Source organism: Lacinutrix sp. MEBiC02595 (genome assembly GCF_053601555.1).
Window position 1 is genome coordinate 1 of the sequence record NZ_JBSHNU010000201.1, and the last position, 57671, is coordinate 57671.

The 57671-nt window shown below is 32.3% G+C and carries 60 protein-coding genes (1 of these 60 running past the window's edge); 37 read left to right on the forward strand and 23 right to left on the reverse strand.

Annotated features, from left to right (window positions below; all coding sequences use genetic code 11):
• Positions 1 to 706: 706 nt before the first annotated feature.
• The 3 genes from ACVCZW_RS06320 to ACVCZW_RS06330 all read right to left on the reverse strand — a co-directional run bounded on the left by ACVCZW_RS06320 (position 707) and on the right by ACVCZW_RS06330 (position 3577).
• Positions 707 to 1279 carry a hypothetical protein gene (locus ACVCZW_RS06320; RefSeq protein ID WP_452231963.1) on the reverse strand — a complete coding sequence of 191 codons (573 nt, stop codon included), beginning with the start codon at positions 1277 to 1279 and terminating at the stop codon, positions 707 to 709.
• A gap of 556 nt (positions 1280 to 1835) precedes the next feature.
• Positions 1836 to 2963: a tyrosine-type recombinase/integrase gene (locus ACVCZW_RS06325; protein ID WP_452229301.1), complete on the reverse strand. Its 1128-nt coding sequence runs from the start codon at positions 2961 to 2963 to the stop codon at positions 1836 to 1838.
• Between the two features lie 59 nt (positions 2964 to 3022).
• Positions 3023 to 3577: a thioredoxin family protein gene (locus ACVCZW_RS06330; protein WP_452229302.1), complete on the reverse strand. Its 555-nt coding sequence runs from the start codon at positions 3575 to 3577 to the stop codon at positions 3023 to 3025.
• 85 nt (positions 3578 to 3662) lie between these two features.
• Here ACVCZW_RS06330 and ACVCZW_RS06335 point away from each other — a divergent pair, with 85 nt between their 5' ends.
• Genes ACVCZW_RS06335 through ACVCZW_RS06345 form a run of 3 tightly spaced genes read left to right on the forward strand, consistent with a single transcriptional unit; the run spans position 3663 to position 5937 of the window.
• Positions 3663 to 3998: a tRNA-binding protein gene (locus tag ACVCZW_RS06335; RefSeq protein WP_452229303.1), complete on the forward strand. Its 336-nt coding sequence runs from the start codon at positions 3663 to 3665 to the stop codon at positions 3996 to 3998.
• Between the two features lie 2 nt (positions 3999 to 4000).
• Positions 4001 to 4909, forward strand: coding sequence for a bile acid:sodium symporter family protein (locus tag ACVCZW_RS06340; protein WP_452229304.1), 909 nt, complete (start codon positions 4001 to 4003; stop codon positions 4907 to 4909).
• Complete coding sequence (locus ACVCZW_RS06345; RefSeq protein ID WP_452229305.1) at positions 4906 to 5937, forward strand: lysophospholipid acyltransferase family protein; 1032 nt, start codon at positions 4906 to 4908, stop codon at positions 5935 to 5937. Before ACVCZW_RS06340 ends, ACVCZW_RS06345 begins: the two co-directional genes overlap by 4 nt.
• A 336-nt stretch (positions 5938 to 6273) precedes the next feature.
• Here the strand turns inward: ACVCZW_RS06345 and ACVCZW_RS06350 are convergent, their stop codons facing one another.
• Positions 6274 to 6690 carry a PUR family DNA/RNA-binding protein gene (locus tag ACVCZW_RS06350; protein ID WP_452229306.1) on the reverse strand — a complete coding sequence of 139 codons (417 nt, stop codon included), beginning with the start codon at positions 6688 to 6690 and terminating at the stop codon, positions 6274 to 6276.
• 140 nt (positions 6691 to 6830) lie between these two features.
• The gene (locus ACVCZW_RS06355; RefSeq protein WP_452231964.1) at positions 6831 to 8585 is read right to left on the reverse strand and encodes an ABC transporter ATP-binding protein; all 1755 of its coding nucleotides are present in this window, start codon (positions 8583 to 8585) and stop codon (positions 6831 to 6833) included.
• 146 nt (positions 8586 to 8731) lie between these two features.
• Here ACVCZW_RS06355 and ACVCZW_RS06360 point away from each other — a divergent pair, with 146 nt between their 5' ends.
• The 4 genes from ACVCZW_RS06360 to yajC all read left to right on the forward strand — a co-directional run bounded on the left by ACVCZW_RS06360 (position 8732) and on the right by yajC (position 11788).
• Entirely contained in the window at positions 8732 to 9835 is a 1104-nt protein-coding gene (locus ACVCZW_RS06360) for a Glu/Leu/Phe/Val family dehydrogenase (protein WP_452229308.1), read from the forward strand.
• A 106-nt stretch (positions 9836 to 9941) separates the two neighbouring features.
• On the forward strand, positions 9942 to 10853 hold the full coding sequence (gene nusB, locus ACVCZW_RS06365) for a transcription antitermination factor NusB (protein ID WP_452229309.1): 912 nt from the start codon (positions 9942 to 9944) through the stop codon (positions 10851 to 10853).
• 60 nt (positions 10854 to 10913) lie between these two features.
• Positions 10914 to 11486 (forward strand): DUF1573 domain-containing protein, encoded by a 573-nt coding sequence (locus ACVCZW_RS06370; protein WP_452229310.1) that lies wholly within the window; start codon positions 10914 to 10916, stop codon positions 11484 to 11486.
• A gap of 5 nt (positions 11487 to 11491) precedes the next feature.
• The gene (gene yajC / locus ACVCZW_RS06375; protein ID WP_452229311.1) at positions 11492 to 11788 is read left to right on the forward strand and encodes a preprotein translocase subunit YajC; all 297 of its coding nucleotides are present in this window, start codon (positions 11492 to 11494) and stop codon (positions 11786 to 11788) included.
• 459 nt (positions 11789 to 12247) lie between these two features.
• Here yajC and ACVCZW_RS06380 read toward each other — a convergent pair whose 3' ends face one another.
• The 3 genes from ACVCZW_RS06380 to pepT all read right to left on the reverse strand — a co-directional run bounded on the left by ACVCZW_RS06380 (position 12248) and on the right by pepT (position 15530).
• The gene (locus ACVCZW_RS06380; protein WP_452229312.1) at positions 12248 to 13573 is read right to left on the reverse strand and encodes an APC family permease; all 1326 of its coding nucleotides are present in this window, start codon (positions 13571 to 13573) and stop codon (positions 12248 to 12250) included.
• A 93-nt stretch (positions 13574 to 13666) separates the two neighbouring features.
• Positions 13667 to 14224 (reverse strand): hypothetical protein, encoded by a 558-nt coding sequence (locus tag ACVCZW_RS06385; protein ID WP_452229313.1) that lies wholly within the window; start codon positions 14222 to 14224, stop codon positions 13667 to 13669.
• Positions 14225 to 14291: 67 nt separating this feature from the next.
• The gene (gene pepT / locus ACVCZW_RS06390) at positions 14292 to 15530 is read right to left on the reverse strand and encodes a peptidase T (protein WP_452231965.1); all 1239 of its coding nucleotides are present in this window, start codon (positions 15528 to 15530) and stop codon (positions 14292 to 14294) included.
• Positions 15531 to 15661: 131 nt separating this feature from the next.
• On the opposite strand from pepT, the gene ACVCZW_RS06395 reads away from it, so the two are divergent.
• Positions 15662 to 16693, forward strand: coding sequence for a quinone-dependent dihydroorotate dehydrogenase (locus ACVCZW_RS06395; RefSeq protein ID WP_452231966.1), 1032 nt, complete (start codon positions 15662 to 15664; stop codon positions 16691 to 16693).
• Here the strand turns inward: ACVCZW_RS06395 and ACVCZW_RS06400 are convergent.
• Positions 16679 to 17593 carry a T9SS type A sorting domain-containing protein gene (locus ACVCZW_RS06400; RefSeq protein WP_452231967.1) on the reverse strand — a complete coding sequence of 305 codons (915 nt, stop codon included), beginning with the start codon at positions 17591 to 17593 and terminating at the stop codon, positions 16679 to 16681. The two genes, ACVCZW_RS06395 and ACVCZW_RS06400, sit on opposite strands and share 15 nt — an antisense overlap.
• Before the next feature lie 97 nt (positions 17594 to 17690).
• Between ACVCZW_RS06400 and ACVCZW_RS06405 the strand changes: the two genes are divergently transcribed.
• The 8 genes from ACVCZW_RS06405 (at position 17691) to ACVCZW_RS06440 (ending at position 25151) form a co-directional block, all read left to right on the forward strand.
• Complete coding sequence (locus ACVCZW_RS06405; protein ID WP_452231968.1) at positions 17691 to 18308, forward strand: LysE family translocator; 618 nt, start codon at positions 17691 to 17693, stop codon at positions 18306 to 18308.
• A 50-nt stretch (positions 18309 to 18358) separates the two neighbouring features.
• Positions 18359 to 19225 carry a hydroxymethylglutaryl-CoA lyase gene (locus ACVCZW_RS06410; RefSeq protein WP_452231969.1) on the forward strand — a complete coding sequence of 289 codons (867 nt, stop codon included), beginning with the start codon at positions 18359 to 18361 and terminating at the stop codon, positions 19223 to 19225.
• A 98-nt stretch (positions 19226 to 19323) separates the two neighbouring features.
• Positions 19324 to 19827, forward strand: a complete 504-nt coding sequence (locus ACVCZW_RS06415; protein WP_452229319.1) for a ferritin — start codon at positions 19324 to 19326, stop codon at positions 19825 to 19827.
• Positions 19828 to 20174: 347 nt separating this feature from the next.
• Positions 20175 to 21338, forward strand: a complete 1164-nt coding sequence (locus tag ACVCZW_RS06420) for a hypothetical protein (protein ID WP_452229320.1) — start codon at positions 20175 to 20177, stop codon at positions 21336 to 21338.
• A gap of 354 nt (positions 21339 to 21692) precedes the next feature.
• On the forward strand, positions 21693 to 22151 hold the full coding sequence (locus tag ACVCZW_RS06425) for an FMN-binding protein (protein WP_452231970.1): 459 nt from the start codon (positions 21693 to 21695) through the stop codon (positions 22149 to 22151).
• Positions 22152 to 22655, forward strand: coding sequence for a hypothetical protein (locus ACVCZW_RS06430; protein ID WP_452229322.1), 504 nt, complete (start codon positions 22152 to 22154; stop codon positions 22653 to 22655).
• A 97-nt stretch (positions 22656 to 22752) separates the two neighbouring features.
• Positions 22753 to 24225, forward strand: a complete 1473-nt coding sequence (gene guaB, locus ACVCZW_RS06435; protein WP_452229323.1) for an IMP dehydrogenase — start codon at positions 22753 to 22755, stop codon at positions 24223 to 24225.
• Between the two features lie 194 nt (positions 24226 to 24419).
• Positions 24420 to 25151 (forward strand): energy transducer TonB, encoded by a 732-nt coding sequence (locus tag ACVCZW_RS06440; protein WP_452229324.1) that lies wholly within the window; start codon positions 24420 to 24422, stop codon positions 25149 to 25151.
• Positions 25152 to 25314: 163 nt separating this feature from the next.
• Here the strand turns inward: ACVCZW_RS06440 and ACVCZW_RS06445 are convergent, their stop codons facing one another.
• From ACVCZW_RS06445 to ACVCZW_RS06460, 4 genes are all read right to left on the reverse strand, one after another.
• Complete coding sequence (locus ACVCZW_RS06445; protein ID WP_452229325.1) at positions 25315 to 25482, reverse strand: hypothetical protein; 168 nt, start codon at positions 25480 to 25482, stop codon at positions 25315 to 25317.
• Between the two features lie 42 nt (positions 25483 to 25524).
• Positions 25525 to 26172 carry a class I SAM-dependent methyltransferase gene (locus ACVCZW_RS06450; protein ID WP_452229326.1) on the reverse strand — a complete coding sequence of 216 codons (648 nt, stop codon included), beginning with the start codon at positions 26170 to 26172 and terminating at the stop codon, positions 25525 to 25527.
• A gap of 430 nt (positions 26173 to 26602) precedes the next feature.
• Positions 26603 to 27205, reverse strand: a complete 603-nt coding sequence (locus ACVCZW_RS06455) for a hypothetical protein (protein ID WP_452229327.1) — start codon at positions 27203 to 27205, stop codon at positions 26603 to 26605.
• Positions 27206 to 27256: 51 nt separating this feature from the next.
• Complete coding sequence (locus tag ACVCZW_RS06460; protein ID WP_452231971.1) at positions 27257 to 27964, reverse strand: hypothetical protein; 708 nt, start codon at positions 27962 to 27964, stop codon at positions 27257 to 27259.
• Positions 27965 to 28126: 162 nt separating this feature from the next.
• Between ACVCZW_RS06460 and ACVCZW_RS06465 the strand changes: the two genes are divergently transcribed.
• From ACVCZW_RS06465 to ACVCZW_RS06495, 7 genes are all read left to right on the forward strand, one after another.
• Positions 28127 to 30277: a TonB-dependent receptor gene (locus ACVCZW_RS06465; RefSeq protein ID WP_452231972.1), complete on the forward strand. Its 2151-nt coding sequence runs from the start codon at positions 28127 to 28129 to the stop codon at positions 30275 to 30277.
• Between the two features lie 96 nt (positions 30278 to 30373).
• Positions 30374 to 30994 (forward strand): tetratricopeptide repeat protein, encoded by a 621-nt coding sequence (locus ACVCZW_RS06470; protein WP_452229330.1) that lies wholly within the window; start codon positions 30374 to 30376, stop codon positions 30992 to 30994.
• Positions 30995 to 31018: 24 nt separating this feature from the next.
• Positions 31019 to 32356 carry a 2TM domain-containing protein gene (locus tag ACVCZW_RS06475; RefSeq protein WP_452231973.1) on the forward strand — a complete coding sequence of 446 codons (1338 nt, stop codon included), beginning with the start codon at positions 31019 to 31021 and terminating at the stop codon, positions 32354 to 32356.
• 2 nt (positions 32357 to 32358) lie between these two features.
• Complete coding sequence (locus tag ACVCZW_RS06480; protein WP_452231974.1) at positions 32359 to 32676, forward strand: 2TM domain-containing protein; 318 nt, start codon at positions 32359 to 32361, stop codon at positions 32674 to 32676.
• Positions 32677 to 32711: 35 nt separating this feature from the next.
• Positions 32712 to 33047 (forward strand): 2TM domain-containing protein, encoded by a 336-nt coding sequence (locus tag ACVCZW_RS06485; protein ID WP_452229333.1) that lies wholly within the window; start codon positions 32712 to 32714, stop codon positions 33045 to 33047.
• A gap of 122 nt (positions 33048 to 33169) precedes the next feature.
• Positions 33170 to 33925, forward strand: a complete 756-nt coding sequence (locus tag ACVCZW_RS06490) for a LytR/AlgR family response regulator transcription factor (protein WP_452231975.1) — start codon at positions 33170 to 33172, stop codon at positions 33923 to 33925.
• Positions 33926 to 33981: 56 nt separating this feature from the next.
• Positions 33982 to 34935 (forward strand): Fic family protein, encoded by a 954-nt coding sequence (locus tag ACVCZW_RS06495; RefSeq protein WP_452231976.1) that lies wholly within the window; start codon positions 33982 to 33984, stop codon positions 34933 to 34935.
• Here ACVCZW_RS06495 and ACVCZW_RS06500 read toward each other — a convergent pair.
• Positions 34932 to 36107, reverse strand: a complete 1176-nt coding sequence (locus ACVCZW_RS06500; protein ID WP_452229336.1) for an LETM1-related biofilm-associated protein — start codon at positions 36105 to 36107, stop codon at positions 34932 to 34934. The genes ACVCZW_RS06495 and ACVCZW_RS06500 overlap by 4 nt on opposite strands.
• A 137-nt stretch (positions 36108 to 36244) precedes the next feature.
• Here ACVCZW_RS06500 and ACVCZW_RS06505 point away from each other — a divergent pair, with 137 nt between their 5' ends.
• From ACVCZW_RS06505 to ACVCZW_RS06520, 4 genes are all read left to right on the forward strand, one after another.
• Positions 36245 to 36946: a DUF4331 family protein gene (locus tag ACVCZW_RS06505; RefSeq protein ID WP_452229337.1), complete on the forward strand. Its 702-nt coding sequence runs from the start codon at positions 36245 to 36247 to the stop codon at positions 36944 to 36946.
• Between the two features lie 27 nt (positions 36947 to 36973).
• Positions 36974 to 37594, forward strand: coding sequence for a DUF4331 family protein (locus ACVCZW_RS06510; RefSeq protein WP_452229338.1), 621 nt, complete (start codon positions 36974 to 36976; stop codon positions 37592 to 37594).
• A 100-nt stretch (positions 37595 to 37694) separates the two neighbouring features.
• Positions 37695 to 38993: a cell surface protein gene (locus tag ACVCZW_RS06515; protein ID WP_452229339.1), complete on the forward strand. Its 1299-nt coding sequence runs from the start codon at positions 37695 to 37697 to the stop codon at positions 38991 to 38993.
• A gap of 24 nt (positions 38994 to 39017) precedes the next feature.
• Positions 39018 to 41246, forward strand: coding sequence for a TonB-dependent receptor (locus ACVCZW_RS06520; RefSeq protein ID WP_452231977.1), 2229 nt, complete (start codon positions 39018 to 39020; stop codon positions 41244 to 41246).
• Between the two features lie 137 nt (positions 41247 to 41383).
• On the opposite strand, the gene ACVCZW_RS06525 is transcribed toward ACVCZW_RS06520, so the two are convergent.
• A complete protein-coding gene (locus ACVCZW_RS06525; RefSeq protein ID WP_452231978.1) occupies positions 41384 to 42271 on the reverse strand; it encodes a LysR substrate-binding domain-containing protein in 888 nt (295 codons plus the stop codon).
• Between the two features lie 107 nt (positions 42272 to 42378).
• On the opposite strand from ACVCZW_RS06525, the gene ACVCZW_RS06530 reads away from it, so the two are divergent.
• Positions 42379 to 43002 carry a LysE family translocator gene (locus ACVCZW_RS06530; protein WP_452231979.1) on the forward strand — a complete coding sequence of 208 codons (624 nt, stop codon included), beginning with the start codon at positions 42379 to 42381 and terminating at the stop codon, positions 43000 to 43002.
• Between the two features lie 234 nt (positions 43003 to 43236).
• Here the strand turns inward: ACVCZW_RS06530 and ACVCZW_RS06535 are convergent, their stop codons facing one another.
• The 8 genes from ACVCZW_RS06535 to ACVCZW_RS06570 all read right to left on the reverse strand — a co-directional run bounded on the left by ACVCZW_RS06535 (position 43237) and on the right by ACVCZW_RS06570 (position 49027).
• Complete coding sequence (locus tag ACVCZW_RS06535; RefSeq protein WP_452231980.1) at positions 43237 to 43890, reverse strand: YdcF family protein; 654 nt, start codon at positions 43888 to 43890, stop codon at positions 43237 to 43239.
• Positions 43891 to 44066: 176 nt separating this feature from the next.
• Entirely contained in the window at positions 44067 to 44660 is a 594-nt protein-coding gene (locus ACVCZW_RS06540) for a hypothetical protein (protein ID WP_452229344.1), read from the reverse strand.
• Positions 44653 to 45150 carry an RNA polymerase sigma factor gene (locus tag ACVCZW_RS06545; RefSeq protein WP_452229345.1) on the reverse strand — a complete coding sequence of 166 codons (498 nt, stop codon included), beginning with the start codon at positions 45148 to 45150 and terminating at the stop codon, positions 44653 to 44655. Before ACVCZW_RS06545 ends, ACVCZW_RS06540 begins: the two co-directional genes overlap by 8 nt.
• Entirely contained in the window at positions 45137 to 46030 is an 894-nt protein-coding gene (locus ACVCZW_RS06550; RefSeq protein WP_452231981.1) for an alpha/beta fold hydrolase, read from the reverse strand. Before ACVCZW_RS06550 ends, ACVCZW_RS06545 begins: the two co-directional genes overlap by 14 nt.
• A 303-nt stretch (positions 46031 to 46333) precedes the next feature.
• On the reverse strand, positions 46334 to 47137 hold the full coding sequence (locus ACVCZW_RS06555; protein WP_452229347.1) for an anti-sigma factor: 804 nt from the start codon (positions 47135 to 47137) through the stop codon (positions 46334 to 46336).
• Position 47138: 1 nt separating this feature from the next.
• Positions 47139 to 47669, reverse strand: a complete 531-nt coding sequence (locus ACVCZW_RS06560; RefSeq protein ID WP_452229348.1) for an RNA polymerase sigma factor — start codon at positions 47667 to 47669, stop codon at positions 47139 to 47141.
• 90 nt (positions 47670 to 47759) lie between these two features.
• Positions 47760 to 48314 carry a superoxide dismutase family protein gene (locus ACVCZW_RS06565; RefSeq protein WP_452229349.1) on the reverse strand — a complete coding sequence of 185 codons (555 nt, stop codon included), beginning with the start codon at positions 48312 to 48314 and terminating at the stop codon, positions 47760 to 47762.
• Between the two features lie 83 nt (positions 48315 to 48397).
• Positions 48398 to 49027 carry a YceI family protein gene (locus ACVCZW_RS06570; protein ID WP_452229350.1) on the reverse strand — a complete coding sequence of 210 codons (630 nt, stop codon included), beginning with the start codon at positions 49025 to 49027 and terminating at the stop codon, positions 48398 to 48400.
• A 140-nt stretch (positions 49028 to 49167) separates the two neighbouring features.
• Between ACVCZW_RS06570 and hemN the strand changes: the two genes are divergently transcribed.
• The 9 genes from hemN to ACVCZW_RS06615 form a co-directional block, all read left to right on the forward strand.
• The gene (gene hemN, locus ACVCZW_RS06575; RefSeq protein WP_452229351.1) at positions 49168 to 50532 is read left to right on the forward strand and encodes an oxygen-independent coproporphyrinogen III oxidase; all 1365 of its coding nucleotides are present in this window, start codon (positions 49168 to 49170) and stop codon (positions 50530 to 50532) included.
• An 11-nt stretch (positions 50533 to 50543) separates the two neighbouring features.
• The gene (locus ACVCZW_RS06580; protein ID WP_452229352.1) at positions 50544 to 51377 is read left to right on the forward strand and encodes a universal stress protein; all 834 of its coding nucleotides are present in this window, start codon (positions 50544 to 50546) and stop codon (positions 51375 to 51377) included.
• Positions 51378 to 51619: 242 nt separating this feature from the next.
• Positions 51620 to 52120: a c-type cytochrome gene (locus tag ACVCZW_RS06585; protein WP_452229353.1), complete on the forward strand. Its 501-nt coding sequence runs from the start codon at positions 51620 to 51622 to the stop codon at positions 52118 to 52120.
• A gap of 10 nt (positions 52121 to 52130) precedes the next feature.
• Positions 52131 to 52691 (forward strand): fasciclin domain-containing protein, encoded by a 561-nt coding sequence (locus tag ACVCZW_RS06590; protein ID WP_452229354.1) that lies wholly within the window; start codon positions 52131 to 52133, stop codon positions 52689 to 52691.
• 29 nt (positions 52692 to 52720) lie between these two features.
• Positions 52721 to 54691, forward strand: a complete 1971-nt coding sequence (gene nosZ, locus ACVCZW_RS06595; protein WP_452229355.1) for a Sec-dependent nitrous-oxide reductase — start codon at positions 52721 to 52723, stop codon at positions 54689 to 54691.
• Between the two features lie 154 nt (positions 54692 to 54845).
• The gene (locus ACVCZW_RS06600) at positions 54846 to 55463 is read left to right on the forward strand and encodes a hypothetical protein (protein ID WP_452229356.1); all 618 of its coding nucleotides are present in this window, start codon (positions 54846 to 54848) and stop codon (positions 55461 to 55463) included.
• Between the two features lie 29 nt (positions 55464 to 55492).
• On the forward strand, positions 55493 to 55930 hold the full coding sequence (locus ACVCZW_RS06605) for a nitrous oxide reductase accessory protein NosL (RefSeq protein ID WP_452229357.1): 438 nt from the start codon (positions 55493 to 55495) through the stop codon (positions 55928 to 55930).
• A 4-nt stretch (positions 55931 to 55934) separates the two neighbouring features.
• A complete protein-coding gene (locus ACVCZW_RS06610; protein WP_452229358.1) occupies positions 55935 to 57170 on the forward strand; it encodes a nitrous oxide reductase family maturation protein NosD in 1236 nt (411 codons plus the stop codon).
• Positions 57164 to 57671 carry the 5' portion of an ABC transporter ATP-binding protein gene (locus ACVCZW_RS06615; RefSeq protein WP_452229359.1) on the forward strand. 200 nt of this gene lie beyond the right edge of the window, so 508 of the gene's 708 nt are visible here — the first part of the coding sequence; the start codon lies at positions 57164 to 57166; the stop codon falls past the right edge of the window. Before ACVCZW_RS06610 ends, ACVCZW_RS06615 begins: the two co-directional genes overlap by 7 nt.

Below are 57671 nucleotides of genomic sequence, written 5' to 3' on the forward strand. Positions count from 1 at the left end.
CAACGTGTTTGTATATGCTTTGTTGCGTGATTAAGCAACTAAGTTAGTAAATAAAAACGGAATAGAAAATCCGCGAGGATTTTCGTAAACAAGCTAGAACTAGCAATAAAATATATACGGTGTTATGCACTGGTTTTATTACTTTTTTTTCCGCAAGAGTTACATCCAACGAACTTTATTATTTTATCAATTTATTCTTTTTTACCTTAAAATCTCAAAAAAAAATCGTTTTTCATTCCCCTTTTTTTTTCGAACGTTTTGGAGTTCTGTAATTCAGCACGAATCCTTGGGTTTCTAAATTTTGATCGTTAAAAACTAACTTGGGAAAATCCGTTTTTCATGCAGTTCAGCCGTAATATTTAGCGGATCAGTTTTTTATTCAAAACTTTTTGGTTTGCTAAATTTCCGATGCGAAAACCGACTTTAGCGAGTCGAAATTCAACATGATTTTTCACAACATTTTTCAATTTCGTTTGAGTGGAGTCTCGAGTTTTTTTACAATTCAGATTTTCATTTTCCCTTTTTTAAAAATCTAAAAGTTTGAAGTTAAGCACTGTTTTTGCTGGTTTTGACAACTTGTGCATAACGTGTTTGTATATGCTTTGTTGCGTGATTAAGCAACTAAGTTAGTAAATAAAAACGGAATAGAAAATCCGAGAGGATTTTCGTAAATAAGCTAGAACCAAGCAATAAAATATATACGGTGTTACCACACGTTTTTTCTTATGCTTGAAATTACATCATCAATATTTTCATCGTCTGCGATTCTATATTTTGTATAACCCATTGGCGTTTTATATCCGACTAATTTTTCCGTTTCGCTTTCTGTTTTACTTTCGTCAAATCCAATTCCATTCCAGATAAACGGTTTGTATCCTTCGTAAATAAATTTGTGAGGAATTATTCCATATACGTTGTGATGTTCGGTTGGTAAATCCGATAATTCTTTTGGAATATGTCCATTCGTTATCTTATATTCTTTAATGTCTTTTAATAACTCAATATATTGATTTTCTGCAATTTTACCGTAAACAACATTAGTTAAAATCATTGTTATTGAAAAGGCCAGAAAATATAGAGTTCCGAAACCAGCAAACTTCAAAATCCTCTTTTTTTTAAAAATCCAATATATTCCGCTTATAATTAACAAGAAGAGAAAAATTCCGAATGCAATAAAAATCAAATTTTCGATTGAGTGGCTGTCAAAAAAAGTCCATTGTATATCGACTAATATTAACCAAATTAATATTCCGATAATTACTTTTAATATGAATCTCAATGTTTTTTTCAAATGTGTGGTAACGTGTTTGTATATGATTAGTGGCGTGTTTCAGCACCTAATTTAGTAAATAAAAACGGAATAGAAAATCTGCAAAGATTTTCGTAAGCAAGCTATAACTAGCCATTAATTATATACGTTGTTATCTATAGGTCTTTTCATAGTTAGCCAGAGTTCAGATGTTTAAATTTTTATATAAATATAATTTAGGAATTCTGATTTTAGCAATGGTTTAAGCGCAATGATACGTTTCTACTGTCCAGATTAGCACAGATTGGTTTTTCTGCGTGTAATTCAGTCGTAACGATAAACGCAAGCTTTTCAATCTTAGTTTATAAAATCAAACAGAATCCAATCCGTAACGTTTTTCAGATTACATTATTCATCTGAGTAATTATTCCCTTGTTGGAAGTTCAGACTTATAGATTTTCCAATAATTTTTGTTGGTGAGTAACTTATAGATAACTAGCTTATACAATTGTAAAATACATCTTTATACACCCAATAAAGGTGAAAGGTAGTGTATTGGTACATCGTTTGTTTTTCTAAATTTAGGTTAAATTTCAAAATCATCAAAAGGATTTTTAATTTTTTCTAAACTAATAGTACTAACATGTGTATAGATCATAGTTGTTTTTGGACTATTATGACCTAAAAGCTCTTGAATAAACCTTAAATCAGTTCCGTTTTCTAGTAAATGTGTAGCATAGCTGTGTCGTAAAGTATGCAATGTAACATGCTTTTTTATTTTGGTTTGGGCTAATATTCTTTTTAATACTTGTCTAGCACTTACTGCTGAATAAGAACCTCCATATTGTCCTTCAAATAGATACTCTTTTGGGGTATAACTTTTATAATATCTATGCAAAAGGATAATCATAGTTACCGATAATGGTATATATCTGTCTTTTTTTCCTTTTCCTGCTTTCACATGTAATAATTTACGCTCTAGATCCAAAGCGTTTAGCTGTAAACTTAACGCTTCCCCAATTCGTAAACCGCAAGAATAGAGCAAACATAAAAGTGTTTTGTGTTTTAAGTTTTTTGCGCCATGTAAAATTTCTTTCACTTCTTCCAAACTCAAAACCTCCGGTAAACGCTGAGATTTTTTAGGTCTGTCTAAAGTTTCTAAATCTATTTCTAAATTTTGTGTCTGTTTAAAAAAAAGCTTAACCGCATTTACTAATTGATTTTGATACGTGTAAGAGTAATTATTTGCTAATATATAATTGGTGTTAAAATCTATTAAATCGTCATTTGTAATTAATTCGATTTTTTTGGAATGGTGATACTTAAAAAACATAATTAACATAGATTCGTAAGTCTGAATCGTATTAAAGCTATAACGTCTTAGATGCATCCATTTTACAAATTCTTTAATTGGGGAAATAAACTCTTCCTTTAAAGCTTGTAAACTTAGATTTTGTTTTTGTTCTCCTTTTCGATATTTATTCATGAGCAAACTATAGTCTACCACATGCTGTTTCGCTCTTAAATGTTTATACAAATTGTTTACATTGGTTTTACTAAACGGAATATAATATTCGCTATAATAATGGCTCCATTTTACTAATGGAAATTTCTTCACATATTCTCGAACTTCAATATTATATTCAAAACAAATTAAAATTCGCTCTTCATAGTTGTAATTCTTAGGTTTTAAAGTAATGTAGATTTCTTGCATAATTTATATTTAGACCAACCTTTAAATATAGAAAATAAACTACACAAAAGCAAGCGGATTTACTTCCATTTAATATTACATCCAATACTCGGTTTTTGAAGTTTTGTGTTTTCCGTTTTATCCAAAATGCAATCCAAAGCATGACGTAAATCAAATCCGGAAACAGCAACGCCATTTCCAGGTCTAGAATCGTCTAGCTGTCCGCGATAAACTAAATGTAAATCGGCATTAAAAACATAAAAATCTGGAGTGCAAGCTGCATCATAAGCTTTCGCTACTTGCTGCGTTTCGTCATATAAATAAACAAAAGGATACTGGTTATCTTTTGCGTGCTCTTTCATTTCTGCTGGTCCGTCCTGCGGATAATTCTCCGCATCATTACTAGAAATAGCTATAAATCGAACACCTAAACCTTCATAATGCTTTGCCATTTGAACTAAAATAGGATTTACATGAATCACAAACGGACAATGATTACATATAAACATCACAACAGTTGCTCGTTTTCCTTTTAATTGCTGAAGTTGTAATCGCTTATTGGAAACGGTATCCAACAATTCAAAATTCGGAGCTTTAGTCCCTAACGGAAGCATATTAGATGGTGTTCTTGCCATAACTTAATTTTTGACTAATGTAAAAAAATAAAAATCCAAAAAGCAAAATCTAAAATCCAAAAACAATATTTTGTACATTTAGCGCATGAGTAATACAATAAATTTTGATGATTTTGCTAAAGTCGATTTGCGAGTAGGTACTATTATAGAGGTGAACGACTTTCCGGAAGCCCGAAATCCTGCATACCAACTTACCATCGATTTTGGTGCTTTAGGAATTAAAAAATCTTCCGCGCAAATAACAACTTTATATAAAAAGGAGGATTTACTAAACAAACAAATTGTTGCTGTTGTTAATTTTAAGAAAAAACAGATTGGTAAATTTATGAGCGAATGCTTAGTTGTTGGTGCTGTAAATAACAAAGATGTTATTTTATTAAATCCGGAAATGAAAGTTAAAAACGGAACTACTGTAGCTTAAGTATGGCAGAGTTAGACGATGTGAAAATTAATTTTGATTCCAACGGACTTTGGGTCTTAAACATAGCACTTGCTGTAGTTATGTTTGGCGTCGCTCTTGGTGTAACGCTTGACGACTTTAAAGAATTGTTTAGGCAACCAAAAGTAGTTTTAATCGGTATACTTTCGCAGTTTGTACTATTACCTTTTGTAACCTATCTTTTTATTTTGTTTATAAAACCACAAGCTAGTATTGCTCTTGGTATGATGATGGTTGCTGCTTGTCCTGGCGGAAATATTTCTAATTTTATGACGCATCTTGCAAAAGGAAATACAGCGCTTTCCGTTAGCTTAACTGCTTTTGCAACTTTTTTAGCCATGGTTTTAACGCCTATAAATTTTCAGTTTTATGGAAATTTATACCAACCTACAGCACAACTATTACAGAATGTAGAACTAAATTTCTTCGATTTAGTAAAACTAGTGCTACTTATTTTAGGTATTCCGCTAGTATTAGGAATGACCTTACGTAGTAAAATGCCTGAGCTTGCACAAAAGCTTTCCAAAATATTAAAACCTTTTTCTATATTCGTTTTTGTAGGTATTGTTGTTATTGCTTTTTCCAACAATTTAGATATTTTTAATCAGTATATCGATAAGGTGTTACTTATTGGAATTAGTCATAATATTTTAGCGCTTGCTTTAGGTTTCTTTGTTGCTAAAGCTTTTGGTTTATCTTTTAAAAATCAAAAAACCTTAGCTATAGAAACCGGAATTCAAAACTCTGGTTTAGGTTTATTACTTATTTTTACTTTTTTTAACGGACTTGGCGGAATGGCATTAATGGCCGCTTTTTGGGGGATTTGGCATATTGTTTCTGGTTTATGTTTGTCCTTTTATTGGTCTTCAAAATCTAAAAAAGAAAGCATTTGAAACTACTTTGGTTACATCTTATAAGAACGTATATTAGAATAGGACTTTTTTGTTATTACAAAAGTTTTAAGGTGTATCATGTGGAAAATGTACCCAAAAACAAACCAGTGCTGTTTTTAAGTAATCACCAAAATGCACTTATCGATCCGTTATTAATTGCCACAAAATCAGGTCGTTTCTGTTACTTTTTAACGCGAGCTTCGGTTTTTAATAAACCAATAGTCGATAGGTTTTTACGCAGTCTGCAAATGCTTCCTGTTTATAGAATTAGAGATGGTTGGAGTAGTGTAAGTAACAATAATTCTATATTTTCTGCATGTTCCAATATTTTAAAACAACATAAAGCAGTTGCTATTTTCCCAGAAGGAAACCATCATTTAAATCGAACCGTTAGACCGCTAAGTAAAGGTTTTACACGTATTGTTTTCGAAACCTTGGATAAGTATCCAGATTTAGATTTGCAAATTATCCCTGTTGGCGTTAATTATATAAAAGCAGATCAATTTGTGGATAGTACCTCTGTTTTCTTCGGAAAGCCAATAGCTGCAAAAAACTATCTTTTAAAAGATAAAAAGCAGGCAGTTAATGCGCTTAAAGCGGAAGTGAATCAGGGAATTTCAAAATTGACAACCCATATTCCTGCTGAGAATTATGAGGAAACGATTGCCAAGTTGGAAGAAAATCAAGTAGATTTTTTAAATCCGGAAGCTGTAAATAAATGTATTGCTTCTAATTTTGAAGCTTGCCAGAAGCACGTAAAACCTAAAACTAGTTTTTTAAAATTAGTTATAAAATATATCCTTCTGGCAAATTTTATATTTCCATTTATGGTTTGGAAAAACTATGTGAAACCTAAAATTAAAGAAATTGAATTTGTAGCAACCTTTAGATTTGCGATTTATATTACACTATTTCCTATTTGGTTTTTTATTCTTGTCGTGATTTTAGGTTTATGCTTTGGTTGGCAGGTAACTGCTTTATATGTTTTGGTGATTTCTACTTTGGCTTTGTATTATGTGAAAGCTTAATTTACATGAAAACCGCTTCGCGTTTTGGGTCAACTCTTCAAATTTATTAGTTGTAATTCTGAATGTATGTGGCTCTCCTCTTAAGTTTAAGAGGAGAATGAATTTTAATTTTCCATTTAGAAAATTAGAAGAAAGAGGAGTTTGTAATGCTTGTAAAAACCGCTTCGCGTTTTAAGTCAAACTCTCCGAATTTCCTTTTAGAAAATCCACCTCTCTTTAGCTAAAGAGAGGAGCAGGTTACAATTGTGATTTTTGTTATTAAAAAAGAGGGGTTTTTAAAACAAAAAAAAACCGTTACTAAAAGCGACGGTTTTAAAATTCTAATGGTATTCGATATTAAATATCGTCGAAATCTACATCTGTAAATCTGCTTTCTGCAGGTTCCGAAGTTTCCGTTGTTTCTGAAGTTGCTTCAGCAATTGGACTTTCTGCTACAGCTTCGGTGTTATATTCTTTTTTAAAATCTTTTTGGTGACGTTCGCTAATTACTTCATCTCCTTTTTCAGATATAATATAATCTGTCATTTCAGCTAAAATACTATTGAATTCAGTAAAGTCTTCTTTGTATATATAGATTTTATGTTTTTTGTAGTGAAAGGAACCATCATCATTAGTAAACTTTTTACTTTCCGTAACTGTTAAGTAATAATCTCCTGCCTTTGTTGCTCTAACATCAAAAAAATAAGTGCGTCGTCCTGCTCTTAATACTTTAGAATAAATTTCCTCTTTCTCCATCATTCCATTGGTTTCCATAGTCTTGTTTTTATATTAAGGTTTCATTAATAGAAGTCCAAAAATCAAAAAAAAATACATAACAACCAACTAAATATTATAAATATTTTTAAACAGATGATTTATAATAAATTTATAACGGAGTGAAAAATATAAAAGGACTACGCTTTTTCAGATAGTTGCTTCACATAGAGCTCTTTGTAATAGCCATCTTTTTCAATAAGTGTATCGTGCGATCCTTCTTGCACAATTTTTCCGTCGTCTAAAACAATTATCTTGTCTGCATTTTTAGCCGAAGAAATTCTATGACTTACAATTATAGTTGTTTTTCCCTTAGATAGTTTGTTTAAGCTTTTAAGTATTTTCTCTTCCGTTTCGGTATCTACAGCAGATAGACAATCGTCAAACAATAATATTTGCGGATCTTTAAGTATTGCCCTAGCAATCGATACACGTTGTTTTTGTCCGCCAGAAAGTGTGATTCCGCGTTCGCCTAAAACGGTTTCATAGCCTTTAGTGAACCCAATAATATTTTTGTGTACTTGCGCATATTTTGCTGCTTGTATCACTTCTTGGTCTGTTGCGTCTTCTTTACCAAATTTAATATTGTTATTAATAGTATCACTAAACAAAAAGGCGTCTTGCGGTACATAACCTATACTATCTCGTAAACTGTTCAGGTTTACTTGATCTATTGGTTTATTATCTATTAATAATTGTCCGTTTTTAATATCATAAAGTCTAGCTATTAAATCTAGAATAGTAGATTTTCCAGAACCTGTTTTCCCTATAATAGCTAAGGTTTCTCCTGGTTTTATAGAGAAGCTTACATCTTTTAAAGCTTCAATATTGGTGTCGTCATATATAAAGGAAACGTTTTTAAATGTAATGCTTCCTTGTATAATAGAAGCTTCGCTAACCTTATTTTGAATTTCTGGTTCTATTTTTAAAAAGTGATTGATACGTTTTTGAGATGCTTCTGCTTGTTGTATTATAGAAGTTACCCAACCAACAGTTGCAACAGGCCAAGTAAGCATGTTCACGTATATAATAAATTCAGCAATGGTACCTAAGCTTTCAATTTCGCCATTGATATATTGTTGTCCGCCAATGTAAATAACGATCAAGTTACTTAAACCAATAAGTAAAATCATAGTAGGAAAAAATAATGCTTGTACTTTTACTAGGCTTAATTGTTTTTCTTTACTGGTAGTAGAGAGCGTATCAAAATTAGTAAAGGTTTGTGGCTCCATGCCGTAGGCTTTTATAATAGAAATTCCGCTAAAAGATTCTTGTGTAAAAGTAGACAGTTTAGAAAGGTACTCTTGTACAACAGTGCTTCGTTTATGTATTTCTTTACTTACTTTAAATACAATAATAGATAATATTGGTAAAGGTATTAACGTGTATAAGGTTAGTTTTGGCGCTTGGCTATACATCGATCCAATAACAATAATAAAAAGGGTAATGGTATTGATGCTATACATAATTGCGGGTCCTACATACATACGTACTTTACCAACATCTTCACTAATTCTATTCATTAAATCTCCTGTTCTATTTTTTTTGTAAAAATTTAGAGACAGTTTTTGGTATTGTTGGTAGACTTCGTTTTTTAAATCAAACTCAATATATCTTGATACATTTATAATGGTTTGTCGCATAAAAAAGGTAAGTACTCCAGTAATTAACGCAGCACCAATTATATATAGAATATTTTCAAGCAATTCTGCTTTTACGAATTGTATATCTGTAATGTTCCCTTTTCTATATTCATCTACTACATTGATAGATTTTCTAATGAGTCTAGGTGTATACAGTAAAAAGATCTTGGATATAATAGTTATAAAAATACCAAAGATTAAACTAAACTTATATTTTAAAAAGTACTTATTTAAGTGTTGTAATTCTTTCATTTACACGAGTAGTGTTTATTTTATTTTTTAACAATTTCATAATTTAATGCCAATTATGTTGCGTTTACATGAATATTGGTTTAATTTTGCACGTTGTTTTTTACAAATCATCAAAACAACAACCCTAACTTTAAATTTAAAATTAAATGGTTTCAGACGTTATTAATGCAAATGATCTAAAAAAAATAGATCCAGTTTTTGGACAAATGTCTTTCGATGATCATGAGCAAATTGTTTTTTGCAACGACAAAGATACAGGTTTAAAAGCAATTATTGGAATACATAATACAGTATTAGGACCTGCACTTGGAGGTACCAGAATGTGGAATTATAATAATGAATGGGAAGCCTTAAATGATGTATTACGTCTTTCTCGTGGTATGACTTTTAAAGCAGCAATTACAGGTTTAAACCTTGGCGGAGGAAAAGCGGTAATTATTGGAGATGCTAAAACCCAGAAAACACCAGAACTTATGAGAAAGTTTGGTGAGTTTGTTCATTCTTTAAGCGGAAAATATATTACTGCAGAAGATGTTGGTATGGAAACTTCAGATATGGATTTAGTTCGTGAAGTTACTCCTTACGTAACCGGTATTTCTGAAAGTAAAGGAGGAGCAGGGAACCCTTCACCAATAACAGCCTATGGTGTGTTTATGGGGATGAAAGCTGCTGCAAAATATAAATTTGGAAGCGATATATTAGAAGATAGAAAAGTAATTGTTCAAGGTATTGGTCATGTTGGTGAATCTCTTGTGGAGCATTTAACGAATGAAGGAGCAAAAGTTATTATCTCTGATATTAACCAAGAGCGCCTGCAAGAAGTTAGCAAAAAATACGGGGCAACTATTTATACTGGAAACGATATTTATAGCGAAGCGGTAGATATTTATGCACCTTGTGCCTTAGGAGCAACAATTAATGATGATACCATTAATAGAATACAAGCAAAAATTATAGCAGGAGCTGCTAATAATCAATTAGCAGAAGAAGCAAAACACGGGGCAATTCTTCAAGAAAAAGGCATCGTTTATGCACCAGATTTTTTAATTAATGCTGGAGGAATTATTAATGTGTATGCAGAGTTAGAAGGTTACGATAAAAAAGAAATTATGCGTAAAACACAAAACATCTATAATACTACGCTGGAAATTTTATCTAATGCAGATACTAATGGAATAACAACCAATCAAGCGGCACTTAATATTGCAAAAAGTAGAATAGAAGCAAGAAAAGTAGAAAATTCAAAATAATTCTTTTTAAAACACTATAATATCAAGGCGAAAGTAACTACTTTCGCCTTTTTTAATCTAAGTTCTTTTTTATATGCTTAATAGAAGACACATTCGTATTAAAGTTATGCAAATCCTTTACGCTTTTAAAGGAGGCGAAAGTGACAATTTCAGTAAAGACCAGCGGTTTTTATTACAGAGTATCGATGGTATGTACAACCTGTATTTGCTTTTAATGTCCTTATTAATTGAGGTGCATAGAAAAGCGGAAATAAACATAGAAAAAACACAAAAAAAGCTTCTCGCTACCGCAGAAGACAAAAACCCAAACAAGAAATTAGTATTTAACGAAGTCTTTTTGTTGTTAAAAAACGACCCAGAACTTCTAGCAGATATTGAAAATCATAGAATCACTAACTGGCAGTTAGATGATGAATATGTAGATATTCTTTTCAGAGAAATATTAGCAAGTGATTTGTATGCCGAATACATGCAAACAAAAACGTCTACCTTCAAAGAAGATAGAGACTTTGTTGTGGATGTTTTTAAAGAAATTATAGCGCCTAACGAAAAACTTTACGAATACATTGAAGATAAGAATTTAACTTGGTTAGATGATTTACCTATAATTAATACGGCTATTTTAAAACTATTAAAAAAGGTAAAGGAAAACACAAAGCCAAATTATTTTGTACCTGATTTGTATAAAGATGAAGACGATAAAAAGTTTGCCATTGATTTATTAAAGAAAACGATCTTAAATCAAAGCACTCTTGCTGCAGAAATTGAAGGAAAAACTAAAAATTGGGATGCAGATCGTATTGCAAGCATTGACTATATATTATTGCAAATGGGGATTTGTGAAATGTTAAACTTTTCCTCTATTCCAGTAAAAGTTACTATTAATGAGTATCTAGAAATAGCAAAAGAGTACTCAACGCCTAAGAGTAGTGTGTTTATCAATGGTGTATTAGATAAGTTGGTGAAAGAATATGAAGCCGATAAAAAGTTAAATAAAATAGGTAGAGGATTGCTGTAATTGTAAAATTTATTACATTTACAGTTCGAAAATAACGTTGAACAATTTAAAAAAAGAATTATGAAAAAAGTATTATTAGGTTTAAGCGCATTTTGCTTAATCGCTTTTACTTCATGTAAAGAAGATGCATCAAAGAAAATTGATGACAAAAACGTTGCAGAAGCAGCAGAAAGAGATGCTAATGTTGGTGATTTTCCAGTTTTAACATTCGATAAGAGTGAGCATGATTTTGGTGAAATTGAAGCTAAAACTCCAGTAGAAACAGTATTTACTTATAAAAATACAGGAAAAACGCCTTTAGTAATTACAAATATTAAAAGTACATGTGGTTGTACTGTACCTCAAGATTGGTCTAAAGAACCTTTAGCTCCAGGAGAAGCAGGTAAGTTTACAGTAAAGTATAATGGTTCTGGTAAAAATGCCGTTTCTAAAACGATTACTGTAACTGCTAATACAGAAACAGGAAAAGAAACTGTTAAGATCAAAGCTTTTGTAAAAGCAGATCCTAATGCACCTGTAAAAACGCCTGTAGCAAATAAGCAACAAGTACAAGGTATTCCTGCAGCAGCAAATGCAGCAACACAAATGAAGTCTAGTACGCAACCAGGTCACGAAGGTCATAACCACGATTAACAAACATGGGAGAAATAGGACAATTTTTACCGTTTATAGCAATGTTTGCTGTAGTGTATTTCTTTATGATTGCACCACAAATGAAACGTGCAAAACAAGAAAAAAAGTTTGCTAGCGAACTAAAAAGAGGCGATAAAGTAATTACTAAAAGTGGTTTGCATGGTAAAATAGCAGATCTTAACGATAAAGATAACAGTTGTGTTATTGAAACTATGGCTGGAAAGTTAAAGTTTGATCGTTCTGCAATTTCTTTGGAATTGAGTAAGAACTTAAACGTTTCACCAACAGAAATTAAGAAGTAAGAAATAAATTTATTTCTATACAAAAAAGCATCCTATTTAGGATGCTTTTTTAGTTTCAAGTATCTAGTTATTTTGTTCTGATAGAAGTTTGCGTCTTTAATTTTTATACTTGATAATAAGATGTAGACGTTGTTTATATCGTTTAAAATGGTTTCGAATTTTATAAAATAGGATTCACCTTTCTGTAACTAAAGTGAAATGCAAGTAACAAGTAGTATTTTGCCAAACAAAAGAATTAAGTTCAATTATTTATTTTGCAGTGATCAGTCATCATGCAGTTTTATTTTTTGATAATACTCACGTTTTTCTAATTTGTATTAACTCTTTTTTCCATTCCTTTTTTCCATTCGTTTGATAAAGTGGCAATGCTCTTAATTACAAATTGTCTTTTTAATAAGTATATAATTAAACCTAAATTGGCCCTTTATTTCTGCAGGCTTTAATATAGATACTAAGGATCTAATTTACCAGTTTAGGTGTATTCTTTTTCTTTTCTGAAAATCGCCAAGCTCCGAAAGCAAGTAGTGTATATAAAATTAGGATGGCTAACATTTGTTGCCAATTATTTGTGAATTCATAATATAAAATTAAAAGACCACCAATACTTAATCCGATAATAGAAAGTATGGTTAAAAAATACGAAGAATTTGTTTTATCTCTAATTTTGAAATTGGCAATCGCCATTAATAAGGAAACTAAAAGAAAAGTAACACTACCAAATTCTAGAATTAATTCTAATCCACCAGCGAGTATTAAAACACTAGAAATGGTTGCCATTGCTATAATTGCATTTTGCGGACTATTATTTTTTCGGATGGATAATATTGCGGGAAAAAAACCGTCTTTAGCAATAACAGACATTTGTCTAGAGGAACCAAAAACGGTTCCGCTAATTGCGCTACTTGTTGCTAAAATGGCGCCTAAAATTACCAGGTTTGTACCTAAACTTCCCAATATATTTCCTGCACCAGCGGCTAAAGCAAATTCTTTATTTTTTATAATTTCTTCGGTAGGAATAGCAAATAAAGCACCCATTGAAATTACAACGTAAATCAAAATGGCTAACGTGATTGCACTATAAATGGCTCTTGGAATGTTTTTTTCGGGATTTTCCATTTCATTCACCGCGTTAATAACTAGTTGAAAACCTTCATAAGAGACAAAGGTCAAGGATGCCACAATTAAGATGGAAAAAATACTAGAGTTTTCTAAATCTAAAGCCAAATTTTCAACAAAAGTGCCAAAATCTGATGTTCCGTGTGTCATTAATACTACCGAAATAATGGTTAATACCACAAGTTTAGTGTACACCATTAAATCTTCAATTTTCCCCATTCCGTTAACGCTCCAAATATTTATAAACGTAAAAACAGCGATAATACCAATGGCTACACTTTTTCTAATCCAAATGTTATCGGCAAAATCGGTACTACTAATGGCATACGATGAAAAAGTATATGCATAAAGTGCTAACGTGCTTATGTATCCGAAAATTATAAACCAACCAATGGCAGAAGCCGAGAAATTGGAGTTTGGATAGGTACGTTTAAAGAACGAATATGTGGCGCCTTCATCTTTATAATAAAGCCCTAATTTCACATAAGAATATGCCGCTAAAGCTGCAATTAAACCACCAATAATTATTGCAAATGGGGTTAGATTTCCAATTAGGGAAACAGAAATTCCTAGTATGGTGAAAATACCACCACCAACCATTCCTCCAAGAGCAATCGCTATTAATTCGGCTAAACCTAAATTCTTATTTCTGTTTCTGTGTTGGCTCATATTTGTATGAAATATAATGTTTAATAGATTAATCGTTGTTCTTTAAGAATACTTAAAAAGCCAAAACAATTTTGTTTTGGCTTTTATAAAATATTAAAATCGATATCCAATTCTTGCATGTAAATTAACAGCAACATCTGCTTCACCTATAATTCTTACATTTTTTTCTTTAAAGTAATGAATGTATCCAATGCCAAATCCTGCTTCGTAATTAAATTGCTTACCAATATTTCTTCGAATACCCCAAGTTGGTACAATGGTAATATCACTAATTAAATTAATATTGTCATTACTAGAAGCAAGGATTAGATCTGGATGATATTGTGTTTTTATAGAAATAAAATTTCCGCTATTGCCATCTATTCTTTTAGACTTAGATTTTCTCTTACTAATATTATAATACCATCTTGGTTCTAGCGAAATGGCTGTTCCAAGAATAATATCTGTGGAGTTACTTCTAATAGTTAAACCAGTATCAAAACCTAGTTCACTGCGAAGACTAATTCTATTTGTTAATTTGGCCTCATGGTGTAACCAAGCTCCTAAAATTCCTATTTGCACTCCAAAAACAGATTTTTCAACACTTGCATCTTGTGCTTTTGTTAATAATGCGAGTAGGCAAAGAGAAAAAGTTAATACTATTCTTTTCATTTTTTTTAAAGCGAATTTGAGTTTTATATGTTATGATTATTTACAAGAACTAACGAAATGCGGAATATTATTTTTTCTCAGCAGTCAATTCACAAATCTTACAAATTACTTCGGTAGCTTTTATCATACTTTCTACAGGAACGTATTCGTATCGTCCGTGAAAATTATGTCCTCCAGCAAAAATATTCGGACAAGGTAATCCCATATAACTAAGTTGTGAACCATCTGTACCACCACGAATTGCTTTAATAAGTGGTTTAATATTTAGTTGCTTCATCGCTTCTTCCGCAATATCTACAATATGCATTACAGGCTCTACTTTTTCCTTCATATTGAAATATTGATCTTTAATTTCAATGGTAATTACTTCACGTTCGTATTGTGCATTTAGCTCATCGGTAAGTTTTTGCATCATTTCTTTTCGTGCTTCAAAATGTTCTTTATCATGATCACGAATTATGTATTGTAAAACGGTTTCTTCAACTTCACCTTTTATAGAATATAGGTGAAAGAAACCTTCATAACCTTCGGTATGTTCTGGCGTTTCCAATCTTGGTAACGAGTTAATAAACTCTTGCGCAATGTACATGGAGTTTATCATTTTTCCTTTTGCGTAACCAGGATGTACAATTTTTCCTTTTACTTTTACAACCGCTCCTGCAGCATTGAAGTTTTCGTATTCTAGTTCGCCAATCTGACTTCCATCCATCGTGTAAGCCCAATCTGCGCCAAATTTTTCGACATCAAAATGGTGTGCACCACGACCAATTTCTTCGTCTGGAGTAAAACCTACTCTAACTTTTCCGTGTTTAATTTCTGGATGCTGAATTAGGTATTCCATTGCCGAAATAATCTCCGTAATACCAGCTTTATCATCTGCTCCAAGAAGCGTCGTTCCGTCAGTTGTGATTAGCGTTTGTCCTTTATATAACAATAAATCTTCAAAATAATCTGGAGAAAGTACAATGTCTTCCGCAGCATTTAGAATAATATCTTTTCCGTCATAACTTTCAATAATCTGAGGTTTTACATCTTTTCCTGTAAAATCTGGAGTCGTATCAAAATGCGAAACAAATCCAATCGTTGGTACTTCATGGTCCACATTACTTGGCAAAGTAGCCATGATGTACGCCTTGTCATCAATAGTGACATCTTGCATGCCAATAGCTTTCAGCTCTTCGACTAGCGCATTTGCTAAATCCCATTGTTTTGCTGTACTTGGTGTGGTATCACTTTCTGGATCCGATTCTGTATCTACTATTACATAACCTACAAATCGCTTTATTATATCTTGTTTTGAAATCATTATATCTATAATTTTTAAGAATTCGAGTACGCTAACTTAATAACCTTTTAGGGTTCAAAGTTACGATTAATCCGCTTTATATAAATTGTTAATCACATTTTTTAGAATTACTTTTGCACAAACAAGGATAGATGTACAAATTACTACTAAGACCATTATTTTTTCTTTTCGATCCAGAGAAGATTCATCATTTTACTTTTTCGTTAATTCGTTTGACCTGTAAAATCCCAGGATTTTCAAGTTTGTATAGAAGTTTATATGTTATTGAAGATGCTAAACTAGAACGAAAACTCTTCGGTTTAACCTTTAAAAACCCTGTTGGATTAGCTGCTGGTTTCGATAAAAATGCCATTTTATATAACGAATTATCCAATTTCGGATTTGGTTTTATAGAAATAGGAACCGTTACGCCTAAAGGACAAGCAGGAAATCCGAAACCACGTTTATTCCGTTTAAAAGATGATCAAGGAATCATCAACCGAATGGGTTTTAATAATGAAGGTCTAGAAACTGCAATTACACAATTAAAAAAGAATAAAGGGAAAGTGATTATCGGTGGAAATATTGGTAAAAATACCCAAACAAAACCGGAAGATTATACCAAAGATTATCTGGAATGCTTTAACGGTTTGCATCCGTATGTAGATTATTTTGTGCTTAATGTGAGCTGTCCAAATGTTGGTAGCCATGCAAAATTAAATGATAAAGACTATTTATTAGAATTAATTGGCGCCGTGCAAAAGGCGAACCATACGTTTGAAATACAGAAACCAATTCTACTTAAAATTGCTCCAAATTTAAATAACGGACAATTAGATGAAATTATAGATCTTATTGCAGAAACTAATTTAGATGGTGTAATTGCAAGTAATACATCTACAGATAGAACAGGTTTAAAAGCAACCGACGCTAGACTAACCGAAATAGGAAATGGCGGTGTAAGTGGAAAGCCAGTTAAGGAAAAGTCGACACAAGTCATTAAATATTTAGCCGATAAGAGTAATAAAGCATTCCCAATAGTTGGAGTAGGAGGAATTCATTCTGCAAAAGATGCACTAGAAAAAATAGAAGCAGGAGCAGACTTAGTCCAGATTTATACCGGTTTTATTTATGAAGGTCCTGCGCTTATTAAAAAAATAAATAAGGGGTTACTCCAAAATTAATTTCTGCGTTTTTGTATTTCCAGAAACATCTGTTAATCGCACTAAATACATTCCTTTACTTAATGCATTTAGATTTAATTCTATTTTAGAGTTGTTTTCTACGAGGACACTTTTTACTATGCTTCCAAGTATATTATAAATTTCTATATTTTTAATGGATGGAGCGTTGCTTATCGTTGTGTTTCCGGTACTCGGATTAGGGAATATTTTTAGACTTTCTAACGGATTTACTTCGGCCACACTTAACAAGTTCGTTAGTGTTACCGTTAACGAACCAATAGAATTTCCATTAAAAGGAGCTATTGCGTTAGCGCCGTCAAAAATGGAAATTGGTGTATTTACATCTGCATTACTCGAAGTATAATTAGTTCCAGCATCTGTTCCAGCATCATAAACATATAACATAGGAATAGATATCGAGGTTTTCCAGTTACCTGATGTATCCATTAATTCTAAATCATCAATAGCCATCATCCAATCTGGACTAGGAGCTACCATTGTAAATAGGGAAAGTATTGGAAACGCACTACTAACATTCAAATCAGAAATAGTAATCGTTCCTGCAGCAGAACCTAAAGACGGACCGTAAATATATTGCTCCGCATTACCTGCATTAATAGCATTTTGTACATCTACATCTTCAAAAATAGCATTGGTTCCACTTTCGGCTATTAACTCAATACCTTGGCTAGCCATAGTACCAACTTCTATAAAGGAAACATTACTATTATGATTAGTACCAACTAATCTAGACCAATGGTCATTTGGCGGAATGGAAGTATGATCTGTTGCATTCCATGTGCTTGAAAAAACAATAGTATAGGTAGCAATAGATTGTGCTTGTATATCATTAAAGATACTTAATACTATTAAAGAGAGTAAAAGTGTAATTCTTTTCATGAGGTTCGTTTTTTTTTATAGTCGAAATTATTTTAGAATACTTACTGCATAGATTATCTATTTAAAACCTTATTTTTATAAAAAAAAAAATAGAAACTTGGATTACGATTTACTTCTTTCTTTTGTTTTAGCGACTTCTGCGTTAGCGTGTTCTCCCGGACCAGATAATATTTTTGTGTTAATGCAAAGTATTACGAATGGTAAACAATATGGTTTGGCAACCGTTGCTGGTTTAATTTCAGGATGTATAGTACATACCACATTAGTAGCTTTTGGTGTATCTGCAATTATTAAAGCAAATGACAATTTGTTTTTTGCAATAAAATTATTAGGTGCTTTATATTTACTTTTTCTAGCATACAAGGTTTTTAAAGGGGATTCTAGAATAGAGTTTAATAATACCAGTGCGCCAAAAAAGAGCTTAATGCAGTTGTTTAAACAAGGTTTTATCATGAACGTTTTAAACCCTAAAGTTTCTATTTTCTTTTTGGCATTTTTTCCAGGATTCTTGTTTAGTGATACCATGAGTACAATAACACAGTTCTATATTTTAGGGTTTCTGTTTATGGGCGTTTCCTTAATCCTTTTTTCTATTATTGCTATTTTAGCAGGATCTATTTCCGATTATATCAAACAAAATAAGAACGTAGGTGTAGTATTAAAATGGTTGCAGATTGTTGTTTTTATAGGAATTGCAATATTAATATTACTTTAAAATCTAAATCGTTTTCGTTAACACGAATCTTTTCTATCTTTGGTCCTAATATGGAAAACAAGCACGTAAAAGTTATTGAATGTCCTCGAGATGCTATGCAAGGTATAAAAGAGTTTATACCAACAGCACTTAAGGTACAATACATTCAGTCTATTTTGAGAGTAGGTTTTGATACGGTGGACTTCGGAAGCTTTGTATCTCCAAAAGCAATTCCGCAAATGGTAGACACTGCAGAAGTTTTAGCACAATTAGATTTAAGTAAAACGACAAGTAAATTATTATCTATTGTTGCAAATTTACGTGGTGCGGAAGCTGCTTGTCAACACCCAGAAATAGATTACTTGGGCTATCCTTTTTCTATCTCCGAAAACTTTCAGATGCGTAATACACATAAAACCATTGCGCAATCGGTTCTTATTTTACAAGATATTTTAGACGTCGCTCATAAGCACAACAAACAAGTTGTAGTCTATATTTCTATGGGATTTGGTAATCCGTATGGTGATCCTTGGAATGTAGAAATTGTTGGAGAATGGACCGAACGGTTAAGTAAAATGGGAGTAAAGATTCTTTCGTTAAGCGATACGGTAGGAACTTCTAATCCGGAAAACATAAACTATTTGTTTTCTAATTTAATTCCTAAATACCCAGAAATAGAATTCGGAGCACATTTACATACCACGCCTTCTTCATGGCACGAGAAAGTAGATGCAGCATACAAAGCCGGATGCAGACGTTTTGATGGCGCAATTCAAGGTTTTGGCGGTTGCCCGATGGCAAAAGATGAACTTACAGGTAATATGCCAACCGAAAAAGTACTCTCGTATTTAACTACTAAAAAAGCACATGATTTGAATGCTTTGTATTTTGAAAGTGCGTATAACGAAGCCACTAAAATCTTTACCAAGTACCATTAAATTTAACGATTTTATAGGAATTTGCTTTTGGTGTTTCGTGCTAAATGCAATACTTTTATACAGATAAACGAACACACACACTTTTTAAAATTATACCTATGAATACTATTATTGAAAAATTACTTAATGACCAAGTGAAATTTGAAGCACAAGCTTCTATGCAATATTTAGCAATGGCTTCTTGGGCAGATGCAAATGGATTTAATGGTGTTGCAGATTTCTTTTATAGTCAGTCTGAAGAAGAACGTGTTCACATGCTTAAGCTTGTAAAATTTATTAATGAAAGAAGCGGAAATGTAGCCATCCCAGCATTAGAAAAACCAAAAGAATCGTACAGTGGTATTATAGAACTTTTTGAGAAATTTCTTCAGAGTGAAATCTTTGTTACCGAACAAATTAATCATGTGATCTTTGAAAGTTTACAGAATAAAGAATATAGTATCCATAATTTTATGCAATGGTATGTAAGTGAACAATTGGAAGAAGAAGCACTTGCTAGAACATTATTAGATAAGCTAAACATTATAGGAAATGATAAATCTGGTCACTACCTTTTTGATCGCGATGTAAATGCTATTGCTGCAGCGAATGCGAAGCAATAGATAAACGGTTGACAATTAAATGTTAAAAGATTCCATTATTGGAATCTTTTTTTTGTAATTTTGTTCTTATTTAGAATAAATTAAAATAATGCAAACAGATATTACTCCCAAATTAGCGCCTGTAATTATTACATCCTGTCTTGTTTACTGTGATGTGAATAAGAAATCTAAATGCTGTAAAAAGTATAAGAAGAAGGGGAAGTCTAATTGTAAACGTTGCCCTAAACTATAAAATATTCTTTTATTTAAAATAAGTCTAAATAAAATTGGTCTAATTCAATTTCATTTCTATTTTTGCACTCGAAAAATTATAATTTATTTATAATAAGTCTAAATAGAATTAAAGAATGAAAAGAATTTTACTTTCAATTGCAATGTTAACCGCAACAATAGGGTTTTCTCAAACCGTTGTTCAAGATACAACAGCATCAAAAAATCAACAAGTTAACGCAGCGCAAAACATTTTAAATGGCTCTGCATCCAAAGGAATAACTATTGGTGGTTATGCACAAGTAGATTACAACCAACCAGAAGGAGATAATGGAAGTCTAGATGTACACAGACTAGTGATGCTTTTAGGCTATAAATTTAGTGATAAAGTACAGTTTGTTACAGAAATAGAATACGAACACGTTAAAGAAGTGTATATCGAACAAGCATTCTTAAACTATAGCCTAAACGATAAAGTAAACATTCGTGGTGGTTTAATGTTAGTACCAATGGGAATTGTTAATGAATACCATGAGCCAACCGTTTTTAATGGTGTGGAAAGACCAAGCATGGACAAAAGCATTGTACCAACTACATGGCGAGAAATTGGAGTAGGTATTGCTGGTAAATTGGATAATGCTTCTTTACGTTACCAAGCATATATTTTTAATGGTTTCACCTCTTTAAATGGAGATAAAACTTTAGGAGGAAGTAATGGTTTGCGTAACGGACGACAAAAAGGAGCAGAGTCTACTATTAACACACCTAACCTTTCTGCAAAAGTAGATTATTATGGTATTTCTGGTTTGCGTTTAGGATTATCTGGTTATTTTGGAAGAACCCAAGCAGAGGACGATATTCAAGAAACTCCAGGAGCAGATGTAGGTATTAATATGTTTGGCTTAGATGCGCGTTATATTAAAAAACGTTTTTCTGCTAGAGGACAATATATTCATGCACTAATTAGTGATGCAGATGCTTATAACACGGCAAACGAAGCAAATCTTGGTAGTGAACTAAAAGGATGGTATGTAGAAAGTGCTTACAATCTTTTACCATTATCTAAAGAACAAAAATTAGATGCTTTTGTTCGTTATGAACAATATGATACGCATGCCGCGACTAAAGATGCAGCAATTTCCAGAAATTTAGCTTTTAATAGACAAGAATGGACTGCAGGTTTAAGTTATCACATTGCTAATGGAGCAGTAGTAAAAGCAGATTACCAAGTTTTAGATAATGCAGCAAAAGGTAATGAAGCAACAGGGCAGTTAAATATTGGCTTCGGCGTTTGGTTTTAAAATAATTTGGGCATTACCCTACTTCGCAAAAAAGCTTCGTAGGGTCGCGCTTTCCACTTAAATCTTTTTTTGTTTTCATTCCTTTTTAGAAAGGAATGAAAACAAAAAAAGGATAACGTTACAATCGCTAATGCGTAACCACCTCGTCACATCATGACACTGCTACTAGTTATGAAAGAGAATTAAAACTCCTTCCATTTTTTTAACGGAAGGTGGCTTTAAGCACTAGAAGAGTTTAAAGACGGAAGGGATAAATAATAAGCTATAATTATATACATTTGTACAATGAAAATGAAACACGTTTTTATACTATTCGTCTCGATATCTTTACTGTCTTTTAACTTGCCTAAAAACTTGCAGAAAAAGGTAGATAAAGAAATTAAAGATACCTTTAGTGTAGAAGCTTTTGCGTTTAATCCTATTCCTATTTCTTCGGAAATCGCGCAAACATTACCAGCTACTTTTGGAAGTGATAATCTATTCGAAATAAAAACAGAAGATTCCCTTTTAGGATATGCATACGTTGCAAAAGCGCCAAGTAAAACTGATGCATTTGATTATTTGGTTCTATTAGATCCAGAACTTATTGTTTTAAAAACCAAAGTGCTTATTTATAGAGAAGATTATGGTGGAGAAATTGGTAGCAAACGTTGGCTAAAACAATTCATAGGAAAAACACAAGAAGATGAATTACGGTATAATGATAATATTATGGCAATTTCTGGTGCAACTATTTCTGTGCGATCTATGACAAATGCTATGAATAACCTATTGGCATCTTTAAAAATCCTTCACCAAAAAGAAATCCTATAAATGCAACTTAACGGTTTAATTCAAACGTTTCCTAAAGAACTTAAGTTGCTTATTGCAACCTTTGTTGTAATATTAAGTATTGGTTTTTTTACAGGATTATTGTTTGTTGGTGAAACCTCTTCCGCAGCTCCTAACGGTATTGAAGAACAATATGTAGGAAATGAAGCAGATGAAGATGCAACTATAATGAAATTTAAAAAGAGCGAACAAGAAATGCTCACCTTAGTACATGGACATATTTTATCTATGGCTATTATTTTCTTTTTAATCGGACTTATTTTAAGCACAACGAACTTGCCTAAAAAACTCAAAATTTTCTTAATGATAGAACCATTTATTTCTGTGGTACTTACCTTTGGAGGTATCTTTTTTTTATGGAAAGGATTGCTTTGGATGAAATATATTGTCATGTTTTCGGGTACTTTAATGACACTAACCTTTTCGCTTTCCGCTTTCATTATTCTTTTGCAATTGTTTTCCAGAAAGCAAGCACTTCTAAAATAATCTGTATTTAAAAACTATTAAAGCAACTTCTTTTCCTTTTAAAGCTTTAAATGAAAAAAAAGCGTAGATTTGTATGCAATTATATCTTAATTGCAACATGACAGCACACAACAACAAAATTGTAGGAGAAGGTTTAACTTACGACGACGTACTTCTAGTTCCAGCGTATTCCGAAATACTTCCACGCGAAGTCAATATTCAAACAAAATTTTCACGTAACATCACAATAAATATTCCAATTGTATCCGCAGCTATGGATACCGTTACCGAAAGTGCTATGGCAATTGCTATTGCTCGTGAAGGCGGAATTGGTGTGTTACATAAAAATATGTCTATTGCACAACAAGCAAACGAAGTTAGAAAAGTAAAACGTGCCGAAAGTGGTATGATTACAGATCCTGTTACTTTAACCTTAGATGCAAAAGTTTTAGATGCCAAACAAAATATGGCAGAACATGGTATTGGTGGAATTCCGATAGTAGACGAAAACGGAACGCTAAAAGGAATCGTTACCAATAGAGATTTACGTTTTGAAAAAGATAATACAAGACCAATTGTAGAAGTAATGACTAGCGAAAATCTAGTAACTGCTTCTGTTGGAACTTCGCTACAAGATGCCGAAGGTATTTTAAACAAACACAAAATTGAAAAACTACTTATTGTAGACGAAAATTATAAACTAGCTGGTTTAATAACCTTTAGAGATATTACTAAGGTGACGCAAAAACCAATTGCGAATAAAGATAGCTTTGGTAGACTTCGGGTTGCAGCAGCACTTGGTGTAACAGCAGATGCCGTAGAACGTACAGAAGCTTTGGTGAAATGTGGCGTAGATGCTGTAATTATTGATACTGCTCACGGACATACCAAAGGTGTGGTTCTTGTTTTAAAAGAAGTTAAAAAGCGGTTTCCAGATTTAGATGTCATTGTTGGGAATATTGCAACAGGAGCAGCCGCTAAATATTTAGTAGAAGCAGGAGCAGATGCTGTAAAAGTTGGTATTGGCCCAGGTTCTATTTGTACCACTCGTGTAGTTGCGGGAGTAGGTTTTCCACAATTTTCAGCAGTGTTAGAAGTAGCAGCAGCAATAAAAGGTTCTGGTGTTCCAGTAATTGCAGATGGAGGAATACGTTACACAGGAGATATACCAAAAGCAATTGCGGCAGGAGCAGATACAGTGATGTTAGGTTCTTTGCTGGCAGGAACTAAAGAGTCTCCAGGTGAAACTATTATTTACGAAGGAAGAAAATTCAAATCATATCGAGGAATGGGTTCTGTGGAAGCCATGAAACAAGGAAGTAAAGACAGATATTTTCAAGATGTAGAAGACGATATTAAAAAACTAGTTCCAGAAGGAATTGTTGGTCGTGTACCATATAAAGGAGAACTTTATGAAAGTATTCATCAGTTTGTTGGTGGTTTACGTGCAGGAATGGGGTATTGTGGTTCTAAAGATATTGAGACTTTAAAAGAAATAGGCCAGTTTGTAAAAATTACAGCATCCGGAATTAATGAAAGTCATCCGCATGATGTAACGATTACTAAAGAATCTCCTAATTACTCTAGGTAATAACGAATTCTTGTGAAAACAAGAACTTCTTAATCCTTTATAATAGTACTAATTCCTGCGAAAGCGGGAATTTTTTTTATGGTAACATTTAATTTAACCAATTAATAGTCAGTGTTTTGGTTTTTGAAAGCTGATAATTATCATAGTATTTCATTAAAAAAAATAGTAATTTAATTACTATAAATTTTAATGCTATGGAACTAAAGAAAAATCCTAATATTGAAGTAGGTAGAAACAGTAGTATTTATTTTCTTATTGGAATAAATCTCATGCTATTGTTTACTTGGCAAGCTTTTGAATATAAATCTTATGAAGGAGAAACTAGGAAGCAGGATTTTGTTCAAATAGAACAAGAGTTAGAAGAAGATATTCCCATTACCAATTTAAATACACCACCTCCGCCACCTCCAGTAGAGGTTTCTACTCCAGAAGTAATTACAGTAGTAGAAGACACAGAAGTAGTGGAAGAAACGGTTATTGAAAGTACAGAAACCAGTCAGGAAGAATATATGGAAGAGCGCGAAGTGGTGGAAGTAAAAGATGTGGTAGTAATAGATGAAATAGAAGAAGAGATTGAGGTTGCATTTGCAGTTGTAGAAAATGTTCCCGTTTTTCCAGGTTGTACAGGAAATAATAATGAACTAAAAAAATGCTTTAACGATAAAGTATTAGAACATGTGAAAAAGACCTTTAAATATCCAGCACAAGCACAAGAGTTAGGCATACAAGGTAAAGTGTATGTGATGTTTATTGTGGATAGCAGAGGATATATTAGTAATATTAGAACAAGAGGTCCTAATTCATATTTAGAAACGGAAGCTAGTAGAATTATTGATGCTTTACCAAAAATGATTCCTGGAAAACAGCGTAATAAACCTGTAAATGTACCTTATTCTATTCCTATTTCATTTCAGTTGGAACAATAAATAACATTTCAGGAGTTTGTAATGAAGCAGCGTTCCTCTTTTTTTAATAGGAGAATGAATTTCAGTTTTCTTTTTGAAAATAGGAGGAAAGAGGAGTGGTTACAGAAATTATGTAGTATTGTTTTATTTCTTTTTTTACTGTGCATCCTTTTCTACTCCTAAATTATTTTTGGTTTTTGGTTTTTGATTTGTCTTTGGTTTCCAAATTAGCTGGCACGCGTCCTTGTTTTTGTAGTATTACCTGCCATGCTTCATGTGGTAAATTTTTTTCTTTTTCGGAAACTATATGGATATCTGTTTTTAATTTTTGGAAGGAGTCGTCGTTTGCCATAATGATTTATTTTAAAGTTTAATAGATGCTATTTAGCTTTACTTATTTTAATACATGAATCATGGTCTTCGCTTGCAGGCTTTTTCCACCAAATGGATTGACAATAATTTCTTTGCAATTAGGAAGCAATCGTTGTATTAGATCCACAAAGGCGTTAATATTATGACCTGGTAAAACCTTGCATTTTTCTGCGTTATTTAAAAATATACTAAATCCGAAATTGGATAAAGCATACATCTTAAGAATAGTCTCGCGATTTTCTTTATTCTGATCGTCTTGAATTACAGAAAGACTACCGATAGAAAAGGACCAGTCGAAATTAGCATCCGATAAAGGCATTTCTAGAAAATCGACACAAGCAAATGTTGCTTTAGCATCCTTTATATGGATTTCTTTTCCATAGGTATAAAAGTCCTCTAATATTTCAACGCCAAAATAGTGGCCATCAAATCCTTTAGAATTTCTCAGATAGGAAAGAAAACTACCCAATCCAGATCCAACATCCAAAACACTTTTGATTTCGTTACAAACTTGAAATGGATATACAGAAGCAGCCTGATAACTGCCATTTGCAGAATCTTTATTACGCCATCCTACAGTTAGATGTTCTAGTTGCTGTATAGGTATATTCTTTGCGTTTATCGATGGCATCTTGTTATAAAAGTCTTGTATTCTATCCTTTCTATTCATCTTTATATTCCGTTTTTGCTAACGTTTTGTGTGTAATTAAAGATAGCAAAAAGAAAAGACACCTTATTTAATAGTAATGATTTTCCGTTTCAGGAAAGTAACAAGAATAAATTTTATACGGTTTTAGCAGCTGACACTTTATTCCATAAAATCAAAAAATGGATTCCAAGTACTATCCTTAGAGAATGCATAAACATCATTATGTCCATTCGTTTTGATTTCCATGTATTTTTATTTATTTCCTGCGAATTTTGATAAAGCCTCGCTCATATAAATTGTAATTGCTTTATCTTTTTTTTAAGTAAATATGCTTGTAAAGGTTTCCAATCCGATAGTGACTCTCCGTTTCCATGAAGAATAAAAATTGCTGGTACTCTATTTTCAGTAGAAACCCAATTGGCGTTCAAAGTCCTATCCGCTACCATTATTTCTATTCTCTCAGAGTTCTATCTTCTTCAGGTACATATAACTCTAATAGACGGTTGATATTTTTTATTTGAGTAATGGAGTCCGTACTTATGGCTTCTGGAATCCGTTTATACACTTCATTAGTATAAATTATCGCACTATTATCAATGGCATAAGGCCAAAACTTAAATCCATTATTAGTTTTCTTAACCGTTACAATATCTACAACTGTTACTGTAGATGTATTAGTGGGATTTGCTACTTTTGTTTCAACTTTTAACTCTTCAAGTTGTTCATTGTATTTTCCGTTTTTTAAATAAGAAAATTCATTATTGATTAATAAGTTTAACATAATATTTAGTGAAGGTTGTGGAAGATTAGCAAAATGGTGTTTATGAGTAGGGTTTTTTATCGCTACAATTAGTTCCGATAATGCTTGAGCCATTTCTGGGGTTCTAATAGAATCTGTTATTAGATATTTTTCTATTGTCTTTGCATCTTTAGATGCAAGGGCAATTTCTAGTTTACTCATAAGATCCGCTGGTGAACTTGCTTTCTTTACCTTTTTACAAGATGAAAACGTACATAGTATTATTAAAAAAGTAAAAAATATATTTTGATTCATTTTAATGTTTTTTTAATTATTGCCAACTCCCATTATAAGAAGTTTTTATTATTACTTATCCGTTTCATCATCCTTCAAAATCAGTTCTCCTTTCGTGATCCAAGAAATACCAAAAGCCCAAAGTGCTATGCTTTCTAACCAAAAAACAGGATCTAAATGTTGTAGTTCTGGAAATTTTTCTTGTAAATAGAAAAAGTATAAAGCAATTAAAACCACACATGCAAGCATCACATAACCACAAGTTTTAAAAATGATATTTCGTTTTCTTTTATGTGGCTCCAGTTCCGCTTTAGGGGTTTTAGATGCTGTAAATAGAAATAGGGAAAAGTAGATAAGTACCCCGAAAAACAATCCTGCAAAAGTAAAATGTACGGCTTTTATCCAAGGTTCATAAACAATGCATTGTTCTGCGCATTCTGAAAGGGTGTCTACTCCGGTAGGAAAAAAGGCAACACCAAGCGCAAATACACAAGCAAGGTTTCCCGCAATGCTATCTCTAATATCATAGCCTTTATAGGTAAACATAAAAAATGCAACCGCGCATAAAACACCTACTAATATGTTTCGCATTTTCGTATGGTAATAATCACTTATCGAGCTTTGTACAATCTCACAATTGCCATAATAGAAAGCACCAACGACTAATAATATTGGTAGTATAATTCCGAGAAGTCCAATGAGTTGCCTTAAAAGGTTGTACGATATTAATTGCGGATTCTCATTATTTCGTTCTGTAGTCATACCTTGTATTTGTTGCATAAAGTTATACCTTTTATTTCGTTTAAAAAATACGTACTGCCACGTATTTTGTCATCCGTTTACATCTCAGCCGTATTATTTTACAATTCGGTAGGTTTTAATTTCTAAGCATTGCTTTCTGTTACATATTTGCAGTAATGATTCATTAACCAACAGTCAATTATGAAAAATGTAATCCTAATCTTCAGCTTTTTATTCAGCTGTTCACTTGCTGCGCAAACCATTAGCGGAATAGTAACCGATGCTAAAAATAATCCGATTGTACAAGCTAATGTGTATTTAGAAGGTACTTATGACGGCGGAACAACCAATGGCAAAGGGGAGTTTTCTTTTAAAACCGAAGAAACCGGAACGCAAAACCTACTCGTATCTTTTGTCGGTTTTGAAACCTACACCATGCTTGGCGATATCTCGTATATGAAAGATTTAAAAATCAAGCTTCGGGAAGATGTTAATTCTCTAGACACAGTGATTCTTTCTGCAGGAACATTTTCAGCAGGAGATAACTCAAAAGTAAATGCTTTAAAACCTTTAGATGTAGTAACCACTGCAAGTGCTTTGGGTGATTTTGTTGGTGCATTGCAAACCTTACCAGGAACTACAACAGTTGCCGAAGATGGAAGACTTTTTGTTCGTGGCGGAGAAGCAGAAGAAACACAAATATTTATTGATGGTATCAAAGTCTTTACGCCGTATAGTCCAACGACCAATAATACACCAACTCGCGGACGCTATTCTCCATTTTTGTTTGACGGAATTACTTTTTCTACTGGTGGGTATTCGGCAGAGTACGGACAAGCATTATCTAGTGTTTTACTTTTAAATACTACAGGAGAACCCGATCAAGAAAAAACCGATATTGGTATTATGACGCTTGGAGGTTCTCTTGGTAATACGCAAAAATGGAAAAACAACTCCTTAAGTGTCAATGCTTCCTATATTAATTTGGCGCCTTATAATGCTGTTTTTAAAAGTAGAAACGATTGGAAGAAACCTGCCGAGTTTGCTTCTGGTGAGGCTGTTTTTCGTCAGAAAGTCAATAACGGCATGTTAAAATTATATACCGCTTTTGAATCTACTAATTTTGAATTGACACAGGAAGATATAAATGCTTCTGAAGGTGTGCACTTTAAACTGAAAAATAACAACTTGTATTTTAATGGTTCCTATAAAGGAATGTTAAGCGACTCTTGGACTTTAGAAACCGGAATGAGTTATACACTTGCCAACGATAAAATAAACATCGACGATGCAGCTATTAAAGATACACAAAACTCTTTTCATGGTAAAGTAAAACTGAAACATCGTTTTAATAATCGTTTTAAATTAAATTTTGGTGCTGAATATTTAGCAACCAATTTTATCGAAGGGTATCAAGATACTTTTACACCTTCCGTAGATTACGGATTTAACAATAATATTAGCGCAGCATTCACCGAAGCAGATATTTTCTTTTCTAGAAAACTAGCCTTAAAAGCTGGATTGCGATTAGAACATAGCGCGTTGTTTGATGAAGTAACACTTTCTCCAAGAGTTTCGATGGCGTATAAAACGTCAGCAAAAAGTCAGGTTTCGTTGGCGTATGGCGATTTTTATCAGAACCCTAATAGTAGCATCTTAAAGTTTGAACAAGATTTGCAAGCGCAGCAGACTTCGCATTATATTTTAAACTATCAGTATAATGGTAAAAAACAATTGTTTCGTGCAGAAGCCTATTATAAAGATTATGATCAATTAGTGAAATACGATAGCGATTTTGCCAGCTTTGATAGTAATTATAACAACAAAGGATACGGTTTTGCCAAAGGAATCGATTTGTTTTGGAGAGATAGCAATAGCATTAAAAATGTAGATTATTGGGTGAGTTATTCATTTTTAGATAGTGAGAGAAACTACCTTAATTATTCAAAATCTGCACAGCCAAATTTTGCGAATACACACAATCTTTCCGTCGTTGGTAAATATTGGATTGACAATTGGAGAAGTCAAGTAGGTATGAGTTATTCTCTAGCTTCTGGCAGAACGTATAGCAATCCGAATACAACCGGTTTTTTAGATCAGAAAACAAAAGCATACAATAGCTTAAGTATTAACTGGGCATATTTGATTTCGCCACAAAAAATACTGTATCTATCGGTAAACAATGCGCTAGGTTTTAAAAATGTTAACGGTTATCAATTTGCAAACACACCAGACATAAATGGCAATTTTGCAAGTAGAAGTTTACGTCCTGCAACCGATCAATTCTTTTTTGTTGGATTCTTCTGGACTATTAGTGAAAAAGGAACCGATAATCAGTTAGATAATTTATAACAGTCTGTCCTAAAATAATAACAGTTCAGTAGAACACTTTTTTAAAACAAGTAGATTCCATAGATATTTGTATAACCATTAAAACCATAATATAAAATGAAACATCTAATCATCATTGTAACTTTATTGATAACAAGTATCGTTACTGCACAAACCAAATACGAACAAGGCATGCATAAAGCATTAGACCTTTGGAAAACGAATCCTATAGAAGCTTCGCAACTTTTTGAACGTATCGCAAAAGCAGAACCAGATAATTGGTTGCCTCCTTATTATGCAGCAGAAACTCTAATTTTAGATGGGTTTCGTAAAATGCAAGATGCAGATGCTTTAAAAGTGCAACTAGATCAAGCACAATGCTTTTTAAATGATGCCACTGCAATCTCTAAAGACAATCCCGAAATCATGGTAATGCAAGCCATATTATACACGGTTTATGTGGCAAGCGATGGTGCAACTTATGGTATGATGTATTCGGCTAAAGTCATGGCGCTATATGCACAAGCAGAAAAATTAGCACCCAATAACCCAAGAGTTGTTTTAAACAAAGCAGATTGGAATATTGGTGGCGCACGTTATTTTGGGCAAGACATCCAACCATTTTGTACAGAAGTAGAAAGAGCTTTAGAACTTTTTGCTACCTTTAAACCAGAAACAGAATTTCATCCAAATTGGGGTAGAGAACGCGCCCAAGAAATTATTGCAAGCTGTAAATAGAACAGAATACACAAACTAAGAGCCATGAGTAAAAACCTGAAAAATATAATATTAACATTTGCAATAGGCTGTATCGTATTTGTTATTGGTAATGCTTTTTATAACGGATTTGCATTTAAAAGTATTCAAGATTTTTCAATCAATTTTGGCTTTTACCAGTTGTATGCATTCGTTTTAGGGTATTCTAATATGTACTATTTTAATTTTTTAGAAAATAGAACATGGGAAACTAAAAATAGTATCAGTGTTACACGTCTAATTATAGGAATTGTAGGTTCCATAATAATAACACTTATCGGTTTGTTTATTTTAAGAGCAATGACCGCCGTGGTTTATGATGGGACTACTTTTGAAACCTTTATAACTAAAGAAAGTTGGAGGAATTATTCTTTTGGTGTATGGATTACACTTTCTATTGTTATTACATTTCATGCCTTTTATTTTTTCGCCAAATTACAGCAACAAAAAGTAAAAGAACAAAAAGTAATTGCAGGAACGGCAAGTGCAAAGTTTGATGCTTTAAAAAATCAGTTAGATCCGCATTTCTTATTCAATAGTCTAAATGTATTAACAAGTTTAATTGAAGAGAATCCAGACAACGCACAAAAGTTTACCACATCGCTTTCTAAAGTATATCGCTATGTTTTAGAGCAAAAAAATAAAGACCTAGTTTCTGTAGATGAAGAATTGGCATTCGCAAAAACCTATATGTCGCTTTTAAAAATGCGATTTGAAGATAGTATTGTTTTTGAAATTCCGAAGCAAGCCACCAATCCCGAAAGTAAAGTAGTACCATTATCGCTGCAGCTGCTATTAGAAAACGCAGTCAAGCATAATATTGTTACTTCTAGTAAACCATTACATATAAAAATATATGAAGAAAATGGAAATCTAATCGTGGAGAATAATTTGCAAATCAAGCAAATAGTGAAAAAGAGTAGTGGTGTTGGTTTAAATAATATTACACAACGTTACCAATTATTAACTACCAAAAAAGTACACATCAATCAAGAAGCAAACCGTTTTGCAGTCGCAATACCGATGCTAACAAAACAAATCACAAGTATGGAACGTATAAATACAAACACTAAAGAAGACGCTTATTATAGAGCAAAAAAACGCGTAGAAGAAATCAAAGGCTTTTATGGCAACCTAACTTCCTATTGCCTAGTTATCCCATTTCTAATATTTATAAACTACTCAACTTCATGGAATTTTCAATGGTTTTGGTTTCCAATGTTTGGTTGGGGAATGGGAGTTGTAATTCATGGATTTACCGTATTTGGTTATGGTAAAACATGGGAAGAACGAAAAATAAATGAGATTTTAGAAAGAGAAGAACAACAAAATAAATGGCGATAATTATGGACACAAAATCTTTTAATAACGACCGCATAGAACGCGCAAGAAAGCAAGTAAAAAGAATAAAAGGCTTTTATACGCACTTACTGATTTATAGTATAGTAAATCTAATATTTGTTTATATAAACATTCAAAACTTAGATCCTGGCGAAAGTTATTTTCAATGGCATAATTTTATAACCTTTGGTACTTGGGGAATCGCAATTATTATACATGCTCTTTCTGTTTTCTTACCAAACTTTGTTTTTGGTAGTGATTGGGAAGCACGTAAGATTAAGAAGTTTATGGAGAAGGAGGAGAAACACCAACAATGGGATTAAATAAGGAAATCATGAACGTAAATTACAGTTTATAAATGTACAACGAAAACCAACAGAGTAGTCAAGAAGCTTATGATAAAGCTAAAAAACGTGTCAAGCAATTAAAAGGTTTCTACTGGCATTTTTTTTGGTATTTAGCGGTAAACATTTTTATTACCGTGAGTAAAGTTTCTAGCGATTTAAATGAAGGGAAATCTTTTAATGATTCTTTTTTTGAATTTGGAACCTTTGCCATTTGGACGTTTTGGGGCATAGGAATCGCTTTTCATGCCATGGGCGTTTTTGGGAAAAATATGATTTTTGGTCAGAATTGGGAAGATAAAAAAGTGCAAGAATATTTAGAGAAAGAAGAAAATCAGAAATGGGAGTAATTTTTGGGCGTTACCACAAGGGTCGCGCTTTCCACTTAAATCTTTTTATGCAGTTCTTCCTGCTTTCGCAGTAAAAACCACATAAAAAGGATAACGTTTCAATCGCTAACGCAAATAGTACTATGACAACAATAATTATAGAAGACGAGAAGCCATCTGCAAGACGTTTACAGCGTATGCTCGATACTTTAGGAGTAAAGGCAGAAACCATGTTGCATTCTGTAGAAGAATCTATACAGTGGTTTAATGAAAATGCCCATCCAGATCTTATTTTTTTAGATATTCAATTAAGTGACGGATTATCTTTCGAGATTTTTGAAAGTATCAATATTCAATCCGCCGTAATCTTCACTACTGCTTATGACGAATACGCTTTGCAAGCCTTCAAATTAAATAGTATCGATTATTTATTAAAACCTATTGACGACGAGGATTTGGCAAAAGCAGTTGCCAAGTACAAAACGCGTATTCCAAAACAACAAAGTGTTACTTTAGATTTTGAGGATATTAAAAAACTTTTAGTGAATCCTATAGAACGGGAATACAAGAAAAGATTTTCAGTTAAAGTCGGACAACATTTAAAACTCATTAATATAGAGGATATTGAGTGTTTCTACAGTGAAAACAAAGGAACGTATTTATATACTACAGAAGGAAGAAACTATTTATTAGATACAACGCTAGAACAATTAGAAAACGAATTAGAACCACAGCAATTCTTCCGAATTAACAGAAAATTCTTTGTAAACATTCATGCAATAAAAGATATGGTAAGCTACACCAATTCGCGTTTACAAATAAAATTAAATTCCTTTAACGAACAAGAAGTAATTGTTGCAAGAGAGCGCGTTAAGGATTTTAAAAACTGGTTGGAATAAATTTATAATATCGGCAAGGTTTTTTTTACTCTCCTTCCGATTTTGTATATTTGTATGTGGTAGAATTTAAGTTAACATACAGAGAAGAATTAAACACAACCTTTTTAAGATTACAAGACAAGCTAAATCTTTTAAATACGGCCAGACCTTTGCCTAGTGCTTCGTTAAATAGCATTAGAGAATCTTTATTAATAGAATGGACGTATAATTCTAACAGCATAGAAGGTAATACTTTAAGTTTACGTGAAACACAAATGGTTTTGCAAGAAGGTATTACAATAAAAGGGAAATCTTTACGTGAGCACTTTGAAGCAAAAAACCATGAAGATGCAATACATTATTTATATGGCTTAATTAAGCCTAGTTATAAACTAAACAGTAAAGATATATTGTCTTTGCATGCTTTAGTTTTAAGAGCAATTGAAAATGATTTTGCTGGTAGATTGCGAAATGCTGCTGTTCGTATTTCTGGTGCTAATTTTATTCCGCCAAATGCACGAAAAGTTTCAGATTTACTTGAAAACTTGGTGGATTTTGTGAATACAAATCCTATGCAATTAAATGCCGTAGAGTTAGCTACAGTTTTTCATCACCAATTTGTACATATTCATCCGTTTTTTGATGGTAATGGTAGAACCGTTCGTCTTGCTATGAATTTACTATTAATGAAAGCAGGTTTTCCTCCAGCTATTATTTTAACAACAGATAGGAAAAAATATTATGAAGCTTTAAATCAAGCAAATAACGGTAAGTATCTTAAGCTTATGTTACTTATGTGTCAAGCTGTAGAGCGTAGTTTAAATATTTATTTAAGTACTATTCCTAATAATGATCAAGAGTACGATGCAATTTCTAATATTGTTAAAGAACCAGATGTCCCTTATGGACAAGAATATGTTAGTTTGTTAGCAAGGCAAGGTAAAATAGATGCACATAAAGAAGGTCGCGTTTGGTTTACCACTAAAGACGCTATTTTAAATTATATAGAAAATAGAGCACATAAACGTTAATCTTCTTCAATTCTATTATCATCAAAAGCACTAGGTAATAATTTTGGTATAAACTTTATAACTAAAGGAAGTAATAATGCGCCGCCAGGAAGCATAAAAATAGCCAAACTTGGTATCGATTTAAAGATATCTAATAACTGACTTTGTACTTTTTTTTGTTCTTCTTCGCTTAGATCTCTAACCGTGGATTGGGAGATTAAACGCACTAACTCTTTGCTTTCACCCAATTCTTTATACAAACGCTTACTATTTCTAGAAATAAGCTTGCTTACCATTTTACTCGAATTATCGTAAAAAGTTTTTACAATATTTTTAGAACCAAGCAAAACAATCTGCTCTTTATACGTATGATAAAACAGAGAAATAGAGGCTTTAGCTTCGCTAACCGTTTTCTGTTCTAATTGTAAATCTGCTCCCAACTGGTTTAAAAAGGCATGTTCTTTATTATCAATAGATGCATCTGTCCAAGTTGCCATACAAGCCATGTCTATTATATACTGCGTTTCAAACTCGCTATTAATAAAAGATATTGCTTGAATATAGGTAATATTATATTTCTTTTGATAGCGTAACGATTGTTCAAATAGTTTAATTAAACTAGTGTCATATTCGCTCTTCGTTTGTTTCGCATTTAAAACACATAAAACAATAGTCTCTAGTGAAGATTCTAAATTCTTAATATAGTTGACGGTTATTGTTTTATTCCTTAAATAGTGTTTGTAGGCAAGTACATCTATATATAATAGGGCATTTGTAATAAAATAGTTAAAGCTTTTAGAGATGAGGTTGTCATCAATTAAAACCCGCTTATGAATTATTTTTTCTAATAGTCCTGCCGATTTTTTTTCACCTAGAAGTTCTTTAAAGTAAGAGGTCTTATATTCTTCAATCTGCGTATAGAATTCTATAGTGCTATCTATGAAGTTTTCCGAATTATCTATCTTTTTATGTGAAAAATATAGGGCCAAGAAAAGGTTGGTTTTACAAATTTCTTCATTTGTAAAATCTTTTTTATCCAATAAATTTTCAACTATACCAACATTATTTCCATAGATAAATCCGCTTTCTCTTAATGCTAAATAAAAGGCATTATTAGAAGATTCTTCTAGAGTATTATTGACTTCTAGCGTTTTTACTAGTTTATTTATCCAGCCATTTGCCGATGGATTCATAGTTGATTTATTAAGTTGGTGTAAAGATAATTTTTTCTGTAAAAGAAAACTATTTAAACTTTTTTAAAACCGACTTTATCTTTTTTGCGTAGGTATGGTTGAGAGTCAAAAATTAATTAACTAAAACCTCATTTATTATGAAAAACACTAAAAGTTTTCACGAACACGCAAACAATTTTAATGGCGTGAGTAAAAAATTAAAAATTATTTTAGGAATTGGAGCTTTAACAATAGCTGGTTTCTTTATGGTAGCGGCAGATCACATTGAAGCTCCAGCAGTTGCAGGTGGTGCAGCAGATATCACAGATTTCTACGCATTTCAAGCGCAAGACCCAAACAATGTTGTATTTATTGCAAATGTACAAGGACTTTTAAGCCCTAGTGCAACAGCTTCAGCAGCATTTGATGAAAATGTATTAATAGAATTTAACATGGACACAACAGGTGATAATGTAGAAGACTTAGTAATACAAGCAATACCAAGAGATGGTAAAATGTATTTCTTTGGTCCAACGGCACCAGGAAGTGTAGGACTAGATAGTGCTATCGAAACAAATGCAGTACAATCATCGGTAGCTATTTCTACTTATGGAATGGGTGCAATAGCAACAACAAACGCAGGAATGACTTTTTTCGCTGGTCCTCGTGATGATCCTTTCTTTATGGATTTTGCACAGTACGGTGAGATCATTGCAGGTAATGCGGCAAGCTTTAATAGTCCAGGTTCAGACACCTTTGCTGGAACAAATGTAATGTCTATTGTAGTAGAAGTGCCAAAATCTATGGTTGGTGGTTCAGGAACTATCAATACTTGGGTAGAAGCGAAAACAAAACAATAAAAACTAACTTATTTAAAACGTACAATTATGAAAAATTCAAAGAATTTTCACGAACACTTAAACAATAGAAGTAACGTGAGTAAAAATATAAAATTAATACTAAGCGCAATATTAATCTCAGCCTTTGCATTTAACTGCTCTAGCGATGATGATAATTCTAGTGTAGAAATGACAACAACAGAAACAGACTTTTCTGGAACGTATGCGCAACAAGACCAAATGGGTAGACCAGCTGTGAATACTGTATTTGTTGGTGCGGCTAGTAAAAACACATTTAATGTAACTACACCATCAACGCAGAGTGCTGCTTTTCAAACTATGTTTCAAAATAATTTAGAAGCTTTAAGCCCTGCTTTTGCTAATCCAGGAGATAGGAATGCTTTAATGCAAACTTCTGCAGAATTTACAGGGTTATTAGCTACAGATGTACTTAATCTTTCTTTAGATGGAGAAACTACTTTTTTTAATCCAGTATCTGGAGCATTGTTAACCGGAAGAAATTTAACCGATGATGTAATAACAGTAGAATTATTATTAATATTTGGTGGTGAAGATTTTACTGAAAATCCGCAATTATCTAACGATAATGTAGATGCTAACGATAAGCCTTTTTCTGCCTCATTTCCTTACTTAGCTTCTGCTTGGTAAAATATATAATAGCATTAGAGTGTGTATAGCGCACTCTAATGTTTTTTAAACAACCAGACTACCTACAATTACAACCAACAAAACAACAAAAACCAACAAAATGAAAACAGCAAATTATAAACTACTATTTATTTTATTACTAGTCTTAACAATAACAAGCTGTAATAAAAGTAATAAGCAAATAACAAGTCTAAATGATTACAGCGCATATCTAGAATTAACAGAGAGCGAGACATTGCAAACTATTCAAGGAGATCATGAATTTTGGGAAAATAAGCTAGAACAAGAACCTAATCAATATCCTTATTTAGTAAAATTAGCAGCGTCTCAATCTCAGTTATTTACTGCAACAGGAAATATTGATTATTTAATTCATGCAGAAGAAAGCCTAATGAAGGCTAATGAAAGACTTAATTATACTAATTCTGGTTATCTGCGTGCTTTAGCTAGAAACTATATTTCACAACACCGTTTTAAAGAAGCATTGACGCTTTTAGAAAAAGCAGAAACTATTGGTGAAAACTTAAAAGGAACACAAAAAATGCTATTTGATGTGCATTTAGAATTAGGAAACGCTAAAGAAGCATCTCATTATTTAGCACAGGTAAAAAATCTAAGCGATTTCGGATTTTTAATTCGCTTGTCTAAATGGAGTGATCATGAAGGAGATTTAACGTCTACCATAAAATATATGGAGAAAGCAATGGCAATTGCAGAGTCGTCTAAAAACAAAGGATTAATGCTATGGGCGTATACTAATATTGCGGATTATTACGGGCATGACGGACAAATAGAAAAATCATACAACTACTATTTAAAAGCATTAGCCATAAATGCAAATGATGCCTATGCAAAAAAAGGTATTGCTTGGATAGTATATTCTTATGAGCGTAATCCGGATGAGGCACTACGTATTTTAAATACCATAACAAAAGAACATATTGCACCAGATTATTATTTACTAAAAGCAGAAATAGCAGAATATAGTAACGATACATCTGCTAAAACAAAAAACTTAACATTATACGCCGAAGCAGTTAACAACTCTAAATATGGCGATATGTATAATGCATACAACGCAAAACTATTTGCTGAAGAATTAAACCTTACCGACAAAGCTTTAGCACTTTCTCGATTAGAAATTGAAAATAGACCAACAGCACAATCTTATGATTTATTAGCCTGGACATACTATAATAAAGGACATTTCGAAAATGCGTTACATATAGCTGAAGAGAACGTTTTAAATAAAACCTTTGAACCAGAAGCGATGTATCATCTAGCAAAAATATATAAAGCGAATGGTAAATTATCGGAAGCTAAAAAACTTAAAAAAGAATTACTGGAAAGCAGCTTTGAACTTGGTCCTTTAGTAGAAAAAGAAATAAAAAATATTTAATTTCGCTTATTTTAAAATTTAAATATGAAAAATATAATACTAGCGATCATCTTATTTTGTTCCGTTTCTACAATATTTGCACAAAATATTAAAGGGAAAATAACAGATAATTTTATACAGCCTTTAGAAAATGTGTATGTGTTTAATACCAATGCAAATACACACGCACATACCTTAACAAACGGGATTTTTATTTTAGAAAATAATACCGTTGGGGATACCTTAAATATAGGATTACTTGGTTTTAAAAAGCAAACTATAATTGTTGCTAAAAGTCATCTTTATAAAGGATTGGAAATTACTTTAGAAAGTAAAACATTGATGCTAGATGAGCTTGTTCTAACCGAACAGTTAGATGCTGTGAATACGATTACAAAAATAGATTTAGCAACTACACCAGTAAATTCATCACAAGAGATATTAAGAAAAGTACCAGGATTAATTATTGGTCAGCATGCAGGAGGAGGAAAGGCAGAGCAACTTTTTCTAAGAGGTTTTGATATAGATCACGGAACAGATATTTCCATAGGTGTAGATGGTATGCCAGTAAATATGGTTTCGCATGCGCATGGTCAAGGATATAGTGATTTACACTTTGTGATTCCAGAAACCATAAATAAAATAGATTTTGGAAAAGGACCTTATTATGCAAAAGAAGGTGATTTTAATACTGCGGGATATGTAGATTTTTCAACTAAAGATTATTTAAAAGAAAGCACTATTAAAGTTTCTGCAGGACAATTTAATTCTTTAAAAACGTTGGCTATGTTCAACTTGTTAGAAGATAAGCAAAATCAAAATGCATACATAGCGGCAGAATATATTGCAACAGACGGACCTTTTGAGTCGCCTCAAAACTTTAACCGATTAAATCTTTTTGGTAAATATGTAATGTACACACCAGACAATAATAAGCTTTCTTTAACGGCTTCGCATTTTACAAGTCGTTGGGATGCTTCTGGGCAAATACCGCAAAGAGAAGTAGATAATGGAAACATTTCTCGTTTTGGAGCCATTGACGATACCGAAGGTGGTAACACAGAACGTACAAACTTTAATGTGGTATATAACAAATATATTTCAGAGCATACAAAACTTAAAACCAATGCGTTTTATTCGCATTATGCTTTTGAATTATATTCTAATTTTACATTCTTTTTAGAAGATCCAATACATGGAGATCAGATAAAACAAAAAGAAAACAGACACATTTTTGGCGTAAACACAGAGATTACTAAAGATTTAGTTGTAGGTAATGCTCCATTAAAATTAGTCTACGGATTAGGTTTAAGACACGATATTGCAAACGATACCGAATTAACAAAAACACTAAACAAAACAACCGTTATAAAGCCTGTGCAGTTAGGAGATATTAACCAAACCAATTTAGACGCTTTTGTTTCTGCTGAGGTAGAATTAGGGAAGCTTACAATCGCTCCAGCGTTACGTTTAGACTATTTTAAGTTTATGTATAATGATAAATTACAGCCTACGCAAGGCACACTATCCGAAACAAAAACAATCCTTAGTCCGAAACTAAATTTTTTCTATGATGCAAAAGACAATTTACAACTGTTTGTAAAGTCGGGAATTGGATTTCATTCCAACGATACTAGAGTAGTAGTAGCAGAAAATGGAAAAGAAATTTTACCACGAGCGTACGGAGTAGATGTTGGAAATATCTGGAAGCCATTTTCAAAGTTAGTAGTGAACTCTGCCTTATGGTATTTATTTTCAGAACAAGAATTTGTATATGTTGGAGATGCAGGAATTGTAGAGCCAAGTGGAGAAAGTGAACGTTACGGATTGGATTTAGGATTGCGCTATCAATTTAATGATTGGCTGTATTTCGATACCGATGCAACACTTACACATGCAAGGAGTGTAGAAGAGCCAGATGGAGCAAATTATATTCCGTTAGCACCAGATTTCACCATGGCAGGAGGATTGTCTGTTCAAGATTTAAATGGTTTTTCAGGCGGAATTAGATACCGATTTATAGATGATAGACCGGCAAATGAAGATGATTCTATAGTTGCTGAAGGTTATTTTGTAACCGATTTTAATGTTAACTATACCTTTAATAACGTAACTCTTGGTATGGTTATAGAAAATATGTTTGACCTAGATTGGAATGAAACACAATTTGCAACAGAATCTAGATTACAAAACGAAGCACAGTCTGTTGAAGAAATTCACTTTACACCTGGTACACCGTTTTTTATAAAAGGAAGTATTAGTTATACCTTCTAATAAGATGAATCTATTATATGCCAACAAGTAACGATATATGCTATATAATCTAGAAAAATTTTAAGGGAGTTTTTAAAGAAGTTTTTTGTTGGTTAGGAAACGCTATGTTTAGAAATAAACTAGCGTTTTCTTTATTTTTATACTTTACTAGTTTCTATTTCAATATTCTTGGCATAATCAATTAATCGCTTTATTGTTTTGTTTGGTTCTTTTTTTCGCCAGTTGATGTATAAATTTATTTCTTCATTAAGTTCAATAAATTTCACGTTGTGTGTGTTGGCAAATTTAAAGGAATATGGAAGAATAGAAATTCCTAGTTCTTTAGATACCAGATTTAAAATCATGCCGCCAAAATCAGATTCAATAACTGTTTTGGGCTCAAAATCATGCTTGTTAAATAAGTTCCTTAAAAGGGAGGCGAAAAAAGTAGCTTGATGCAAACCAGATATAATGAATTTTTCGTTCTTTAACTCACTAAGGTCTTGTATCGATTCGTTGTTTAACCAATGATTATTTGGTACAACCAAGCAAATAGGTTCGGCGTATAACTTTAAAGATTCAATATTCGCGTTTTTTATTTCATCTCTATTAAAGGCAATATCTGTTTTATAATCTAACAATAATTTTTCGTGATTTTCATCTGTTGGTTCTGTCAGCTCTAATTTTAAATCCGGAAGATTGGTGTTTAAAACACTCAGGAATTTTGGTAAAAAACTAAATGCAATAGAACCAGGATACGATATGGAAACAAAACCAGAAGTTCCTTGGTCAATTTTTTTTGCCTGTTCTTGTATCTGATCTAAATTGTTTATGGCATTTGTCCAGTTTTCTTGTAGAAATTTTCCAGCATCCGTGAGTTTTACATTTCTTTTATCTCTTTCAAAAAGTTGTATTCCTAGTTCGTCTTCTAGAGATTTAATTTGCCTGCTTAATGTAGATTGGGAAATAAATATCTTTTCCGAAGTTTTCCAGAAGTGAAGCTCATTAGCAAGCGCTAGAAAATACTTTATTTGTTGAATCGTCATGATTAATGCGTTTTTTGCATTAGTTGGTTAAAAATATGTATTTTATTAAAGGTGTCAAAATTATTTCTTTGTCTTGTTGTTTTAATTACGAAATAAAAAAACAGATTATGGGAATTGAAAATTTTATCACTTTTGCAATAACAGCTTTATTTTTTATTATGACACCAGGAATAGATACGCTGTTTATACTAAATAAGTCTATTAGTCAAGGTAAGAAATCTGGTATTTATGCTACGCTAGGTATTAATACAGGTGTTTTGACGCATACTTTTTTTGCAGCATTGGGATTGTCTGTTTTGATCGCTAAATCTGCATTCGCATTTTCATTAATTCAATTTGTAGGCGCTGCTTACTTAATTTATTTAGGTTTTTTTAAACTGATAAAAAAGGAAGCGTTTTTAACCGTAGATACCCAAATAAAGAAGCAGCAAAGTTCGAAAAATGATTTTTGGTCCGGATTTTTAACAAACTCATTAAATCCCAAAGTTGCATTATTCTTTGTGGCTTTTTTTCCTCAATTCATTAATCCGAATCAAATAGAAAACCCTATTCCATTTATTTTGTTGGGTTTTACCTTTGCTAGCATTGGTGTTATTTGGTATATAGGCTTAAGTTTATTCGCAAGTGTTTTTTCTGAAAAAATTAAAAACAATCCAACCACAGGTATTTGGATAAATAAATTAAGCGGTTTAGCCTTTATTTTACTCGGAATAAAAATTGCGCTTTCCTAAGGTATAGTCTAAGCGTTTCCTTAAAAAGGAAGAATTTTTCAGAGTTTGATACCAAGGTACCAAAGAAATAGAAATTTAATAAGGGAGTATTGTTTCTTCTAAAATCTGATTTATAAGGATTTGTACATAAATAATGATCGTTTTAGTTCGATGCGAAGTTTCTTATATTTCCGACGAAAGTCTTATTATAACTTTCAAGCAGAATCATATGAATTTCAAATAAAAGAATGTTTTTTATGGGTCTAATGAATTATCATCTCTTCTCAATACATCCATACTTGGAATAAAGCTCGTTCTGTAAAGCGATAAAAAACGAAACTTTCCAACCTTATAACCTAAGGTTTTTTTACTTGCAGATTGATAGGTGGTTATTGCTTGCGCTCCAAAATAAAAGTTCTGACCAAAAGAGGTTACAATTAACGCTCTTACCAGATTATGTTTAATCATAAACCTGCCACAATTTCTCATATTGGTTACCGAAGTTCTAGCGTATGGATCCATGGCTATCTGACTTTCGTTGAGGTTGAATTTTTGTAATAATGCCTGTTTCATACCAAAAGCCTCATTTTTTGGTGTTTTTGGCGGACGAACATTACCTCCAGAAACCATAATTACAGGTATATTGAATTTTCGCATGGCTTTTATAGCGCGTTCCAATCGTTTCATTTCTTTCTTATTAACGCCTTGTGGATTGGTTATATCTCTGGGAGTAAAACCAGGTACGATAACAATCTGATATTTTAATTTTTTAATATGCTCGATTTCATTTTGAATTGCTAAACTAACCGCTGCATTTTGGGTGGTAATATTAATTTTAGTATTACCCTCATGCGCAGCATCAGGTGCTGCGTATGCATACAAATCTGGCGGAATTGGCGTAATTATCATGTATTAAGTGTTGTTGATTTCTATAATTTCATGTTTTCTACCTAACAAGATAGGTTAATCTTATTTCATGGTGCATTTAAGTGTTGATTATTAGCATTTTAATTGTGTTTTGTGTTGTGAAAACTCTGTGTTTTAGCAATTAATATGTAACGATGTTAGTAGTTTATTCTTAATGCTTATTCCGTTATTTCATTTTTTAATTGCACAATATCGCTTAGTTTTTGCATTTCTTTGTTGACTCCTTTTTTAATCACGATAAAAAGAATTATTCCAATAACGACATAGGAGATATCAATTAGTATAATATTCCATAGTTCCATATAAGCACTAAATTCAGGTGTAATCATAAAAAAACCAATGGTGTATAAAACAATTATTATTGGTGCAATAACTTGATGAATGGTCTTTCTAAATTGATGAAAATGTATCGAGTTCTCTGCCGTTTTTAAGGTGTCATCTAACACATTTATTTGTCTAGCTTTATGAATACTAAGTACTTCAATACCTATTCTAAAGACTAAACCTAAAATCATTAACCCTGCTCCAATTTTACTTAATACTTCTTCTACAGGAGCTACATAAATAAAGAATAAGGAAATGACAATTAGTGTAATTAGCAAAATACTAATAGTACCATAATAGAAAAAGTAGTTCTCTTTTTCTTTACGCTTTATTTTTTTATATAAGTTCTCTAAGTTTATAGCGGCAGGTTCCATGCTTTTTTTGCTGTCTTCCCACTTACTTTGTAAGTTTTTAAAATCGTTATTCATTTTTCATTATTTTTTCAAGACGTTTTTTTATTCTGTGTATTTTTACTCTAACGTTTATGGGGTTAATTCCTATAACTTCAGATATACTATCATAATCTTGGTTTTCTAAAACCATCATAATTATTAGACGATCTATTTTTTTTAATTGTCCAATGGCTTGGTATAGCTGCGATATATTATCTTTTTCCGTGGTATCGGAATTCGTAATAGACGTTTGGTTTTCTATTTCTAAGGGCGTAAGTATTCTTACTTTTTTATCTTTTTTTACATACTGTAAACATGTGTTTACTGTTATTCTGTAAATCCAAGTTTTATAGGAAGATGCGCCTCTAAATTTGTCTAAGTTACTCCATACGCTAATAAAAATTTCTTGGGATAAATCATTCGCAGCATCTTTATCGCCTTTAACAAAACCCAAGCACATTTGTAAAACCATTGGGTGTTGCTCACGATATATGGTTTCAAAATTTTCGTTCTTATTTATTTTCATGCACTAAAAAATCATTTATTGTTTTATAAAGCCATTCTGGTTGATCAAACATTAAAAAATGCTTACTGTTGGTAGCCATTAGTATTGTTTTGTTAGGTAAGTTGGTGTATTGTTTTTCATAGTTTTCTTTTGCTATGTTTACATCTGGAAACGATGCGCCTAATATTAGTGTTTCACATGTCACTTTATGTAATACATTTCTTAAATCTAGTTTTAGTAAATCGGTATATCCATAAACCCAAGTTTTTCGGTCGGCTTCTACCATCCAATTGGTTATTACCTCTTTTTTATCTTCTTTTAGTGTCATGTTGGAAGCCATCATAACTGCTATATTTTTAAATTGCTGTTGGTCCATTTCCAGCATTTGTGTATTGTAAGGGGTTTCATAAAATAGACTTTCAGCAGGTACATGAGGCATCATCACTTCTCGCATACAAGGTAATGCTTCTACAATTATAATTTTTGAAATAATATTAGGTAATTCCGCAGCAATATCTACGGCTAGATTTCCACCCATACTGTGACCAATAATAAGAACGTCTTGCATATTATTGTCGGTTATATATTTTAGTATTGCTTTCTTGATAGAAGCATACCAAGGCATTTCTATGGGGTTGTTACCATTAAAACCTGCATAAGAGAAGAAGTGAGATTTTCTATCTATATTTAAATTGACGGCAGTTTCTTTCCATATAGAACCCGGAGTTGCAAAACCAGGAAGAAATAAAATAGGTTTTCCTTGTCCAATAGTTTCTATACTAATAGGGTTTGGTTCTGTGTTTTTAAGCGGTTTGATTTCTTTGTTTATTCCGAAGCTATTGGTGGTGCTTATTATAATAGCGAATAAAAATAAGGTGGTAATTCTAATGCAATGTTTCATAATACTATTGTTTTTAATTGGTTTATACCTCTTGGATAAAAAAAACAGTATTTGTTACACTTTAAAATTATTTTTTTTGGATTTATTTTAGGAAGGAAATTCTTTAATAGGAAAAACGCAGGTTATATAGTGATTTTGACCTGTTTATAGAACTGAAATATGCAATCCTATTCGAGTCCTTAATTTATCAAATCACCGTGTTGCATTACCAATAAACACAATATTTTCGCATAAGAATTTCTACAGATATTACCGTTTTAAGGTTCTATCTGTAGAAAGAATTGTTTTAAATAATATTATTTTTTAAGGTGTAGAAGCAACAGCACCAAGTGTGTAAAGTTGCTCTAGAGTAGGAGATTCACTTCCTCCTTCAGGCTCTAATGTAATACCAAATGCTTCAGACGCATTAGCATTTTCTATAGTAAATAGTTTGTTTTCGTCTGTAGAAAAATCAGCTATTATACCTAAACTTGTGGGTGTTAAAGGGTTTAACTTTAAAGACCATACTTGGTATACCTTTCCTTTTGGAGGTTCTGGTAAACCTTGCGCATCTAATACAATACTATTACTCTTTTTATCCCAATATACTTTTGCGTATGCTTCCGGATAAACCGCTTGTCCTGCAAGTGCAACTGGTATAATATCTTTATCTCTTAATACCGAAATAAGCTTTTTAGCTTCGGTTAAACTAGAATTTCCTGTTTCTATTTGTACTTCCAGTAATTCTTTATCTATATCAGCAACACGTATTTGTTCTTTAAGCTGGTTGTTTTGATTAGCGAAATATAAAAAACCTGCAGCAAATACAATAGAAGCTGCCCAACTTACGTACGTAAACCATTGTTTGTTAGGTTTTGTATCTAGAGGTATTACTTTTGTGGTATCTGTTGTTATTTTTTCTTTAATAGAAGGATAGAGTAATTTACTATCACTTGGCGAAGCTGCTGCTGTAAGTTTAATTATTGCTGCTTCAATTTTTAAAACCTCGTCAAGAACTTCAGGATGTTTTAAAGTAAGTCTATAGACCTCCTTACTTTCTTCTTCAGAAAGCGTACCTGCAACGTAAAGTTCCAAAATTCCAGATGCTATGTATTCCTTTATATCCATATTAAACTTCTAGCATATTACGTAATTCGCTTATGCATTTTCTATTTCTTGTTTTTATTGTACCAATTGGCATTTCTAATGTTTCGGAAGCTTCTTTTTGTGTATATCCTTTAAAATATAACAGTTCAATTACTTCTTTACATTTTGCAGCTAATTTAGATACAAATCCTTTAATGCCAATAGCATCTGTTTGATTATCTAAGCTTTCGTTGCTTTCAATGATATCTACGAAAAAATCGGAGTTAAGGTTTTGTTTTGCCTTTTTGAAGTTTTTAGAACGTGTTTGATCTATCGCCGCATTGCGTGCTATGTTTAGAATCCAAGTAAAAAACCGACCTTTTTTTGAAGAGTACGTACTTGCGTTATTCCATGCTTTTATAAAAACATCTTGCATAACTTCTTGTGCAATGTCATGATCTCTAACAATATTATAGATAACACCATGCATACTATCACTATACATATTGTAAAGTGTTTCAAAGGCTTTTTCGTCCTTGTCTTGAAATTTAGTAACCAGTAGGTCTAAATGCATATAGTATTATTAGTTGTGTAATGTAGTAAATTAATAAGTAATAAAAAAAGCACCAAACGGTGCTTTTTTATTTTTATAAATGTAGGATTCTTATTCAATAATACCTCCGCAACTTATGCGTCCACCAGCATTTCCTGTTGGTTGACCATAATCATCTGCTCCAGCATGAACAATAATAGCTTTTCCTAAAATATCTTTATTTGGATCTCCACAACCTAGACACCATTCGTCTGTAGAAAACTCTAGATATGCTCTACCATTTTCTTCCGCAGTTAAATTGCCTATATCTCCTTTGTGGTATCCAGCAGTATCTCCCCATTTTCCATGCGGTTGTGCTGTTGGGTTCCAATGTCCTCCAGAGGAAGTCCCATCTGCAGCAGAGCAATCTGCTTTTTCATGAATATGCATGGCGTGTGTTGTTCCTGGATCCATTCCTTCAATAATAGCAACCATTCTAATTTTTCCGTCTTCTTCCGTAAAAGCAATATCACCCTTCACCTTACTATCGCTTTTTGGTTCCAGTTTCATCTTCACTTTTTTAGCGGTCATCGCTTTGGTCGTTCCTGTTTCTTGTTTTACTTCCTTTTTACAACCAATTGCAAAAAGCATACTTAAAGCTAAAATAAAAATGCTACTTCTTTTCATTATTATACAGGTTTTAGATTAAGTACTAAAGTTAAAATATATTTAGGGAAAAACAAATTATAAAACGGAAGGGTTTTAGTTGTTTATTTATCGCGTAAATAGGTAGTGATTACTATTTCTACATCTTCCCAAGTCTTACTTACGCCATCTGCTCCTTTATGTAAATCCAAACAAACTTTATTTAATGTTTCTAAAGCACTTAAAGCATTCCAGTTTTTAAGATCCATGGTAGCTTTCATTGTTACACGTCTTTCATCGCTAATGCTGTAATCTAAAGGTAAATCTGCAGTAACACCATTCATAGTTATAGAAGCGATATAATTACCATTCGTATTGGTTATGGTTCCTTTTATTAAATCAGGATCTAACATAGCGCCAAAGAAAGAGGCTTTTAATTTAGCGTCTCTAGTGTCGTCTTTAGTAAATAAACTACTTACAGGAATGGTAAACTCTAAATTGTTTAAAGCTTCTTCCGGCGTAGCTCCAGATTTGTTTTTAAAATTTAGCGTTGCAAACTCTCCACCAACTGGTACTTTGTCTGTTGTTTTAAATGCCGTCCATTTTACAGAAGTTGCTTCCGGTTTTATAATAAAAGAACTAGTTGCTTCCGTAGTTGTTATAACTGGAGTCTCTGTTTCTTTTTTTTCTTCTTTACAGGAAGTAAATAATAATAAACTAACTGCTAATATTGTTAAAGGTTTTGTGATTTTCATGATTAATTTTTAAATGTTTCCGTAAAGTTAAGTAGATAAAAGCGTTCATGCAAGCACAACCGAACATCTTAATGCTATCCATTTTTATTAATATGATATATGTCATATTTTTTATGATTTAACCTATGTAGTTTTGGGGTATGGTAAACGGACTAGTTAATAAATATAATGTTGCAGGACCTCGTTACACGAGTTATCCTACTGTTCCTTATTGGAATAACGAAACCTTTTCCTTAAAAAAATGGAAGACATCGTTAATACAATCTTTTCAAGAAAGTAATGATGCAGAAGGTGTTAGTTTATACATTCATTTACCATTTTGTGAAAGTTTATGTACCTTTTGCGGTTGTAATAAACGAATTACTAAAAGACATGAAGTAGAGTCTCCATATATCACTGCAGTTTTAAAAGAATGGGATTTGTATTGTAATCTTTTACAAACGAAACCAAATATTAAGGAATTACATTTAGGTGGAGGAACACCAACTTTTTTTACACCACAAAATTTAGAGCGTTTAATTAAAGGTCTTTTAAGAAAAGCCACACGTGCTGAAAATTATGAATTTAGTTTTGAAGGGCATCCAAACAATACCACTAAAGCGCATTTACAAACACTTTTTAATTTAGGATTTAAACGTGTAAGTTTTGGTGTGCAAGATTATAATGAAACCGTTCAGAAAGCAATTCATAGAATACAGCCTTTTGAAAACGTAAAACGTGTTACAGTAGCGGCGAGAGAGATTGGCTATACTTCGATAAGTCATGATATTATTTTCGGATTGCCTTTTCAAACCGAAGCACATGTAGAAGAAACCATTAATAAAACCAAGTTATTAAAGCCAGACAGAATTGCCTTTTATAGTTATGCACATGTACCTTGGATTAAAGGAAATGGACAACGTGGTTATAAAGACAGCGATTTACCAACTCCTGAAAGTAAAAGAAACCAATACGAATTAGGGAAGAAAATGTTGTTTGAAGCAGATTATGTAGAAATTGGAATGGACCATTTTGCATTACAAACAGATGCTCTATATCAAGCTACAACCAATAAAGAGTTGCATAGAAATTTTATGGGATATAGTGCTTCTAAAACGCAGGTTATGATAGGACTTGGAGTTTCGTCCATAAGTGATAGTTGGTATGGTTTTGCGCAAAATGTAAAAGGATTAGAAGAATATTACCATTTAATAGAGGAAGATATCATCCCAATATATCGTGGTCATATTTTAAACGAAGAAGATTTAATTATTAGAAATCATATTTTAAATCTCATGTGCCAATTGGAAACTTCTTGGTCAGCAACAGAAAATTATTTTTCAGAATTACCAGATACATTAATAAAATTAAAAGAAATGGAACAAGATGCACTAGTTGAAATCTTTTCCAATAAAATAATAATAACAGAAAAAGGAAAACCCTTTGTTCGAAATATTTGTATGGCTTTCGATTTGCTTTTACAACGTAATAAGCCCGAAGCACAACTATTTTCAATGACCATTTAAAACAAAATATCATGAAAAAAATTATTGTACCAATAGATTTTTCTGAGCATTCAGAATATGCATTAGAAACCGCAGCTGTTTTAGCTAAAAAATATAATGCAGAAATTGTAGCATTACACATGTTAGAACTTTCTAACGCAGTTATTTCTAATGCAGAAAATATGCAACAAGAAGAAACCGTTTTCTATTTAAAACTTGCAGAAAAAAGGTTTCAAGAATTTTTAGATAAAGCCTATTTAAAAGATATTAAGGTAACGCCATTAGTAAAACATTTTAAAGTGTTTAGTGAGGTTAGTGAGGTAGCTAAAGAACAGGGTGTAGATTTAATCATAATGGGTTCTCATGGTGCAAGTGGATTAAAAGAAGTACTTGTTGGTTCTAATACCGAAAAAGTAGTAAGACACTCTAATATTCCGGTTTTAGTTATAAAGGAGAATCCTATTTTAACAGATTTTGAAAACGTGATTTTTGCTTCCGATTTTTCTGAAGAAGCAATAAAACCATATTTAAATGCAAGTAGAATGTTCGAAGCATTAGATGCTAAAATGCATTTGGTATATGTAAACCTTCCAGATAATAGATTTAGAAGTTCTACAGAAATAGAAAAACGTGTGGCCGACTTTTTAAAAGCTGCAGAAGGCAATCTAGATAAAATGAAAGAGGTGGCTTATGTAAATGATTATTCTATTGAAAAAGGGGTTTTAAATTACTCTAATATTATAGGTGCAGATCTAGTTGCTGTTGCAACGCATGGAAGAACTGGTTTAGCACATTTTTTTGAAGGTAGTATTTCTGAAGACATTGCAAACCACTCTACATTACCAGTGATGACATTTAAAATTTAATTATAAATAATTAGAGGAAACGCTGATTCTATAAAAAAAAATATTGATTTTTCACTTTAAAAAGAGGTCTTAAGTTAGTTAAATAAATTTTTAAAGTGAGTAAAAAGCCAAACATTGTTTGGCTTTTTTGAGGACTAAATTTCAATTAAGACATTTTTATCCGAAATATGATAAATGTCATATTTTAACATAATTTTAGGACGTATTTTTGAAGTATTAAAATAAACAATTAACTAAAACAGATGAAAACAACACTAAAAGTATTGATGGTATTATTTGTAACACTTCTAATAAGTTGTGGAGGCAAAGAAGAAAAGAAAAAAGAAGGATTCTCTTATCAAAAGAAAGCAACAACAGAAAAAGCGACAGCTCCTAAAGCAGAAAAAGTTCCTGCATCTAAAAAAATAGATTTATCTAATAAAGGTGTTGGTCCAATTACTTCTGTTACGCTTGGTGCAGAAGTAGATCAAAAAATGGCTACACATGGCGCAGATGTGTACAAAAAAATGTGTACCGCTTGCCATAGAGCAGATAAAAAATTTATTGGTCCAGCACCAACAGGTATTTTAGAAAGACGAACTCCAGAATGGGTAATGAATATGATTTTAAACCCAGAAGAAATGACTCAAAAAGATCCTTTAGCTAAAGAATTATTAATAGAATTTAATGGAGCGCCAATGGCAAACCAACACCTTACAGAAGAAGATGCTAGAGCAGTATTAGAATATTTTAGAACCTTATAATAATTCCATTATGAAAACAATTAAAAACTTGTTTCTTGTTTTTGCAACGATGGCTTTAGTAAGTGCTTGCAAAGACAATAATGAAAATACACCTACACAAGTAAAGACGGAAGCCACAACACAAAAATCAGGTCAAGCCTTTATTGAGGGAGATGTAGGTACCACTGTTCTAAGTATTGCAATGGGCTCTAAAGATCACACTACTTTAGTTGCAGCGGTGCAAGCAGCACAGTTAGAAAACGTATTAGTAAATGCAGGACCACTAATGGTATTTGCACCAACTAACGAAGCCTTTGCCGCTCTACCAGAAGGTACCGTTGAAAATTTGCTAAAACCAGAAAATAAAGATGCTTTAGCTAATATCTTAAAGTATCATGTAACTCCTGGAAACTACTCTAAAGACTTTTTAAAGAAATTTAAAAAATTAGGACAAGCTAATAATGGGTATGTAAAAGTAGAAGTTATAGACGGTGAACCAATGATTGGAGGAGCTAAAATATTGGCAAGCATACCTGCAGGAAATGGAATTGTACATGTAATAGACAAAGTTTTATTACCTCCAACAGAATAATTAAAATACGAACTAAAGAATAATAAAAAATGAAAAATATAATAACATCAAGTATTGCAATGCTCGTTATCCTTTTAGGGTTTACAAGTTGTAATAACGGCAACAAATCAGGTTCTAAATCTGGTGCATTAGCGAGTAATGTTGCCGAACGAGTATATGTTGCTCCAGGAGAGTACGATTCGCATTACGCCTTTTTATCTGGAGGTTACAGCGGTAACGTAACGGTTTACGGCTTGCCTTCTGGTAGAATGTTTAAAGAAATCCCTGTGTTTTCTCAATTTCCAACCTCTGGTTATGGGTATTCAGAAGAAACGAAACCTATGTTAAACACTTCACATGGATTTATCCCTTGGGGAGATGCGCATCATCCAGATATTTCGCAATCTAAGGGAGAGTTAGATGGTCGTTGGCTATTTATAAATGAAAACAATACACCACGTATTGCAAGACTTAGTCTTACCACATTTGAAACCGAAGAAATTATTGAGGTACCAAATAGTGCAGGTAATCACAGTTCTTCTTTTGTTACTGAAAATACGGAGTATGTAGTAGCAGGAACACGTTTTTCAGTGCCAATTCCGCAACGAGATATGCCTATTAAAGAATATAAAGGGAACTTTAAAGGGGCGTTATCTTTTATCTCTGTAGATCCTGTAGAAGGACATATGGATATAAAATTTCAAGTATTGATGCCAGGATTTAACTATGATTTATCACATCCTGGACGTGGAAAATCACATGGATGGTTCTTCTTTACTACCTATAATACAGAAGAAGCTAGCACGCTTTTAGAGGTTAATGCTTCACAAAATGATAAAGATTTTATAGCAGCAATAAACTGGAAAAAAATTGAAGAATATGTAAATAATGGAGGAGGAACAATGATGCCTGCTAATTATGCACACAATTTATATGACGAAGATACACATACCGCAACTTCTACTATGAAAAAAGAAGTACGTGTGGTTAATCCATTAGAGGTACCTGGTGCTGTCTTTTTTATACCAACACCAAAATCACCGCATGGCTGTGATGTAGATCCTTCTGGAGAATATATTGTAGGTAATGGTAAATTATCGGCTAATTTAACGGTGCATTCCTTTACAAAAATGTTAGATGCTATTGAAAACAAAAAATTTGCAGGGGAAGCGTACGGAATTCCAATTTTAAACTTCGAAGATGTTTTAGCAGGAGTTGTAGAGCAACCAGGATTAGGACCATTACACACAGAGTTTGATGGTAAAGGAAATGCGTATACTACATTCTTTATTTCTTCTGAAGTTGTAAAATGGAAATTAGGTACTTGGGAAGTTATAGATAGAAAACCTACATATTACTCTGTGGGTCACTTAACTATTCCTGGAGGAAATTCTGGAAAACCACAAGGTAAATACATGTTTGCAATGAATAAGATTACCAAAGATAGATACTTGCCAACAGGTCCAGAAATGGAGCATTCTGCGCAATTGTATGATATTTCTGGAGATAAAATGGAATTACTTTTAGATTTCCCAACACATGGAGAACCACATTATGCTGCAGCAATGGAAGCAAGTATCATTAAAGAGCAATCTCAAAAAATCTATAAGTTAGCAGATAATAAGCATCCTTATGCAGCTAAATCAGATGATGATACTAAGGTGGTTAGAGAAGGTAAAGACGTGCATATTTACATGACAACGATTAGAAGTCATTTCTCACCAGATAATATTGAAGGTGTAAAAGTAGGAGACAAAGTATACTTTCACGTGACTAATTTAGAACAAGATTTTGATGTACCTCATGGATTTGCGGTAATAGGTCAAAACAATTCAGAATTACTAGTAATGCCAGGGCAAACAAAAACATCTGTTTGGGAACCAAAACAAGTTGGTGTATGGCCATTTTACTGTACCGATTTCTGTTCTGCTTTACACCAGGAAATGCAAGGATATATTAGAGTATCTGCTGCAAATTCAGACACACCAATCAAGTGGTCTCTTGGAGAAGATATTGAATAATTAATTAAAAATAATTAGAGAAGTTTTGTTTTAGTGTTTATTTCTCTAATAAAGGCGAGAGTTGTTTATTTCGCTCTCGCCTTTCTTTCTAAAACACTACAATCTGTTACTACAGAAACTTCACGTAATTGAATAACATTAAATTTTAAATACCATGAAAAAGGCTAGCATTATAATGATTATTGGTTCATTACTGTTATTAGGGCTTTTTAAATTTCCGTTATGGAACATTATGCTTGGAGCACCTCAATATCCAGATCCTTTAGGAATGAATATTTATATTGATGGTATTAAAGGCGTATCTGAATTTGATTTACAAAATATAGATGGATTAAATCACTATATCGGAATGAAAACCATCCCAAAAGCAGACGAAATGTGGGAATTCTCTATGTTTCCAAAGGTGATATTTGGCATGGCTATGTTAGGTGTTGTTATTGGTCTGTTAGGTTATTTTGAGAAAGTTAGCTATAAATATTTTTTAGGCTGGTTTCTATTTATGTCCGTACTTGGTATTTTAGGGATGTACGATTTTAATAATTGGTTAGTAGATTATGGAGGAAATTTAGATCCGCACGCAATTATAAAAGTAACCAATCCAGACGGTACACCAATGTCGTATAAACCACCATTAATTGGTTTTAAAAAACTATTAAACTTTGATGTTACTTCTTTACCACATACTGGAGGATACTTAATGTTTATAGGAATGTCTTTAACACTTGTCGCTTTTTGGTTAGGCCGAAAAATGAGTATAAAGAAAACAAAATAGTAATTTTACATTTTCAAAACACTAAAAAAATGAAAACACTAAAACACTATTCTGTACTTGTATTACTTTTAATTTTTATAAGCTGTAATGTATCACCAAAAGCCATAGAATATGGTAGTGATGGTTGTCAGTTTTGTAAAATGACTATAGTAGATAAAATTCACGCAGCAGAAATTGTTACTAAAAAAGGTAAAGTTTATAAATTTGATGCTTCCGAGTGTATGGTGCATTTTATGGAAGATTTTGATACTTCACAAATTAAACTTTATTTAACGAATAACTTCACAGAACCCGAAACACTAATAGATGCAACACAAGCAACCTTTTTAATAAGTAAGAATATTCCAAGTCCAATGGGAGCTTTTCTCTCCGCTTTTAAAAATAAAGAAGATGCAGAAAAAGTTCAATCTGAAAAAGGAGGCGAATTATATTCTTGGGAAGCGCTACTGGTTCATCTTAAAGAATAGTTTTATGAAAAATATTTTTCTTTTTCTTATAATTATCTTAATTAATAATACCTCCATTGCGCAAACTATTGCCGTTTGTAAAACATGTCCTGTTTCCAGTTTAAAAGAAGCTATAAGTCAAGCTAAGGATTTCGATACCATACTTGTTAAAAAAGGAACTTACAAAGAGCATACTATTATAGTCGATAAGCCGCTAACTATTATAGGCGAAAATTATCCTATAATTGATGGGGAGCTAAAAGGTGAAATTATCACCATTGTTTCCGATAATGTAACCGTGGACGGTTTGTTTATTATTAATGTTGGTACCAGTTATACCGAAGATTATGCTGCTATTCGAGTAAAGAATAGCAAGAATTTTGTGATTCAGAATTTGGTATTAGAAAAGCTTTTCTTCGGAATTTATATCGAAAAATCAAGAGATGGCAAAGTCTATCATAATAAGATAATTGGGGATGCTGTGGAAGAATACAATTCCGGAAACGGTATACAATTGTGGTATAGTAAAAATGTACAAATTGAACATAATTTTGTGCAACATGTTCGGGATGGAATTTATTTAGAATTTTCGGATTTTTGTACTATTAAAAATAATGTAAGCACTTTAAATGTGCGTTACGGATTGCATTTTATGTTTTCTAATGATGATGTTTATCAGGATAATACTTTCGAAAATAATGGCGCTGGAGTTGCTGTAATGTTTTCTAAACGTATAAAAATGTATAACAACCTTTTTAAAGAAAATTGGGGAACAGCATCGTATGGTATGCTACTTAAAGAAATTAATGATGCCGAAATTACAGGGAATACTTTTGAAGATAATACCATTGGTATTAATATAGAAGGTTCTAACCGAATTGTATATAAACACAATAATTTCAAGAATAATGGTTGGGCAATTAAGGTAAAAGGTGCTTGCTATACCAATACGTTTACCCAAAATAATTTTCTCTATAACTCTTTCGATATTGCATATAATAGTAATGTAAATGATAATATTTTTGATAAAAACTATTGGAGCAATTATACCGGTTATGATCTCGATAAAAATGGTGTAGGAGATATCCCTTTTCGACCTGTTAAACTGTTTTCGTACATCGTAAATCGTACGCCAGAAACCATTATTTTATTGCGTAGTATGTTTATAGATATTATTGATTTTTCTGAAAAAGTGTCGCCTGTTTTTACTCCAGATGATTTACTTGATAACAATCCACAAATTAAAAAAATTACATGGTAACCATTCAAAATTTACATAAAAAGTTCGGAAAAAACCAAGTGTTAAGTGGTTTGGACTTAACGATTAATGAAGGCGGGATTTTTGCAGTTCTTGGTCCAAATGGTTCCGGAAAAACAACTTTAATTAAAGCCGTTTTAGGAATGGTAATTCCAGATAAAGGTGAAATTACAGTCTTAGGAGAAAACATTAAAAAGAATTCGGATTACAGACATAAAATTGATTATTTACCACAAATAGCCAACTTTCCGAGTAATTTAAAGGTGAAGGAATTAATTAAAATGATTAAAGATTTGCGTAAACCTACAGACGAAGATCAACGTTTAATAGCATTGTTTCGGTTAGAACCTTTTTTAGATAAAAAATTAGGAAACCTTTCTGGAGGAACAAAACAAAAAGTAAACCTGGTTTTAGCTTTTATGTTTAATAGTCCATTAATCATTTTAGATGAACCAACAACAGGTTTAGATCCTATTTCATTGATTCGTTTAAAAGATTTAATTC

What these genes read in the sequence shown, in the direction of transcription:
- ACVCZW_RS06550 (WP_452231981.1), bottom strand. Translation starts at nt 46,030, where the DNA reads ATGAAACATTGCATTAGAATTACCACCTTATTTTTATTCGCTATTATA.
- ACVCZW_RS06340 (WP_452229304.1), top strand. Translation starts at nt 4,001, where the DNA reads ATGGCAGAGTTAGACGATGTGAAAATTAATTTTGATTCCAACGGACTT.
- ACVCZW_RS06355 (WP_452231964.1), bottom strand. Translation starts at nt 8,585, where the DNA reads ATGAAAGAATTACAACACTTAAATAAGTACTTTTTAAAATATAAGTTT.
- ACVCZW_RS06505 (WP_452229337.1), top strand. Translation starts at nt 36,245, where the DNA reads ATGAAAAACACTAAAAGTTTTCACGAACACGCAAACAATTTTAATGGC.
- ACVCZW_RS06395 (WP_452231966.1), top strand. Translation starts at nt 15,662, where the DNA reads ATGTACAAATTACTACTAAGACCATTATTTTTTCTTTTCGATCCAGAG.
- ACVCZW_RS06325 (WP_452229301.1), bottom strand. Translation starts at nt 2,963, where the DNA reads ATGCAAGAAATCTACATTACTTTAAAACCTAAGAATTACAACTATGAA.
- ACVCZW_RS06465 (WP_452231972.1), top strand. Translation starts at nt 28,127, where the DNA reads ATGAAAAATGTAATCCTAATCTTCAGCTTTTTATTCAGCTGTTCACTT.
- ACVCZW_RS06460 (WP_452231971.1), bottom strand. Translation starts at nt 27,964, where the DNA reads ATGCAACAAATACAAGGTATGACTACAGAACGAAATAATGAGAATCCG.
- ACVCZW_RS06600 (WP_452229356.1), top strand. Translation starts at nt 54,846, where the DNA reads ATGAAAAAGGCTAGCATTATAATGATTATTGGTTCATTACTGTTATTA.
- ACVCZW_RS06610 (WP_452229358.1), top strand. Translation starts at nt 55,935, where the DNA reads ATGAAAAATATTTTTCTTTTTCTTATAATTATCTTAATTAATAATACC.
- ACVCZW_RS06430 (WP_452229322.1), top strand. Translation starts at nt 22,152, where the DNA reads ATGCAACTTAACGGTTTAATTCAAACGTTTCCTAAAGAACTTAAGTTG.
- hemN (WP_452229351.1), top strand. Translation starts at nt 49,168, where the DNA reads ATGGTAAACGGACTAGTTAATAAATATAATGTTGCAGGACCTCGTTAC.
- ACVCZW_RS06585 (WP_452229353.1), top strand. Translation starts at nt 51,620, where the DNA reads ATGAAAACAACACTAAAAGTATTGATGGTATTATTTGTAACACTTCTA.
- ACVCZW_RS06510 (WP_452229338.1), top strand. Translation starts at nt 36,974, where the DNA reads ATGAAAAATTCAAAGAATTTTCACGAACACTTAAACAATAGAAGTAAC.
- ACVCZW_RS06580 (WP_452229352.1), top strand. Translation starts at nt 50,544, where the DNA reads ATGAAAAAAATTATTGTACCAATAGATTTTTCTGAGCATTCAGAATAT.
- nosZ (WP_452229355.1), top strand. Translation starts at nt 52,721, where the DNA reads ATGAAAAATATAATAACATCAAGTATTGCAATGCTCGTTATCCTTTTA.
- ACVCZW_RS06590 (WP_452229354.1), top strand. Translation starts at nt 52,131, where the DNA reads ATGAAAACAATTAAAAACTTGTTTCTTGTTTTTGCAACGATGGCTTTA.
- ACVCZW_RS06565 (WP_452229349.1), bottom strand. Translation starts at nt 48,314, where the DNA reads ATGAAAAGAAGTAGCATTTTTATTTTAGCTTTAAGTATGCTTTTTGCA.
- ACVCZW_RS06370 (WP_452229310.1), top strand. Translation starts at nt 10,914, where the DNA reads ATGAAAAAAGTATTATTAGGTTTAAGCGCATTTTGCTTAATCGCTTTT.
- pepT (WP_452231965.1), bottom strand. Translation starts at nt 15,530, where the DNA reads ATGATTTCAAAACAAGATATAATAAAGCGATTTGTAGGTTATGTAATA.
- ACVCZW_RS06400 (WP_452231967.1), bottom strand. Translation starts at nt 17,593, where the DNA reads ATGAAAAGAATTACACTTTTACTCTCTTTAATAGTATTAAGTATCTTT.
- ACVCZW_RS06525 (WP_452231978.1), bottom strand. Translation starts at nt 42,271, where the DNA reads ATGACGATTCAACAAATAAAGTATTTTCTAGCGCTTGCTAATGAGCTT.
- ACVCZW_RS06450 (WP_452229326.1), bottom strand. Translation starts at nt 26,172, where the DNA reads ATGAATAGAAAGGATAGAATACAAGACTTTTATAACAAGATGCCATCG.
- ACVCZW_RS06545 (WP_452229345.1), bottom strand. Translation starts at nt 45,150, where the DNA reads ATGAAAATAAATAAGAACGAAAATTTTGAAACCATATATCGTGAGCAA.
- ACVCZW_RS06440 (WP_452229324.1), top strand. Translation starts at nt 24,420, where the DNA reads ATGGAACTAAAGAAAAATCCTAATATTGAAGTAGGTAGAAACAGTAGT.
- ACVCZW_RS06605 (WP_452229357.1), top strand. Translation starts at nt 55,493, where the DNA reads ATGAAAACACTAAAACACTATTCTGTACTTGTATTACTTTTAATTTTT.
- ACVCZW_RS06445 (WP_452229325.1), bottom strand. Translation starts at nt 25,482, where the DNA reads ATGGCAAACGACGACTCCTTCCAAAAATTAAAAACAGATATCCATATA.
- ACVCZW_RS06520 (WP_452231977.1), top strand. Translation starts at nt 39,018, where the DNA reads ATGAAAAATATAATACTAGCGATCATCTTATTTTGTTCCGTTTCTACA.
- ACVCZW_RS06410 (WP_452231969.1), top strand. Translation starts at nt 18,359, where the DNA reads ATGGAAAACAAGCACGTAAAAGTTATTGAATGTCCTCGAGATGCTATG.
- ACVCZW_RS06360 (WP_452229308.1), top strand. Translation starts at nt 8,732, where the DNA reads ATGGTTTCAGACGTTATTAATGCAAATGATCTAAAAAAAATAGATCCA.
- ACVCZW_RS06330 (WP_452229302.1), bottom strand. Translation starts at nt 3,577, where the DNA reads ATGGCAAGAACACCATCTAATATGCTTCCGTTAGGGACTAAAGCTCCG.
- ACVCZW_RS06380 (WP_452229312.1), bottom strand. Translation starts at nt 13,573, where the DNA reads ATGAGCCAACACAGAAACAGAAATAAGAATTTAGGTTTAGCCGAATTA.
- ACVCZW_RS06480 (WP_452231974.1), top strand. Translation starts at nt 32,359, where the DNA reads ATGGACACAAAATCTTTTAATAACGACCGCATAGAACGCGCAAGAAAG.
- ACVCZW_RS06515 (WP_452229339.1), top strand. Translation starts at nt 37,695, where the DNA reads ATGAAAACAGCAAATTATAAACTACTATTTATTTTATTACTAGTCTTA.
- nusB (WP_452229309.1), top strand. Translation starts at nt 9,942, where the DNA reads ATGCAAATCCTTTACGCTTTTAAAGGAGGCGAAAGTGACAATTTCAGT.
- ACVCZW_RS06540 (WP_452229344.1), bottom strand. Translation starts at nt 44,660, where the DNA reads ATGAATAACGATTTTAAAAACTTACAAAGTAAGTGGGAAGACAGCAAA.
- ACVCZW_RS06475 (WP_452231973.1), top strand. Translation starts at nt 31,019, where the DNA reads ATGAGTAAAAACCTGAAAAATATAATATTAACATTTGCAATAGGCTGT.
- ACVCZW_RS06570 (WP_452229350.1), bottom strand. Translation starts at nt 49,027, where the DNA reads ATGAAAATCACAAAACCTTTAACAATATTAGCAGTTAGTTTATTATTA.
- ACVCZW_RS06535 (WP_452231980.1), bottom strand. Translation starts at nt 43,890, where the DNA reads ATGATAATTACGCCAATTCCGCCAGATTTGTATGCATACGCAGCACCT.
- guaB (WP_452229323.1), top strand. Translation starts at nt 22,753, where the DNA reads ATGACAGCACACAACAACAAAATTGTAGGAGAAGGTTTAACTTACGAC.
- ACVCZW_RS06500 (WP_452229336.1), bottom strand. Translation starts at nt 36,107, where the DNA reads ATGAATCCATCGGCAAATGGCTGGATAAATAAACTAGTAAAAACGCTA.
- ACVCZW_RS06455 (WP_452229327.1), bottom strand. Translation starts at nt 27,205, where the DNA reads ATGAATCAAAATATATTTTTTACTTTTTTAATAATACTATGTACGTTT.
- ACVCZW_RS06560 (WP_452229348.1), bottom strand. Translation starts at nt 47,669, where the DNA reads ATGCATTTAGACCTACTGGTTACTAAATTTCAAGACAAGGACGAAAAA.
- ACVCZW_RS06530 (WP_452231979.1), top strand. Translation starts at nt 42,379, where the DNA reads ATGGGAATTGAAAATTTTATCACTTTTGCAATAACAGCTTTATTTTTT.
- ACVCZW_RS06350 (WP_452229306.1), bottom strand. Translation starts at nt 6,690, where the DNA reads ATGGAAACCAATGGAATGATGGAGAAAGAGGAAATTTATTCTAAAGTA.
- ACVCZW_RS06490 (WP_452231975.1), top strand. Translation starts at nt 33,170, where the DNA reads ATGACAACAATAATTATAGAAGACGAGAAGCCATCTGCAAGACGTTTA.
- yajC (WP_452229311.1), top strand. Translation starts at nt 11,492, where the DNA reads ATGGGAGAAATAGGACAATTTTTACCGTTTATAGCAATGTTTGCTGTA.
- ACVCZW_RS06470 (WP_452229330.1), top strand. Translation starts at nt 30,374, where the DNA reads ATGAAACATCTAATCATCATTGTAACTTTATTGATAACAAGTATCGTT.
- ACVCZW_RS06485 (WP_452229333.1), top strand. Translation starts at nt 32,712, where the DNA reads ATGTACAACGAAAACCAACAGAGTAGTCAAGAAGCTTATGATAAAGCT.
- ACVCZW_RS06415 (WP_452229319.1), top strand. Translation starts at nt 19,324, where the DNA reads ATGAATACTATTATTGAAAAATTACTTAATGACCAAGTGAAATTTGAA.
- ACVCZW_RS06420 (WP_452229320.1), top strand. Translation starts at nt 20,175, where the DNA reads ATGAAAAGAATTTTACTTTCAATTGCAATGTTAACCGCAACAATAGGG.
- ACVCZW_RS06385 (WP_452229313.1), bottom strand. Translation starts at nt 14,224, where the DNA reads ATGAAAAGAATAGTATTAACTTTTTCTCTTTGCCTACTCGCATTATTA.
- ACVCZW_RS06335 (WP_452229303.1), top strand. Translation starts at nt 3,663, where the DNA reads ATGAGTAATACAATAAATTTTGATGATTTTGCTAAAGTCGATTTGCGA.
- ACVCZW_RS06555 (WP_452229347.1), bottom strand. Translation starts at nt 47,137, where the DNA reads ATGGATATAAAGGAATACATAGCATCTGGAATTTTGGAACTTTACGTT.